The sequence below is a fragment of the Pseudoalteromonas sp. NZS37 genome, assembly GCF_015864265.1.
In the GTDB taxonomy this organism is placed as follows: Bacteria; Pseudomonadota; Gammaproteobacteria; order Enterobacterales; family Alteromonadaceae; genus Pseudoalteromonas; species Pseudoalteromonas arctica.
The window spans coordinates 346,029-403,699 of the sequence record NZ_JADYXL010000003.1 but is presented as its reverse complement, the minus strand read 5'-3'; the positions used below and the strand labels follow the sequence as shown (position 1 = coordinate 403,699).

The 57,671-nt window shown below is 38.8% G+C and carries 49 protein-coding genes and 2 pseudogenes (2 of these 51 cut by a window edge); 10 read left to right on the top strand and 41 right to left on the bottom strand.

What is annotated here, in order from left to right:
- Positions 1-927 carry the 5' portion of an MFS transporter gene (locus I6F47_RS07710; protein WP_024593033.1) on the bottom strand. 246 nt of this gene lie to the left of the window's left edge, so the window shows 927 of its 1,173 coding nt (coding positions 1-927); the start codon lies at positions 925-927; its stop codon lies off the left edge, out of view.
- Between the two features lie 115 nt (positions 928-1,042).
- Here I6F47_RS07710 and I6F47_RS07705 point away from each other — a divergent pair, with 115 nt between their 5' ends.
- Positions 1,043-1,930 (top strand): LysR family transcriptional regulator, encoded by an 888-nt coding sequence (locus tag I6F47_RS07705; protein WP_197113101.1) that lies wholly within the window; start codon positions 1,043-1,045, stop codon positions 1,928-1,930.
- Positions 1,931-1,952: 22 nt separating this feature from the next.
- On the opposite strand, the gene I6F47_RS07700 is transcribed toward I6F47_RS07705, so the two are convergent.
- Positions 1,953-2,432: a hypothetical protein gene (locus tag I6F47_RS07700; RefSeq protein ID WP_165722728.1), complete on the bottom strand. Its 480-nt coding sequence runs from the start codon at positions 2,430-2,432 to the stop codon at positions 1,953-1,955.
- Between the two features lie 169 nt (positions 2,433-2,601).
- Between I6F47_RS07700 and I6F47_RS20720 the strand changes: the two are divergent.
- A pseudogene (locus I6F47_RS20720) lies at positions 2,602-2,849 on the top strand (LysR family transcriptional regulator); the annotation flags it as partial.
- Positions 2,850-3,113: 264 nt separating this feature from the next.
- Positions 3,114-4,154, top strand: a complete 1,041-nt coding sequence (locus tag I6F47_RS07695; RefSeq protein ID WP_197183639.1) for a metal-dependent hydrolase — start codon at positions 3,114-3,116, stop codon at positions 4,152-4,154.
- A 74-nt stretch (positions 4,155-4,228) separates the two neighbouring features.
- Here I6F47_RS07695 and I6F47_RS07690 read toward each other — a convergent pair whose 3' ends face one another.
- Complete coding sequence (locus tag I6F47_RS07690; RefSeq protein ID WP_024593037.1) at positions 4,229-5,191, bottom strand: sensor domain-containing diguanylate cyclase; 963 nt, start codon at positions 5,189-5,191, stop codon at positions 4,229-4,231.
- Between the two features lie 328 nt (positions 5,192-5,519).
- Entirely contained in the window at positions 5,520-5,789 is a 270-nt protein-coding gene (locus tag I6F47_RS07685; protein WP_007580861.1) for a hypothetical protein, read from the bottom strand.
- Between the two features lie 241 nt (positions 5,790-6,030).
- Here I6F47_RS07685 and I6F47_RS07680 point away from each other — a divergent pair, with 241 nt between their 5' ends.
- Positions 6,031-6,297, top strand: a complete 267-nt coding sequence (locus I6F47_RS07680) for a type B 50S ribosomal protein L31 (protein WP_007580864.1) — start codon at positions 6,031-6,033, stop codon at positions 6,295-6,297.
- Entirely contained in the window at positions 6,294-6,428 is a 135-nt protein-coding gene (gene ykgO / locus I6F47_RS07675) for a type B 50S ribosomal protein L36 (protein WP_002958669.1), read from the top strand. Before I6F47_RS07680 ends, ykgO begins: the two co-directional genes overlap by 4 nt.
- A gap of 63 nt (positions 6,429-6,491) precedes the next feature.
- Here ykgO and I6F47_RS07670 read toward each other — a convergent pair whose 3' ends face one another.
- Both I6F47_RS07670 and I6F47_RS07665 read right to left on the bottom strand, forming a co-directional pair.
- Positions 6,492-6,878 carry an OsmC family protein gene (locus I6F47_RS07670; RefSeq protein ID WP_024591728.1) on the bottom strand — a complete coding sequence of 129 codons (387 nt, stop codon included), beginning with the start codon at positions 6,876-6,878 and terminating at the stop codon, positions 6,492-6,494.
- An 83-nt stretch (positions 6,879-6,961) separates the two neighbouring features.
- A complete protein-coding gene (locus I6F47_RS07665; RefSeq protein ID WP_165722725.1) occupies positions 6,962-7,351 on the bottom strand; it encodes a cytochrome b562 in 390 nt (129 codons plus the stop codon).
- A 614-nt stretch (positions 7,352-7,965) separates the two neighbouring features.
- On the opposite strand from I6F47_RS07665, the gene I6F47_RS07660 reads away from it, so the two are divergent.
- Positions 7,966-10,806, top strand: a complete 2,841-nt coding sequence (locus I6F47_RS07660; RefSeq protein ID WP_197183638.1) for a TonB-dependent receptor domain-containing protein — start codon at positions 7,966-7,968, stop codon at positions 10,804-10,806.
- A gap of 79 nt (positions 10,807-10,885) precedes the next feature.
- Here the strand turns inward: I6F47_RS07660 and I6F47_RS07655 are convergent, their stop codons facing one another.
- The 7 genes and pseudogenes from I6F47_RS07655 to I6F47_RS07625 all read right to left on the bottom strand — a co-directional run bounded on the left by I6F47_RS07655 (position 10,886) and on the right by I6F47_RS07625 (position 20,101).
- On the bottom strand, positions 10,886-12,664 hold the full coding sequence (locus tag I6F47_RS07655; protein ID WP_197183637.1) for a sugar phosphorylase: 1,779 nt from the start codon (positions 12,662-12,664) through the stop codon (positions 10,886-10,888).
- A gap of 55 nt (positions 12,665-12,719) precedes the next feature.
- A complete protein-coding gene (locus I6F47_RS07650) occupies positions 12,720-13,940 on the bottom strand; it encodes a glycosyl transferase (RefSeq protein ID WP_002958673.1) in 1,221 nt (406 codons plus the stop codon).
- Complete coding sequence (locus I6F47_RS07645; RefSeq protein WP_197100591.1) at positions 13,933-15,678, bottom strand: HAD-IIB family hydrolase; 1,746 nt, start codon at positions 15,676-15,678, stop codon at positions 13,933-13,935. The genes I6F47_RS07650 and I6F47_RS07645 overlap by 8 nt, the downstream gene beginning before the upstream one ends.
- A gap of 144 nt (positions 15,679-15,822) precedes the next feature.
- Positions 15,823-17,061 carry a uracil-xanthine permease family protein gene (locus tag I6F47_RS07640; protein ID WP_024607205.1) on the bottom strand — a complete coding sequence of 413 codons (1,239 nt, stop codon included), beginning with the start codon at positions 17,059-17,061 and terminating at the stop codon, positions 15,823-15,825.
- Positions 17,062-17,070: 9 nt separating this feature from the next.
- Positions 17,071-17,700, bottom strand: a complete 630-nt coding sequence (gene upp / locus I6F47_RS07635) for a uracil phosphoribosyltransferase (RefSeq protein ID WP_024591723.1) — start codon at positions 17,698-17,700, stop codon at positions 17,071-17,073.
- A gap of 146 nt (positions 17,701-17,846) precedes the next feature.
- Positions 17,847-18,803 carry a phosphotransferase gene (locus I6F47_RS07630; protein ID WP_197183636.1) on the bottom strand — a complete coding sequence of 319 codons (957 nt, stop codon included), beginning with the start codon at positions 18,801-18,803 and terminating at the stop codon, positions 17,847-17,849.
- Between the two features lie 251 nt (positions 18,804-19,054).
- Positions 19,055-20,101, bottom strand: a pseudogene (locus I6F47_RS07625) (transposase).
- A gap of 117 nt (positions 20,102-20,218) precedes the next feature.
- Here I6F47_RS07625 and I6F47_RS07620 point away from each other — a divergent pair.
- A complete protein-coding gene (locus I6F47_RS07620; protein ID WP_197183635.1) occupies positions 20,219-20,410 on the top strand; it encodes a hypothetical protein in 192 nt (63 codons plus the stop codon).
- A gap of 110 nt (positions 20,411-20,520) precedes the next feature.
- Here the strand turns inward: I6F47_RS07620 and I6F47_RS07615 are convergent, their stop codons facing one another.
- The 11 genes from I6F47_RS07615 to I6F47_RS07565 all read right to left on the bottom strand — a co-directional run bounded on the left by I6F47_RS07615 (position 20,521) and on the right by I6F47_RS07565 (position 28,811).
- Complete coding sequence (locus tag I6F47_RS07615) at positions 20,521-21,162, bottom strand: hypothetical protein (protein WP_197176023.1); 642 nt, start codon at positions 21,160-21,162, stop codon at positions 20,521-20,523.
- A gap of 15 nt (positions 21,163-21,177) precedes the next feature.
- Complete coding sequence (locus tag I6F47_RS20580) at positions 21,178-22,239, bottom strand: RHS repeat-associated core domain-containing protein (RefSeq protein ID WP_231609188.1); 1,062 nt, start codon at positions 22,237-22,239, stop codon at positions 21,178-21,180.
- A gap of 163 nt (positions 22,240-22,402) precedes the next feature.
- The gene (locus I6F47_RS07605) at positions 22,403-23,377 is read right to left on the bottom strand and encodes a transposase (protein ID WP_197183634.1); all 975 of its coding nucleotides are present in this window, start codon (positions 23,375-23,377) and stop codon (positions 22,403-22,405) included.
- A gap of 46 nt (positions 23,378-23,423) precedes the next feature.
- The gene (locus I6F47_RS07600) at positions 23,424-23,972 is read right to left on the bottom strand and encodes a hypothetical protein (protein ID WP_197183633.1); all 549 of its coding nucleotides are present in this window, start codon (positions 23,970-23,972) and stop codon (positions 23,424-23,426) included.
- A 122-nt stretch (positions 23,973-24,094) separates the two neighbouring features.
- Entirely contained in the window at positions 24,095-24,514 is a 420-nt protein-coding gene (locus I6F47_RS07595; RefSeq protein ID WP_197183632.1) for a hypothetical protein, read from the bottom strand.
- A gap of 99 nt (positions 24,515-24,613) precedes the next feature.
- Positions 24,614-25,012, bottom strand: coding sequence for a hypothetical protein (locus I6F47_RS07590; protein ID WP_197183631.1), 399 nt, complete (start codon positions 25,010-25,012; stop codon positions 24,614-24,616).
- Between the two features lie 111 nt (positions 25,013-25,123).
- The gene (locus I6F47_RS07585) at positions 25,124-25,897 is read right to left on the bottom strand and encodes a DUF2971 domain-containing protein (protein ID WP_197183630.1); all 774 of its coding nucleotides are present in this window, start codon (positions 25,895-25,897) and stop codon (positions 25,124-25,126) included.
- Between the two features lie 116 nt (positions 25,898-26,013).
- Positions 26,014-27,006, bottom strand: coding sequence for a hypothetical protein (locus I6F47_RS07580; protein WP_231609187.1), 993 nt, complete (start codon positions 27,004-27,006; stop codon positions 26,014-26,016).
- 156 nt (positions 27,007-27,162) lie between these two features.
- Positions 27,163-27,549 carry a DUF7668 domain-containing protein gene (locus I6F47_RS07575; RefSeq protein ID WP_197183628.1) on the bottom strand — a complete coding sequence of 129 codons (387 nt, stop codon included), beginning with the start codon at positions 27,547-27,549 and terminating at the stop codon, positions 27,163-27,165.
- 130 nt (positions 27,550-27,679) lie between these two features.
- Entirely contained in the window at positions 27,680-28,144 is a 465-nt protein-coding gene (locus I6F47_RS07570; RefSeq protein ID WP_197183627.1) for a nuclear transport factor 2 family protein, read from the bottom strand.
- A gap of 112 nt (positions 28,145-28,256) precedes the next feature.
- The gene (locus I6F47_RS07565) at positions 28,257-28,811 is read right to left on the bottom strand and encodes a hypothetical protein (protein ID WP_197183626.1); all 555 of its coding nucleotides are present in this window, start codon (positions 28,809-28,811) and stop codon (positions 28,257-28,259) included.
- Positions 28,812-29,057: 246 nt separating this feature from the next.
- Between I6F47_RS07565 and I6F47_RS07560 the strand changes: the two genes are divergently transcribed.
- Positions 29,058-30,020, top strand: coding sequence for an integron integrase (locus I6F47_RS07560; protein WP_076926105.1), 963 nt, complete (start codon positions 29,058-29,060; stop codon positions 30,018-30,020).
- Positions 30,021-30,211: 191 nt separating this feature from the next.
- On the opposite strand, the gene I6F47_RS07555 is transcribed toward I6F47_RS07560, so the two are convergent.
- From I6F47_RS07555 to I6F47_RS07535, 5 genes are all read right to left on the bottom strand, one after another.
- The gene (locus I6F47_RS07555) at positions 30,212-32,467 is read right to left on the bottom strand and encodes an acyl-CoA dehydrogenase (RefSeq protein ID WP_024605458.1); all 2,256 of its coding nucleotides are present in this window, start codon (positions 32,465-32,467) and stop codon (positions 30,212-30,214) included.
- Between the two features lie 605 nt (positions 32,468-33,072).
- Positions 33,073-34,101 carry a zinc-binding dehydrogenase gene (locus I6F47_RS07550; protein ID WP_165722564.1) on the bottom strand — a complete coding sequence of 343 codons (1,029 nt, stop codon included), beginning with the start codon at positions 34,099-34,101 and terminating at the stop codon, positions 33,073-33,075.
- Positions 34,102-34,111: 10 nt separating this feature from the next.
- Positions 34,112-35,524, bottom strand: a complete 1,413-nt coding sequence (locus tag I6F47_RS07545) for a TolC family protein (protein WP_101217022.1) — start codon at positions 35,522-35,524, stop codon at positions 34,112-34,114.
- The gene (locus I6F47_RS07540; RefSeq protein ID WP_197100606.1) at positions 35,517-38,669 is read right to left on the bottom strand and encodes an efflux RND transporter permease subunit; all 3,153 of its coding nucleotides are present in this window, start codon (positions 38,667-38,669) and stop codon (positions 35,517-35,519) included. Before I6F47_RS07540 ends, I6F47_RS07545 begins: the two co-directional genes overlap by 8 nt.
- Positions 38,670-38,678: 9 nt before the next feature.
- Entirely contained in the window at positions 38,679-39,848 is a 1,170-nt protein-coding gene (locus tag I6F47_RS07535) for an efflux RND transporter periplasmic adaptor subunit (protein ID WP_010553924.1), read from the bottom strand.
- A 119-nt stretch (positions 39,849-39,967) separates the two neighbouring features.
- Here I6F47_RS07535 and I6F47_RS07530 point away from each other — a divergent pair, with 119 nt between their 5' ends.
- Complete coding sequence (locus I6F47_RS07530) at positions 39,968-40,906, top strand: LysR family transcriptional regulator (RefSeq protein WP_007582020.1); 939 nt, start codon at positions 39,968-39,970, stop codon at positions 40,904-40,906.
- 10 nt (positions 40,907-40,916) lie between these two features.
- Here the strand turns inward: I6F47_RS07530 and I6F47_RS07525 are convergent, their stop codons facing one another.
- The 7 genes from I6F47_RS07525 to I6F47_RS07495 all read right to left on the bottom strand — a co-directional run bounded on the left by I6F47_RS07525 (position 40,917) and on the right by I6F47_RS07495 (position 48,838).
- A complete protein-coding gene (locus I6F47_RS07525; RefSeq protein ID WP_197183625.1) occupies positions 40,917-41,954 on the bottom strand; it encodes a GGDEF domain-containing protein in 1,038 nt (345 codons plus the stop codon).
- Between the two features lie 169 nt (positions 41,955-42,123).
- Positions 42,124-43,095, bottom strand: a complete 972-nt coding sequence (moaA, locus tag I6F47_RS07520) for a GTP 3',8-cyclase MoaA (RefSeq protein ID WP_024593165.1) — start codon at positions 43,093-43,095, stop codon at positions 42,124-42,126.
- A 186-nt stretch (positions 43,096-43,281) separates the two neighbouring features.
- Positions 43,282-45,573, bottom strand: coding sequence for a xanthine dehydrogenase family protein molybdopterin-binding subunit (locus I6F47_RS07515; RefSeq protein WP_197183624.1), 2,292 nt, complete (start codon positions 45,571-45,573; stop codon positions 43,282-43,284).
- Between the two features lie 12 nt (positions 45,574-45,585).
- Positions 45,586-46,074: a (2Fe-2S)-binding protein gene (locus I6F47_RS07510; RefSeq protein ID WP_007582016.1), complete on the bottom strand. Its 489-nt coding sequence runs from the start codon at positions 46,072-46,074 to the stop codon at positions 45,586-45,588.
- 199 nt (positions 46,075-46,273) lie between these two features.
- Positions 46,274-46,867, bottom strand: coding sequence for a nucleotidyltransferase family protein (locus I6F47_RS07505; RefSeq protein WP_010553929.1), 594 nt, complete (start codon positions 46,865-46,867; stop codon positions 46,274-46,276).
- Positions 46,861-47,889: an XdhC family protein gene (locus I6F47_RS07500; RefSeq protein ID WP_197183623.1), complete on the bottom strand. Its 1,029-nt coding sequence runs from the start codon at positions 47,887-47,889 to the stop codon at positions 46,861-46,863. The genes I6F47_RS07505 and I6F47_RS07500 overlap by 7 nt, the downstream gene beginning before the upstream one ends.
- Before the next feature lie 85 nt (positions 47,890-47,974).
- Positions 47,975-48,838: a DUF6279 family lipoprotein gene (locus I6F47_RS07495; protein WP_165722572.1), complete on the bottom strand. Its 864-nt coding sequence runs from the start codon at positions 48,836-48,838 to the stop codon at positions 47,975-47,977.
- A gap of 687 nt (positions 48,839-49,525) precedes the next feature.
- Between I6F47_RS07495 and I6F47_RS07490 the strand changes: the two genes are divergently transcribed.
- A complete protein-coding gene (locus I6F47_RS07490; RefSeq protein ID WP_007582012.1) occupies positions 49,526-50,251 on the top strand; it encodes a tetratricopeptide repeat protein in 726 nt (241 codons plus the stop codon).
- Between the two features lie 148 nt (positions 50,252-50,399).
- Here the strand turns inward: I6F47_RS07490 and I6F47_RS07485 are convergent, their stop codons facing one another.
- The 5 genes from I6F47_RS07485 to I6F47_RS07465 all read right to left on the bottom strand — a co-directional run.
- Positions 50,400-51,818, bottom strand: a complete 1,419-nt coding sequence (locus tag I6F47_RS07485) for a coniferyl aldehyde dehydrogenase (protein ID WP_197173725.1) — start codon at positions 51,816-51,818, stop codon at positions 50,400-50,402.
- A gap of 178 nt (positions 51,819-51,996) precedes the next feature.
- On the bottom strand, positions 51,997-53,472 hold the full coding sequence (locus I6F47_RS07480; RefSeq protein WP_197183622.1) for an SLC13 family permease: 1,476 nt from the start codon (positions 53,470-53,472) through the stop codon (positions 51,997-51,999).
- 9 nt (positions 53,473-53,481) lie between these two features.
- Entirely contained in the window at positions 53,482-54,438 is a 957-nt protein-coding gene (locus I6F47_RS07475; protein WP_197183621.1) for a porin, read from the bottom strand.
- Positions 54,439-54,615: 177 nt separating this feature from the next.
- The gene (locus I6F47_RS07470) at positions 54,616-55,980 is read right to left on the bottom strand and encodes a sigma-54-dependent transcriptional regulator (protein WP_197183620.1); all 1,365 of its coding nucleotides are present in this window, start codon (positions 55,978-55,980) and stop codon (positions 54,616-54,618) included.
- Positions 55,973-57,671, bottom strand: the 3' portion of a protein-coding gene (locus tag I6F47_RS07465; protein ID WP_165735931.1) for a sensor histidine kinase. 32 nt of this gene lie beyond the right edge of the window; 1,699 of the gene's 1,731 nt are visible here — the last part of the coding sequence; the start codon falls outside the window, past its right edge — the gene reads right to left on this strand; it ends in the stop codon at positions 55,973-55,975. The genes I6F47_RS07470 and I6F47_RS07465 overlap by 8 nt, the downstream gene beginning before the upstream one ends.

Here is a 57,671-nt window from a genome sequence, read left to right as displayed (position 1 = left end):
TGGCACATTACCAAAAGCAAATGCGCCCCAGACTAAAATAGTAAGTACAGCAGCAATTTTTGATTCCATCGTAAAAGTAAATATCAGTAAAATAATACTCAAAGCGCTGAATATAATGCTCAGTGCGCTAATTGGGCCGCGTTTGTCGGCCAACTTTCCACCCCAAATATTACCTATCGCTACCGATACACCGTAAACAAGCATTATTAAAGCAATAGCCGAAGGCGCAAAACCTGTTTGTTGCTCTAAAATAGGTGCTAAATAAGTAAACGCTGTAAACGTGCCGCCGTATCCCAATATCGTCATTAAATACACGAGTAATAAACGCGGTTTTACAATTACTTGTAGTTGTTCTTTAAACGTGGCTGGTATTGATTGTTTTAAGTTTTTTGGCACTAAAATAGAGCTGCCGATTAATGCAATTAAACCTAATACCGACACAACTAAAAACGTTGCACGCCAACCAAAGTGTTGTCCAATCCATGTACCTAGTGGCACACCAGTTACTAGTGCTACAGTAAGCCCGGTAAACATAATTGCAATTGCACTGGCTTCTTTGTCTTTGCTTACTAGACTTGTGGCAATCATCGATCCGATTGAAAAAAACACACCATGGGCAAGCCCCGTTAAAATGCGCGCAAGTATTAATGTTTCGTAACTTGGCGCTTGCCAAGCGAGTAAGTTACCCAATACAAACAAGCCCATTAAGCTTATTAAGACCACTTTACGATTCCAACGACCCGTTAAAGCTGTTAGCACCGGTGCACCAATAGCAACGCCAACCGCATATAAACTTACAAGCAAACCCGCTGAAGGTAGGCTTACGCCTAAGTCGTTTGCAATGGTGGGTACTAATCCCACTATTACAAACTCAGTTGTTCCTATTGCAAATGCGCTTAAGGTAAGCGCCCACAAAGCCAATGGCATAGTTATATCCTCATTAATATTTGAAGAATGTAGTTTGGCTAAAATATCGTTTGCAAAAAATAGCATTAGTGACAAAATACTTTTGTTAATAATGCAAAGATGGTGTTGGTATATTATGGCGGTTCATTCAAAAACTGAAGATTTAGAAACGTTTATAACGGTAGTAGATTGCGGAAGCTTTTCGGGGGCAGCTAATTTGCTCGATCAACAAGTGGCTAAAGTGTCGCGAGCTGTATCACGCCTTGAAAATACACTGCAATGCACTTTACTAAACAGAACAACACGCCGATTAGAACTTACCGAAGAGGGCCATACTTTTATAAAATATGCGCGCGAAGGATTAAATACGCTTTATACCGGTGAAGAAGCCATAAAGCTTTTAAAACAAGCGCCAAGTGGCAAGCTGCGAATAGATGCGGCAAGCCCTTTTGTATTGCACCAACTTACGCCTTTAATTGACGAATTTGCCAAGCATTACCCCCACATAACGCTTGATATAACCTCACACGACAGCATTATTGATTTACTTGAACATAAAACCGATTTAGCCATACGCATTGGTGATTTAAAAGACTCAAACTTACATGCTCGTAAACTCGGCAGTAGTCAGTTACGTATTGTAGCCAGCCCAGAATATATAAAAAACAACGCAGCAATTATACAAATAGATGACTTACAAAATCATAAGTTAATTGGTTTTAGTGACTCCCCAAAATTAAACACTTGGCCGTTAGTAAAGCCCGCTTTATTTACGTTTTCGCTTAGCGCAAGCAGCGGCGAAACAGTGCGCCAACTATGTATTGCAAACCAAGGCGTTGCGCTACTTTCTCACTTTATGATTGGCAATGACCTAAAAACAGGTAAATTAGTTGAAGTGTTACCCAGTGCAGTTAGCTCTCCTAATAACCGAGAGGTTGTACAAGCCGTGTATTATAAAAACAGTGCGGTATCGTCTCGAATTGTGGCTTTTTTAGATTTTATAAAGCCACGACTAAGCTTATAACTATATTAAAAAGCAAGTTAAATTATGCTTGGTTATTAAAAAGCAAACCTGAATTTTTATTATCTGAAGATGATGAAAACATTGAATCCATTAAAGTAGATACATTTTTTCGCACTGTTAATTGTATCGACGATAGCTCACTATCGAGTTGCTTTTTAAGTTCGCTTAGCTCTTCTATCGCTCCCCCTGTGGGCGTATCAGAACTATTGGTCATTTCTCTTATTTTACTCTGTAAATCTTTAATTGACTCGATCGCTTTATTCATTTGAACTGCTGAATTGTCACTCGAATCTTCTGTTTCGCTGCTAATAATAGACTTTGCGTCTTCAGTAGCTGCAGTAGAGCTCGTAGTTTTTTCGGCGTCTTTATTTAGAGAAGAGTCTGCTTTAGCCTCTGGACTTTTACTAGGATCATCCGTTTTTACAGTGTTTTTATTTAAATTACTTAGGCTTGAATAGCCATTGTCATTGTATAACTGCGAAGAAAGAGTTCCAAAATTCATTTTTGCCTCATGTGTCTAAAAATTGACGACTTTATTTTTATAATTAGAAGCAATTATCATTCCAAATATGGTAACAAATTGACCATCCGTATTTTAAACGGGAACAGGACTTATAAGTCGCCACGGGGTATTATTTTTCTTAATTTAAAATGCGAGGAAAGCTATACTTTTAAAATACGCCTGCGAAAGGCTAAATATTTTATGCACAGATGAAAACGCCATAAAGCTTTAAAACAAGCGCCAAATGGCAAGCAGCTAATAGATTCGGCAAACCCTTTTGTATTGCATCAACTTACGCCTTTAATTGGTGAATTCGCTAAGTAATACCCTCACATAACGCTTGATATAACCTCACACGGCAGTACTATTAATTTACTCGAGCATAAAACAGACTTAGCCATACGTATTGGTGATTTATAAGATTCGAACTTACATGCTCGTAAACTTGGCCGTTAGTAAAACTCATTTTATTTACGTTTTCGCTTAGCGCAAGCAGCGGCGAAACAGTGCGGTATCATCGCGAATTGTGGCTTTTTTAGATTTCATAAAGCTTAGGCTTAGTTTATAAGTTCTGCGTATTAATATTGATATGCTTATTAAATGGTTTAACCGATTTTTTGACGCTTTTTAATAATCAAAAAGTATAAATAATAAAAGTAGTAATTAAAGGTATTAATTAAAATGGATTCTTTAACGCAGGTAGCATTAGGTAGTGCTGTAGGTTATGCAGTATTAGGCAATAAAATAGGTCGAAAAGCCGTTTTATGGGGAGCAATTTTAGGCACGCTCCCTGATTTAGATGTATTTTTGCCATATGGCGGATCTGTAGAAGCATTTACTTATCACCGTGGCTTTAGCCATTCGTTATTAATACATTTATTAATTAGCCCGCTCATTGTATGGCTAATATTAAAAGTACACGCGGGAATGCAAATTTATAAAGTGCGCTGGTTTTGGCTAGTATTTTTAAGTTTATCTACACATGCCCTATTAGACAGCCTAACGGTATACGGTACACAACTACTCTGGCCTTTTACTGAGTACCCCTTTGCGGTTTCTAGTGTGTTTATTATTGACCCCGCTTACACGCTTCCTTTATTAATTGGCGTAATATGTACGCTAATACCCAAAATAAAAGCAGCAACGGCTTATCGTATAAATGCAGCGGCTTTAGTTTTAAGTAGTCTATATTTATTTTGCGTTTTAATTTTAAAAGTAAATATTGATGACAAAGTAAAAACGGCTCTCAACAACAGACAAATACCAGTAAATGCGTATGTTAGTACGCCTGCTCCGCTAACCACTTTGCTGTGGCGTATTGTTGTGATGTCTGACGGACAATACTACGAAGGTTATGCATCAGTATTTGACGCACCCAGCGATGTTACATTAACGGCTTATCAAACAACGCCTTCACTGTTAAATAATATTAGCGATGAATGGGCTATAAAACGCTTGCAGTGGTTTACTAAAGGGTTTTATTCGGTGCGCCAACAGCAAAGCAATATTGTACTTTCTGATTTACGTATGGGCATGGAGTGCAACTATGTGTTTAATTTTGTAGTGGGTCAAAAAAATGATTCAGAAGTGAGCATTGGTAACTTTGAAAAAATAAGTCAAAGACCAAACTTAAACAATCTTCATAAAATATGGAACAGGGTTTGGCAACCAAATGTGTCTTTAGCATCACCCGCGGCAAAAAATGACTGCAATAGCGAATAACGGCATATTATAAGATTCGTACTAGCATGAGGAAGTTAAGTGAAGTTCAAGCAGCAATTAAACTAAATAGTTCACTAAAGTGATTGCTGCTTTTTTTGCTGATACATTGCAACATCAGCATCTTGAATCATATCCTCAACTGATTTACCTGTATCGTGTTTAAAGTGTGTTACTCCTACACTGTAGTCAATTTTGTATGGCTTATTTAAGGTATTATTAGCATGCGCTATTGCATCCGCAAACCTTTGTAAAACAAACTCTGCTTTTGTCTCGTCTGAGTCGCTTAACATCGCAACAAATTCATCTCCGCCAAGTCGACCTATGACTTCACAATCACGAAATGAACTAAGCATAATTTGTGCAAATTTATTTAATACAAAATCGCCTTCGTGGTGTCCATAAATATCATTAATTTGTTTAAACTTATTGAGATCAAACAATATAAACGACATTGATACTTTATTTCGCCTACATACATTTAGCGTATGTTCGGCAAGGTTTAAAAAGCCACGTCGATTAGAGATTCTTGTTAACTCATCAATTGTGGCTAGTTGAATTGATTGAATTTCTCGCTCGACTAACGTGCCTAAATCTCTTAGTAATTGTTTTTCTTCATCATTGAGTTGTCTAGGTTTATTATCGGCAAGGCACAAAGTGCCTATAATGACTCCCTCCCTTAATTTTAAAGGAAAGCCTGCATAAAAGCGTACCTTAGGATCGCCTGTAACAAAGGGGTTATCAAAAAACCTTTCGTCTTGAGCTGTATCTGGGATTATTAATAACTCGTCTTGATTTATGGTGTGGCCACAAAATGAGGTTTCGCGAGGAAGCTCAGGCGCATCAAGCCCCTGCCTTGATTTAAACCACTGGCGGTCTTCGTCAATCAAAGTAACCAATGAAATAGAAACATTAAACATACGCTTGGCAATACGAGTAACACGATCAAAGCGCTCTTCATGAGACGTATCTAGAATTTTTAATGCTCTAAGCGCGTGTAATCGCTCAGCTTCGTTATTTGGAATCTCAGGTTTAATCATTAAAGCTCTATTAATTTTAAATGTTTTATAAATTACGAAACTGGAGCGAATATTTTCGAGTATATAATCCGATAAACTTATTTAAACTATAAACAGTCTGCCTATTCAAACTAGAACATTACCTAAAAATAGCAATAAATAAATATTTATAAATATCAGTAAGTCGTTCCTAAATAAAGATAAGATTCAATCCGCAAAAAATTATGATTTAAACAGGTGGGAGTAGTGGTTGATACAACATAGCTACTCTTTAATGAAAAAGTAGTAGTGGCTATTTAGTTTTATTTAAATAACCACTGGATTTGGCATACTTACAAAAATAAACACTTTAATTTTGGTGCTCATATTGTCCACGGTAAACTTCAAATACTTTTAAAACAGTATGTTGCTCTTTAGTTAGGTTATCAAACCAATCATCAAACAGCTCATCATCTTCTTGCTCGCTTAGTGCCATATATCTTGCTAGTAATTCTACAATATCATTGTGGTTGCAGGTTAAAGGATTTACTTGTTGCGCCAAGGTACTGTGGTCGCGCTCTCTTAGGGTTTCCATCACCCCTTGATCAATTTGTTCTTGTTGTTGTGTTGCGTCACTCATACATAACCTCTGTAATAACTTTATAACCGTATTTGTTAACGTTTTAACTCTTAAATATAGTTATAACAGCCTAAACGCCAATAGCCAGCATTTTTGATTCAAGTGCTTATTTTTTGATTTGTTTGCGCAAATAGCCAGCAATTACGGCCTTTTTGAGGAACATTTAAATAATTTGCAATGGGAGAATAAATACGTTAAATTAAAATGATATACTATCACATATCATTTATTGAGGCGTATTATGAAACCAAATATTCATCCTGATTACCACGTGGTTGCTTTTCACGATACCGCTGCCGATTCTTACTTTATTATTGGCTCAACCATAAAAACGAGCCGCACAGTAGAAATAGACGGTAATACATATCCATACGTACCTATTGATGTATCAAGTGACTCGCACCCATTTTATACAGGCAAGCAAAAAACAACCGCTACAGATGGCCGCGTTGCGCAGTTTAATCGTCGTTTTAAAAGTTTATCGACTGTTAAAAAGGAAAAGGTATGAAAGTATTAAGCTCTCTAAAAAGTGCCAAGCAACGTCCGGGGTGTCAAATTGTAAAACGCAAAGGCCGCGTATTTGTAATTTGTAAAAACAACCCACGCTTTAAAGCAGTACAAGGAATGAAAAAGAAATAAGTTAAACGGGGATGCTCAACATATAATTAGGTAGCTTGCTTAAGCTACCTAATTTAGGGGGGACTATTTTACCACTACTGAAAACTCTGGCACTGCCTGAATTACTTTTTTTACCGTACAGGTATTAACGGCTGCAATAAGCGCCTTTTTATATTTATCAGGGAAGCCTTCTGGTAAGTTAATCTCAATTGAAAATAGCTTTTTACCGTTGTCATCTACATTTTCGTTATTTTGAGTAAGCGTCATACCTTGCGTTGAAATATCACGCTGCTCGCAAAACTTACGCGCATAAAAACCTGCACATAAAACCATACTTACTAAAAAATAATCAAACGGTTCTGGATACTCTGCATTGCCACCAGCGTTTACGCTTTGATCGCTTATTACTTCTAGGTCGCCAAATTTAGCGCTTTGCTTTTGGCCTTCTAACATTGAAACTGAAATTTCCATTGTGTTTCCTTATATTTATTGCTGCAGATATCTTTAACGCAATTAGCTTAAAAGTAGCTACTAAAGATACATATAGTCTAGGTTTATGAACCGAACAGTAATTCAAAGAACCCTGGAGGCTCGTGTAACTCATGATATTTTTTACGTAAATCATCTATATTTTTCAGTGGTTCTTTTGCCGCACTTAGCCCCTGCTCGTTTGCTGCTTTTTTTGCAAGTTCAGCTTGCGCAATCACTTTATCAAGGCCCTGCAATGACTGCTCAGGTTTTTTGTAAAACTTACCTGTTTTACTCACTTTAACCAGCTTTATAAATTCATCAATCGCAGTATTAAATTCACTAAGTTGAGTTGCCTGCACCGCTTGTTTATATGCAAGGCCCGTGTTTTTCATATTTACTTCAAGATCGACTTCTTGCTGCGCAAAAGACATTGAACTAAACGCAAAGGTAAAAATAATAACTAAATACTTCATGGTCAAACCTATTAATTAAAAACACCTAAATTGTATCAAGTTTACGTAGCAAAGTAACTTTACGAGCTGTTATGAGCACTTTGAGCTGTAAAGGGGGTTTACAAATTAATCATTTTAAAGCCGCAATAGTGAAAAATATTCAAATAACGATTTTTTTGAATAAAAAACACCTAATAAAAATCACTTTAAAAGAGTAATAACACACATAACCTTTACAAATAAGTACATATAACACTCGCTGACAACTTCATATAAATAAAAATTTATATGTGAATAATTATAAACCGCAAAAAATTGACTTAAAAAACAACTGAAAATTTAACAAATAAAAACCAATGTTAATAACTAAAATATATAAGAAAAACTAAATGTAAAAACACCTCAGTAAATCATTTAAAGGGCCTTTGTAATTAATACCAAAAAACACAATAAAAGTTCTTCAGGTTATTTCAAGTTGCTTATTTTACAGTGAGTTAGCTGCTTTTAATAAAATAATCAGCATGCAATAATCGCCGCCCTCATAAAAAAAGTTATAGGGCTTTATCCAAATACAAACTGTATTTGGATAAAACTACATTGTATTTAATTACTATAAAATGTTCTCTGGGAATCAAATGAAACGTCATAATTTACTTTCTACTAGCATTAAATGTGCATTAATTACTGCTGCTGCAACAGCAAGTAATTCTGTGCTTGCACAAGATGAGCAAGCAACAAAAATTGAACGTGTTGAAGTAACGGGTTCACGTATTTTACGTGAAGGTGCGATTGCGCCTGCACCGGTTACAGTTATCAGTGGCGAGCAGCTAATGAACACTGGCGCAGTAAACATTGGTGAAGCGCTAAATAACTTACCTGCACTTGGCAATACATATTCTATGGCTAACTCAGGCCGTTTTATTGGTACTGCGGGTTTAAATATTCTTGATTTACGTAACATGGGTACAGATCGTACTTTGGTACTTGTAAATGGCAAGCGTCATGTATCAAGCTCTGCAGGTTCTCAATCTGTAGATACCAACACTATTCCAAGTGTATGGGTTGAACGTGTAGAGATAATTACTGGTGGTGCATCTGCTGTATACGGTGCTGATGCGGTAACAGGTGTTGTTAACTTTATATTAAAAGACAACATTGAAGGCATGGACTTTAGCGTTACACGTGGTTTTGCCGATTTAAGCAGCTACAACAACGAAAAAGCGACGTTCTCATACGGCTCTAACTTTGATAACGATCGTGGTAATGCAGCTTTTGCTATTGAGTACTCAGGCCAGGATTCATTAAACGCGCTTGATCACCCTTGGACTAGCACTTCGTTTAGTAGTTTACGTAATCAAGCCCAAACAGATGCAAACAAAGATAGCGCAGCTTTCCCTGATAAAATCTTAACACCTAATGCTGGTTATTACGCTATTAATAACGCCGGTGTTTATGCACTTGAAGATGGATATACTAATAGCTTTAACGCCGACAGCAGCGCTCGCGACTTATACATAGGTGATAATGTAGATGGCTTGTCGTGTGCAAACTGTGATTCGTTTAATCTTGGTCAATTTGAAGAGATTCAACCTGAGTTTGAGCGCTACAACGTAAACTTTAAAGTTAACTACGATGTTACCGACGACTTAAACATTTACTTTGATGCAAAATACGTAAACAGCCAAGGTGAAAGCATAGGTCAACCTGCGTTTTTCTTCTTTGACGATGAAAACAGCATCAAAATCGACAACCCTTACCTAGACCCAGCCATCAAAGCGCGTATGGAAGAACAAGGTGTTGATTCGATCATGGTTAACCGCATGATGACCGACCTAGGCCGCCGCATTGAAAACAATACGCGTGAAACAACGCGCTTTGTTACCGGCTTAAAAGGTACTGTATTTGAAGATTGGGAATTAGATACATCAGTTGTTTATGGCCAAACTGATCTAGAGCGTGAAAACGGCGCTAACATGATTGTAGCCAACTACTTTAATGCACTTGATGCAGTTGAAGATACAAATGGTAACGTAGTATGTCGTAGTGCTGCAGCCCAAGCTGATGGCTGTGTTCCTGTAAATATTATGGGGTTTGGTTCGCCATCTCAACAAGCCATTGATTACATTAATACGGTATCTGTTGGCACATCAACTATTAAGCAAACAGTTATTTCTGGCTCACTTGCTAATGGCGCTATTTTTGAATTACCAGCGGGCTATGTAGGTGTTGCATTTGGTGCTGAGTACCGTAAAGAAGAAAGCGAAACAAAAGAGCCAGATAACGCTGAAGGTACTTTCTTTAACGCACTGGGCGAAGATAAAGGTTCGTTTAATGTTCGCGAAGTATTCTTTGAAGCGACGATGCCAATTTTAACTGACTTACCGCTTATTCAAGACTTAGTGTTTGATACTGCAGTACGTCATGCTGACTACAGTACGATTGGCGAAGCAACTAGCTGGAAACTTGGCCTTGATTGGACTGTAAATGATGAGCTACGTGTACGTGTAACTCAATCTGCAGCACTTCGTGCCCCAAACATTAGTGAAGTATTTGGTGCAGCAAGCCAAACTTTCTACAATGTAGACGACCCGTGTCGCGCTGAAAACTTAGGTGACTTATCAAACGGTGCAACACGTACTGCAAACTGTGCCGCATTAGGCGTAGCGAGTGACTTTAACTCAGATTACGATTCAGCGTCATTAGATGGTTTAAGCAGTGGTAACCGCGATGTAAAAGGCGAAGAGTCAACAAGTACAACTGTAGGCATTGTTTACCAACCAGAGTTTTTAGAAAACGCGCTACTTACTATTGATTACTGGGAAATTGAACTTGAAGATGCAATTGACACAATTAACGCTCAAGACATTCTTGATCGCTGTGTAGATAGCGCAACAGGTATAAACAATCAGTACTGTGACTTAATTACACGTAATGCTAATGGTGAAATTACTTTAATTCAAAACTCTGTATTAAATGTTGCTGGCCAAAAAGCATCAGGGATAGATTTTGAACTAGGTTACGATTTTGACGCGTTTGAAGGTAGCTTTAAAACACGCTTAATTGGTACTTACTTAATTGAACGTAAAGATTACCCGTTCCAAGACGACCCTAGTAACTACATTGAATACGCAGGTACTACAGGTGAAGCTAAGTGGCAAACTAACTTATCTGTAAGTTATGTTATGGACAACTTTTTCTCAACAGTTGAAACACGCTTTTTAAGTGAAGTCGATTTATACACAAATGTTGAACTTGAAAACAACCCAAATCCAAGTAATCAAATGTCTTACGGTAAATACTTTATTACCGATATGACTGTTGGTTATAACTTCGATAGCGGTTTAGGCGTTAAAGTAGGTGTTGATAACGTATTTAACCGTAAACTTCCGTACGGTTCACGTGGTACAAGCGCGGGTAGCGCAAGTTACGATAACATTGGCCGCTTTGGCTACATTAACTTAAGCTACAGCTTATAATTAATAAAATAACTTATAATTAATAAAATAACTTATTAGTTAAAACAAAGGCTCGCAGTGCGAGCCTTTTTTATACACTTTATTTAATATTACTCAGCCACACGCTTTGGTATGGTTCTAGCTCTATCGTTAATTGGCTTTCTTCAATCGTTTTATTTGCCACCAAATCAAACCACTTTTGGGTGTTAATTAAGTTTAAGTCGGCCAATGTGAGTGTTTGTGGTTTATCGCTAATGTTATAAACACAAAATATACTTTGGCGCCTGTCAATGCTTTGTCTCCAAAAACCAAACAACCCACCTGCTAAATGCAGCGTAAACTGTGTAGCATTGGGGTGAAAGGCACTCTGCTTTTTGCGTACTGCCAATAAACTTTTTATGCCGTTAAACACTTTATGATGATGACTATACTTTTCACCAATTGCAGCCAGTAGCTTTGACTCTTGCCAACGATGACGATTTATAGCGCGGTTATGCTGTGAATTTTCAAATCGGTCGTAATCGTTAGTTGTACCCAACAAACTATGAATATAAAGCCCTGGGATACCTTCAAGCGCAAACATAATTGCGTGAGCACACATAAATCGCTCAAGGCCAAACTTATCGGGGCCATTGTGCGTCCCTTGAAGTGCATCAAATAAAGCAATATTTAGCTCGTACGGTGTATGTGTGCCATCGTTACTTGTACGCATAGATACACGACCACCAAACTGCATGGTTGTACTTACTAGTGACGCCACTTCGCTAGGTTGTAGTAAACCTTCAATTGGTCTGAGCCCTACTCCATCGTGCGAGGCTATAAAGTTAAAGTATGCCGTACCATTTTGCGCAGGCGGCATACTCATCATCCAATGTTTAATTGCTGTACTATCTCCGCTAAGTAATGTGTGTAGCAACAATGGCGGTAAGGCAAAGTTATAAATACTGTGCGCTTCGTTGGCATTACCAAAATAAGACAGGTTTTCTTGGTTTGGAATATTGGTTTCGGTAATTATAACTACGCTGGGCTCTGCGTGCTCAATAAGTGTTCGCATTAGCCTTACGGCTTCATGTGTTTGCGGCAAGTTAATACAACTTGTATTAAGCTGTTTCCACAAAAATGCAACCGCATCGAGTCTAAATAAACGTACGCCATTGTCTAAATAATGCCTAATTATTCCCACAAACTCTTTAAGTACATCAGGATTGCCAAAGTCAAAATCAACCTGATCGTGACTAAACGTACACCACACGTGCTTTTCGCCGCTTGGCGTTGTTACAGTATTTAATAACGATGAGGTTCGCGGGCGTACAACTTGGCTTAAATCATCCGTTAAGCTGGCCGTTTTAAAGTAGTCTTTACCAGGGTGTAAATCGTTTAAAAAGTTCTCAAACCATACGCTTCTGCTTGAGCAATGGTTAATAACTAAATCTGCCATTAACTTTACGTCTTTAGCGATGTTTTGAATATCTCCCCAATCACCTAACGACTCATTCACTTGCACGTAGTTCATTACGGCAAAGCCTTCATCTGAGCTGTACGGGTAAAATGGCAATATGTGCAGCGCATTTAGCTGCATATCACATTGCTCTTTTATAAACCGGTGTAGTGTTTTAAGCGGTGCCTCCATTGGGCTCGATACGGCAAATTCACTATCATCGTGTTTAATAATAGAATCGCCATAAGCAATCAATACTATATCTTGTTCATCCCATCGGTTTGTATGGGGTGTCGGGTCGCGCAGTGCATTGCTACCTAATATAATTTTAATGAGTTGCTGAGCAAGCTCAGTAACCGATAAAGGCAGCTCAACCCCCTCATAAATAATATGAAGATGTTGCTCTACTCGTTGTAAAAATAATTCGCTAACTGTGCTCACATGCGCCCCTAATATTTATTGTTTAGACTTATAGGCTAGTTAACCTGCGCGCAGGTTAACTATATTCTTCGTTATCTAGCTCTACGGCTTCTTTTAAGCGCTCAAGTACATCTGGCATTGCTGATACAACACGGTTCCAACTTGGCACAAATGGCGCTTCCATTGGGTTTTCTAAAAAGTGCTGCCCTGCTTCCATAATATTTTGTGCAAACATTTCTACTGCTTTTTCTTCTTGGTGTACATCAAGTGTTAACCCGTTCATAAGCGCATCGTTGTGATAGGTTTCAATAAAATCTAGCCCGATACGGTAGTAAGTCGCTTTTAATGAACGAATTGTTTCGCTGGTAAAAGTAACACCTTGTGTTGCCAGCTTTCTAAACAATGCCTTAGTAATATCAATCGACATTTTAGACAAACCTGCGCTTTGGTCATCAAGTGAAAGTTCTTGGTGCTTATGATCGTAATTATCGGCAATATCTACTTGGCACAAACGGTTATGTGAATAGTTACGATACATTTCGCTCAGCACGCCAATTTCAAGGCCCCAGTCACTTGGTATGCGAATATCGTTTAAAACATCGCGTCTAAACGAAAACTCACCTGCAAGTGGGTATCTAAATGAGTCCATATATTCAAGGTAGTCGGTATTGCCTAAAATTGTTTTAAACGAGCGAAGCAGTGGCGTTACTAATAAGCGCGATACACGGCCATTAATTTTGCCATTCGCAGTACGCGGGTAAAATCCTTTACAAAATTCATAGTTAAAACGCGGATGCGCAACGGGGTAAATTAAGCGAGCAAGTAAGCTTCTGTCGTAGGTTAAAATATCGCAATCATGCAGCGCGATAGATTCCACTTCCGCTGTTGCTAATTTATAGCCCATGCAGTACCACACGTTACGGCCTTTACCCAGCTCACGCGGTGCAACGCCTAGCTCTTGTAATTCTTTATCAAGTGCTTGTAAGCGTGGGCCGTCGTTCCATAATACTTTATGGTTTTGGTTTAGCTCTTTAAAAAAACCAAGTGCATGGCGGTACTGTGCTTCGTCGGCTCTATCTAAACCTATAGTAATTTGTGACAAATACGGTACTTCACGCAACTCGCTAACTATATTTTGCAGCGCAGGGCCTTCAAGTTCACTAAATAACGAAGGAAGTATTAATCCCATTGGGCGCTGCTTGCTAAAAGTAAGTAGCTCTTTTTCTAGATCTTCTATTGGTCTGTCGGCAATATTATGTAATGTTGTAATAATGCCATTTTGATAAAAATCAGCCATGAGATGTTTGCTCCTCAGAAATACTTAAAATACTGCTAATGCACGGCAACGATGTTATTTCTTCAATCCAGCCCAGCGGTGCTGGCGATTGAGAGTATCGTGCTTTATTGTGCGACAATTTAACCGGCTTTTTACTCGCCGGATTGGCGATAATAATGGCGATATTTGCATGCTCTAACATTTGCTTATCGTTATCGCTATCACCAAGTGCAATGACCGTGAGAGGCTTTCTGAAATGATGGGTAAACTGTTTAACTAACCACTGCTGTGCAGCGCTTTTATCGGTATTTTTGGCAATATGAATGAAGCGCCCACCAATTTTTATATCGTAGCCGAGTGCTTCAACATCGTTTACAAAGGCTGTGAGTAATTCGTCGTTGCCATACCAATAAAGAGGGTCTGAATAATCGCGTGTTTGTGCACGTCTTGCTTGCGCATCGTCTAGCCCGGTAAGCTCTGATATTTGCTCACTCGATAAGTCGCTAAACAATTTGTAATGCGCTTTGTAATCGGCATTTAAGGTATTTAAATCCTGTAATAAACTCGATAATGGCTTTGCCATCGCATAACACCAGTAAGCGCCTACTTTTTTACAACCAATAGGCTTTAATTCAAAATAGTCTTCTGGAATAAATACTGCTGCGCCGTTCTCTACAATAAAAGGCTGTTGAATATTTAAATCATTTTTAAGCTCAATGACTTCGCAAAAAGTTTTACTGGTATTAAACACCACCGGAATATGCGCATTTTGCAGCTGCTGTAATAACTCACTGATATTATTTGTATTATAATCAGCGTGATCGAGTAATGTGCCATCCAAATCTGTAAAAATAATTGGCTGGAGGGTGTCATCACTTGTTAGATGCATACCGCTAATATCGCGGTTGCTATCAAGCTCAATTAAAGCGTTTGCTTTAGCGCTCAGTGTGTTTAAGTTCTCACGCGTAATACGCTCAAAATGAGAAATAAAATACACCAATTGCTCGTTAGTCATGGTGCCTGAGCCTTCACCTTTTTTGGCTATTAGCTTTTGTTCTTGCTCTTGTCGCCATGTAAAAACATCACTAAAACTCGGTGCTTTTAGCATAACGGTATAATCAATTAGGTTAAAAACGGCTTTATATTCGTTTGCTAAACAGCTGTTTATACAGCGGCGCCAAACACCTTCTTTATCAAATTGTTGCTCTAACTCGTTAAGCGGCTCACTCAATGAAAACAGCGGTTGTGGCTCACTACCTACGCACCACCCTTCTAAAATAATAATATCAACGGGCTTTTTGTTTGTTAGCCAATCACTTGCTGGCACGCAGTCGTCTTCATGTTTATTAAAACGCGGAAGCGGTATGTTTACCTCACCTGCAAGTAAGTTAGTTATTGTGCTATTCATTAACGCTACGTCGTGAGTACCTGGTACTCCGCGAGTAGTAAAAAGAGGATGTACATCTTTGGCAAGCTCAGTACGTGCTTGTTTTGCTAAATAAAAGTCATCAATCGACAATGCAACACTATTAAACGGGGTATTTTTAGAAAACCAGGTAACTAAAAAATCAGCGAGTGTTGTTTTTCCTGAGCCTTGGCATCCATTTATGGCAACAAAAATAGGAGTATTTGTTTTTTTAGATTCGAGGATGTCATGCGCGAGTGGAACAAAATATTGCTCACTCAAATATTGATACTTTAAAGGCAGTTGGTGTTTTGCTAAAAACGGGGTTATATCCACAATATTGGCCTCTGACATAGTTACTCCTTTGCATACAATGCGTCTGGGAGTTAAATGCAGGTACTAGACCATTATTATTTTTATATATTTATTAATAGGTTAAAAAAATAGCGCATTCAAAATGCGCTATTATGGTGCAATCTATTTACCTAATGTACAAAATTAAACTTTTTCAGGTTCTGCTTTTGGTAACACTAAGTTAAGTACTATTCCTAAAATAGCGCAGAGGCTTACGCCCTCTAAACTAAATTGGCTGCCACCAATATGCATACCACCAATACCGCACACCAAAATAAGTGCAACAATACTTAAGTTACGCGGCGCAGTTAAATCATCGCCCGACTTAACTAATGTATTTAAACCCACTACAGCAATAGAGCCAAAAAGTAGAATCATAATGCCGCCCATTACTGGCACAGGAATAGTTTGCAAACCAGATCCCATTTTAGCTACAAACGCTAAAATAATGGCAATAACGGCTGTCCACATCATTACTTTAGGATTGAAGTTTTTGGTAAGCATGACAGCGCCCGTAACTTCTGAGTATGTAGTGTTAGGCGGACCACCAAATAACGATGCTGCAGAAGTCGCAAGGCCATCACCAAATAAAGTGCGGTGAAGCCCTGGCTTTTTCAAAAAGTCTTTATTGGTTACTTGGCTAATAGCCATCATGTCTCCAATATGTTCAATTGCAGGTGCTATTGCTACAGGTACCATAAACAAAATAGCCTGCCATTTAAACTCAGGCCAAGTGAAGTTTGGTACAGCAAACCACTGTGCGTTAGTCACTGCGTCAAATTGCACAACGCCCATACCAAGCGATAAACAATAACCCGCTACAACCCCTGCTAATATTGGTATAAGCTTAAATACGCCTTTTCCCCATACTGCAAAAATAAGCGTTACCACTAACGAGAACAACGAAATATAAATAGCGCTAGTGTAATCAATAATTTGAATACTGCCATCGCCACTTTTACCCATCGCCATATTTACGGCAACAGGTGCAAGCGCAAGGCCAATAACCATAATTACTGGGCCTACAACCACAGGCGGTAAAATTTTATGAAGCGTTGCAACGCCTTTAAATTTTACTAATAAGCTTAAAAGCATATAAGCAAAACCTGCAACCATTAAGCCGCCCATAGTGGCCGGTACGCCCCACATTTGCACAGCGGCAATAATAGGAGCAATAAAGGCAAACGATGAAGCTAAAAATATAGGCACCTGGCCTTTAGTCACTACCTGAAACAGCAAAGTACCAAGGCCTGCGGTAAAAAGCGCAACATTAGGATCCAAGCCCGTTAAAAGCGGCACTAATACCAATGCACCAAATGCTACAAACAGCATTTGCGCGCCCGTTAAAATAGTTTTTATTGAAAAGGTGTCATTATTTTGCACTTAAGACTCCTAAACAGTACCGAATATTTTGTCGCCTGCATCGCCTAAACCAGGGATAATATAGCCCTTTTCGTTTAAGTGGCTATCTACTGAGGCTGTAAATATTTCTACATCTGGATGAGCGGCAAGTGTTCTCTCAACACCTTCTGGTGCTGCAACAAGTACAATTACTTTGATTTCTTTACAGCCTGCTTTTTTAAGCATATCGATTGTGGCAATCATTGAGCCACCCGTTGCAAGCATAGGGTCAATAACTAAGCTTAGGCGTTCATCAATATTACCTACTAGCTTTTCAAAATATGGTACTGGTTCTAGTGTTTCTTCGTTACGTTCAAGACCAACAACACTTACTTTAGCGGCTGGTAATAACTGCATAACACCGTCCATCATGCCAAGACCAGCACGCAAAATAGGCACTACGGTAATTTTTTTACCTTTTATGTGCTCTACTTTTAATTTATTGCCATCCCAGCCTGTAATTTCGTTATCTTCTAACTGTAGGTTTTTAGTTGCTTCGTAGGTTAATAAAGTTCCAACTTCAGAACATAATTCACGAAAGCTTTTAGTACTAATACCATGCGCTCGCATTAGGCCTAGTTTATGTTGAACAAGAGGGTGAGAAATAACGTGAATTGCCATGATATAAACCTACTGATACAAGAATTTGCAGTATTTTATATTAAAAAAGGTCATTTGACCTGTAGTTTTAAAGAGATTTTCATACATCGTGCCAAAATGTATTGTTTTGCTTGATATTTATGCAAGAGATTAGCAAAATCTGTTTATTAAATGTTACTCGCTAACCAGCTGTTTACTTGCTGTTGCATATAACTATTTATTTTTTGATGCTCGGGGCTCCACCCAGCTAAAAATCGATAAAAGTCAGCCCATGCAGCAGGCCATAAAGCGAGCCAATCGTCAGCTATTTTACTTGCTGGTGCCCAAGGGTGATAAGCTGTAATAGCAGCCTTTAAATTATCAAAATAATACGCAAGGTACTCATCAGCGCACTCGTGCAATTGTACATCACTCAAGCAACTGGTCATAAAATACATTACATCAATTATCCCAGAGCCTGCACCTATATACTGAAAATCATAACCGAGTATTTTATCGTGCTCATTTGCTGCAAAGTTAGCAAGTTTTGCATCGCCATGAATTAGCGTTTTATACGCACAACTTTGTAGCTGCTCATCTATTTTATGTGCAGCATTTTTAATATCGGACTTTTTATCAAGGTTATCTTTTAGTTTATTAAACTCATCTGGGCGTGTGCTTAAATGCCAGTAGTTGCCTTGCTGCCATAACCCTTCAGCGGGTTTACTTAAGTTAAACGCATGAAAGTGTACAAGCCACCTTAATATAGCTTTAACATGTTGTGGCCCTGCTTGAGTAAACCCATGTTTGGTGAAATCCTTAAACACCAGCGCATATTCATCATCTTTATTAATTGCACCTATACATTCAATACTTTGCGCATGTACTGGTAAATACTGGCTATAAAGCTTATAAAATGTGTATTCAACACTATAGGAATGCTGCTTTCTTTTAAGCGCAAATTCGCTTTGTTTAATTTTAGGATGGTGTATATAACTGGGTATTTTAATAGCTTTAATAACACATGGCTCATCATCAAGCTGGCACTGCACAATACTGCCACATCCACTCCAAAGTGATGTAAGCGTATCGCCAATTTCAATGTGCTTAAAGTGAGGTTGTAATAAAGGAATATAAAATGCCATAGCTATATTAAGTAATTAAGTTTTTTGTAGTTTAACATTAGTGGACGTTTTTAATAAAACTAAGGCATAAAAAAGCTCCACTTGGTTTTATACAAGTTTGTATGTAAATAGTGGCCAAAATCACTATGTCAGTACACCAGGTTATTTCCATTTCATCCATTAAATAAGTCATTAGCCTATTAAATCTAAATTGCACGCATGAAAATGGCTGCATATTTGCAGTTTTAATTTCGTACTGAGTAGTTTAAGTTTTATGCTAGTAGCTTTTCGCAGTTACTGATATTCGCTCGGCGCTTTCGGTTTAAGTTTTCACAATAACCTTCTTGTGAGGCTGGCCTGCCCACTGCGCCATGAAATACGCGCGTAAATTGGGTTGTAAGCTTTAACCAGTTTTCTGGAGATATATTCACCCTTTCTAGTAAAGGCAAGTGTGTACTTTCAATATACCCTCGCTTGTCTTCTCGTATACAACGTCCTGTTAATTCAACAAGTTCAAGGTACGATTTAAGCTCAAACGGCAGCCCTTTTGGCATTATTTGACGTGACATGCCTGCAAAGCGAAGGAGTTGTTTTGGTTGTTTACCATCCTTTGCATATGTTAGTCGCTGTTTGATGCTGGTATGGCCTGAATCCTCTGGAGTGTTAGCTATTTTAGCTCTAATGGGGTTTAAGTCTACATATGCCATACAAGCTGCAAGTGCTGCTTCATCTAGTAATGCTTGCGATTTGAATCTACCCTCCCCACAAAGTTGTATGGAACAACTTTGAACGCCTTAGGCGGCCCGAAGGGTGAGCGCCATGGATGGCAGCGAATAAAACCGTCCAGTGCAGTTATCTTCTTTATTTGCTCTGCGAGCAATGTCTTCATTTAATAGCCGCATAAACCAACTGATACTTGATAGGCGTTCTCGGTATTGCTTAACCGTTTGATTGAAAAAGATGAGTTCAACTTTACTTAGCTTTTCACCTTGTACATATTTTTGCGTTAGCAATGTGCCTTTACAGAGTTTATGCCAGCGAATAACAATCGCTTTATCATTTAGCCTATTCGCTTTTTTATCATCAACATACAGTGCTAAATGGGTATGATTACTCATGACGGCATAAGCACATACATCAATACAAAATATTTTTGCTAATACGAGCAACCTATCTTCAACCCAGCCTCGTCGATGCTCGTAAGACTTGCCTGTAAAACGGTCTTCACCACACAAAAAAGCACGACGCACGCAACGTGAAATACAGTGGTAGTATTTTGTATCAACCAAACTTACTTGACGCTTTCTTGCGATTGCCATAAGACACCCTGCTTATTTTTCACACTAAATAAAGGCTAGCCTTTAACTTCGAAAAGTGCAAAATTTAAGATGGGTGTCTTGCTTATTTTTTGGGTCGAAGATAAATTCGGTTACGAAATGACCCACAATCTAATTATTTGCAGTCACAAAGGTTTACTGAAAGGCGACATTTTAATCGACGACCATGCCAGTGGCCGAGGCCAAGAATTCTTTGAAGGGCAACTCATTCACTTTGGACATCAAGAATATCCTAATTGGGAAGCTGTATTAACTCACTTGCGAGAAGTAATTAAACCTATTACTGAGTAAAGATAATACAAAACTGAATTACCCTCCTAAAATAAAGCCCCTTGCGGGGCTTTGGATTCAAAAACGATTAGCTAGATGAGAAAAGCGTTCATGTTTACCCTCATCCTCTCTTAGTAACCCTTAATAGTTGGCACTTTGTAGTGTTTTCTCATATCATCATATCCTACCCAATTTAGACCATCTGCGAAAAAATTTACTTTATCAAGATCTAAAGCTCTAGCAGGAGCTAGTTTAGTAGCTGTATCTTCATCTGAAATTGAAAGTGCTGTAGGATAAGACCAATAAAGCTTAGAATTTCCACAACGAACTGTTTTATTATTTACAGAAAACGCCAACCTTCCAATACCTATAGATGCAGAGTCTACTAATTCAACATTATTGCTTTCTCGCTTAATTCCACTTTTCGACAACTCTAAAATGTCAAAGTTAGCCAAAAATGTTTCTGCTCCTGAATTAAAAGTAGACGCTTCAGTTTCATCGTTTAATCTTTTTACTTTTGTGAATTTTACCGCACAATATACGTTGTTACTTGACTTGATTAAAACGATACTATTTATCGGACTATCAACCCACGAGAAACCAACTAGATAGTTTTGATTATTTATAATAGCTTCTACATCCTTTATTGATGGCCTTGAATATTCAGAATAATCAGAACTAATAATTCCTTCATAGTTGACTTTTTCTGTTGCTGTACACGAAGATAGCATTAATTCAACAATAAGAATGAAAGCAAAAGTTTTAATTTTCATGAGCTCTTCCTTTTTTTAACGAAACTTATCATTTCTAATTTTCTCTTTACACGCTAAAGTTCCACAAAGTAAGCCTGCTGTAGAATTACTTACTCTTTTACCACCATTTCCACTTGAATTGCTTCCACTTCCTTTTCCACCTCTACCACTTATACCATCTTTTGTTGCAGTATATGCATTAGAAATGGTAGAAAATGACGGAAAGATATCATGCCATAAATGGGCTACCCCAACTCCAACACCCTTGTCGAAAAAACCTCCAAGCCACTCAAAATATCCACGATGTCCTCCTGCAAATTGATCTTGGATAGCATGAGCAGCCAATCCTAGGTCTCCATTATTTAACGCTGTATTTATAAAAGCCTTATGATTCGCAGCCGCTTCTAACTTGCTCTGATTACTGTGAGACATAGCGTGTCTTGCAACGGCCAATTTATCAACCCCTTGAGAGCCTTCCTCCCAATCTGCCTGCATAGATCTATAAGCGATCTTAAGACTTGACCATAAATCATTGCCCGCACCAATTGATGCAAAAAAAGTTATTCCTCCATGCCAAGGAACTGCCAATTGACCATCAGGGTCAACATATTTGTACGGATTATTGTTAGCATAGGCATATCGATTAAAGCTATGAACATTGTTAAACCCAACCGGATCATTTGAGTAAAAACGACCTATGACTGGATCATAGTATCGTGCCTGCATATAACTCAACCCTAAATCGGTGTCGAATTTATGCCCTGTGTACCCTACGTCATCTTTGGGTGCTTCTATCGATTCACCAAATGGGCGACTGTGTTGACGACTTGCATTCACGGTTTGCGGTGTAACATCACCATATTTAGCAATCAGTTTTTTACCTAAGTAAATATAGTTAGTGCCGTTGCCTGTTATGGTCTCGCCTTTTTCTCTATACAGTAATGTACCATCTTGGCTGTACATTGAATAGCTGGTGCCATTGCCATCGCTCTGTTTTACGCGGCGGTTATGGCCATCGTATAAGTAACTATTACCTTTTGCAGTGGTAAGTTGGTTTGCCGAAACTAAACTTGACAGCCACTCTAATCGAACAAACAAAACGTTACTATTAAATTTAATTTTTAGGTTAGGAATTTATCTTTTATCGCCGGGTTGCTTTCATTTCATACATCAAATAAGTCACTAGCGCTCTTAATCTAAATTACACGCATGAAAATGCCTGCATGATGCAGTTATGATTTATTAATGAATAGTTGAAGCTTTATGCCAGTAGCTTTTCGCAGTTACTGATATTCGCTCGCCGCTTTCGCTTTAAGTTTTCACAGTAGCTTATTTGTGAGCTGGGCCTGCCTACTGCCCCATGGAATACGCGCGTAAATTGTGTTGTGAGTTTTAACCAGTTTTCTGGGGATATGTTAAGCCTTTCAAGCAAGGGAAGGTTCATATTATCAATATGCCCGCGCTTGTCTTCTCGTATACAACGTCCTGTTAATTCAACAAGTTCAAGGTACGACTTAAGCTCAAACGGTAGCCCTTTTGGCATTATTTGACGTGGCATGCCTGCAAAGCACAGGAGTTGTTTTGGTTGTTTGCCCTCTTTAGCGTATGTTAGTCGCTTTTGAACGCTGGTATGGTCAGATTCTTCTGGTGTATTTGCCATTTTTGCTCTGATGGGGTTTAAGTCTACGTATGCCATACAGGCCGCAAGGGCTGCTTCATCTAATAATGCTTGAGACGTAAATCGTCCCTCCCAAAACCTACCCGTGCAGTTATCTTCTTTATTTGCTCTGCGAGCAATGTTTTCATTTAACAACCGCATAAACCAGCTAATACTTGATAGGCGCTCTCGATATTCTTTTACTGTTTGATTAAAAAATATGAGTTCTATTTTACTTAGCTTTTCGCCCTCCATGTATTTTTGCGTAAGTACAGTGCCTTTACACAGCTTGTGCCAGCGAATAACAATCGCTTTATCATTTAGCCTATTCGCTTTCTTATCATCAACATACAGTACTAAATGGGTATGATTACTCATTACGGCATAAGCACATACATCAATACAAAACACCTTAGCTAACTCAAGCAGTTTGTCTTCAACCCAGCCTCTACGATGCTCGTAAGACTTGCCTGTAAAACGGTCTTCGCCACATAAAAATGCACGGCGTACACAACGTGAAATACAGTGGTAGTACTTTGTATCAACCAAACTTACTTGACGCTTTCTTGCGATAGCCATAAGACACCCTGCTTGTTTTTTACACTAAATAAACGTAGTCCTTAATTTAAAAAAGAGCAAAATTTAGGATGGGTGTCACTGTTAATTTTTCTTTTTCAGAAAGAATTTCGCTTAAATATATTTTGTTATCATCATAGTGCTTTGGAAAATTGATACTCATATATGTCATTTTTTTCTTCTCAGCTTCCCAGAATCTATACTTTATTTCGGTATGCCCAGCGTACTTTTTGAGAAAACGATCAATGGTTAGTCCTTCTTTTTGCCAATTTACTAAGCCTTTTGTCAACCAAACCTCATTCCAACTCTCAAACAATGGAAAGTGAGCAAAAGTATTTCTGATAAATTTAAACAAGGGGCCACCAATTTCAGATTCCATTGGAGGTCTTTGTTTCTTGATTGTCTCAAGAACATACTTAAAGGGTTCATAAGCCAACAACTCAGCATAAACTGAAAAGAGGTTAATCACTTTACTAAAACGATACCAGTCTTCTTGTTCCCAAAATGAGTCTTCAATTATTTCATCGGCAAGATCATAAAACCTGTTGTAAGCAAGGCTTAAGAAAACCTCTTCTTTTGATGTAGGCCGCAACTCCATGCAGGGAAACTCCTAGAGACATAACGCCGTTTTAAGCGGCAAATTGCAGTTGGCTAAAATAAATGAGGCACGAACAAAAAGCCAACTGTAATTTGTCCGACTTGAAAACCCTTGTTATGTGGCTAGTTACAAAAATGCTTAAGTTTGGCTTTTGTTATAAATGGTGCAAGCTTTTCGATAGCCCCATTATTTTTATGCCAAATGATATAAGTGTAATCCCACTCTTCTGTAATAACACAATCTAACTCAGGTAAAACATACCTTGAAAATAGTGAAGAATCTTTGGTCATTGATTCACTGTAGTTTGAAAAAGTATCCTGAATATTGTTTATATCCAGAAGTTTCTCTGATTTACAGTCTGCCAGTTTAACCATAAAACCTTGAGATAGTAACTTGATAAATTCGTTAAAACGGCTCCATTCATTTTCAGTTACAAGATCTAGTTTATAACTTTCATCACCTAACCAGCCACCCCAAAGAGATACGAACTCTTTAGTAAAATTAGCTTTAACTTCCCAATCTTCAAAATATGATTGATACATACGACTCCATAGACACATAACGCCCGCCTAACACGCAATGTGTTGGCGTGGCTTTTTGCGTTGTTTGCCAAAACCATGACAACTTAACATTGTCGGAGTTTAGGCGCTTGTTATGCGTTGACGGTATACAGCCATATACCAAAATATACCAGCGCCAATGCAGCCACAAAAGCTGCAAAATAATGTTTGTTTAATTAGGTCAATATTAGAGTCTTGACCGAACGGTTTAAATGCATAGATGAATACAACACAGGGCACCACAGAAGCTAACAGATACCAGAAAAAACCCTGATGGTTTAGCTTCTTAAGTGCAAAATGCACAGGTAATGCCCAGACCATTACAACAATTAAAGCAACAATGGCCGCTACGCTTGCTATTAAGAGCGATATTCGTATATCCGTATAATCAGAACCAATTGAATCTATAGCAGTAACCACAAAGGTAACTACAAAAACGGTTAAAACTGTACTCAAGCTGGCTATATATAGTGACTTCATATTTTACGCATAACGCCTCATTAAGAGGCAAAAAATAGTTGGTTAAAATAAGCGACGAAGGAGCAAAAACCAACTGTTTTTTGTCCTTTTGAATGACTTGTTATATCACGTTTACTCTGTGATGATTATAGAACTAAGTCCTTCAGTAGCTTGCTTGAACTTCACATCAAAGTGAAGGTTTTCTTTGATATATTTTTTAGTTTTTTCTGTGGTTCGACAACCCCATATAATCGACCTAATCCACTCTGGCTGATACTTTACGATTGCGAAGTTAGGTTCTTTTTTAACTATAAGTTGCTCCATCGCATTGCTCATTTGAAAACGATATTCTGATTCATATTCCCATTCATTGAGCTTAGTACGTAAAGCTTGCCAAATATCATTCCCTACTTTTGTGTTATCACCAAGGCCTACATGGGTTTCTATTAAGTCAATTAGGTTAAAACTTGGGATATTGGATTGGTATTTCACTTGTTCTGCTAGGATTTTAGTTGAATCCCACTCTATACAGAAACCTTTATGAGAATTTGCATAATGTGACCACATTAAATTGTTGTCGTTTTTATCTGTAACGCAGTAATAAAGGTAGTTATCAAATAGCTTTATTACTTCGTTTTCAAATAACTGAACTTTTGACTTCCAGTCGTCACCCCAAAACACTTTTTTAAATTCTGACCTTTTTGATGTCTTTAGCTTAGATGAGATCTCTTTTAGGTCTTTTCTTGTTGGTTTTATAAGATTTACTTTAGAGTCAAATAGGTCATTAAAGTTGTTTCTAGTTGAGAAAGTAACTTGATCAGCCAACAAGTTGATAACTGAATATTCTTTATCAAAAGATTGATCTTGATATACAGGACAGTATTTATAAAAGCTTGATGGGGACATAATTCCTTAGTGATATAACGCCGCATTAAGCGGACAAAAATAGTGGGTTAAAATGTGTAGCGAAGCGAAACGTAACCCACTGTTTTTGTTCCGTTTAAATGCCTTGTTATGAGGCTTTACACTTGTTTTTCTTTTAATTTTTTTAATGCAAATTTTCCCCGCTCAGAAACGGTATTTGAAGCATCGGAGGAAAAAATATTTGCAAGTTTTAGTGCGTAATCACCTAAGTTATCTAACTCTTTTATGAGCATTTCAGCGGCAATTCTCCTTACCATGGAGGAACGATCAACAGATGATTTTTCCAATACACTCAAAAAATCAAAACTTACGAACAATTCTCTCTCTGAAATAATTGGCATCATACGACCTTCGCAATACCTAATATCAGTCCACTCCCACTTTCTTCCTTCAAACCAAGTCATTTTACCTTCAAATTGACATCTATACGCTTTAGCACGAACAGCAGGCTGAACTGAAGCATTAGCGATTTCGCTTAAGCTTTCGTCAAGTACAGAGGTTCGCCCAATTTGAGCGAATATAGTAGCTAAAGGGCCAGAGACATCAAATATGATTTTTGATTTAATCGCATTCGTAACCTCTTCTTGGGAAATGATGTCAAGCAAAGCCATTTTATCAGATACTTCTATTCTCCCCCAAGAATTCCAGTTTGATAAGACAAGACATAAAGACTCTGCGACATAGTTAGGATCTGTAAGTTTTGCTATTTGAGGTAGTTTTTCTCTGGCGGCTTTTCTGACCTCTGGAACCCAGTCATTTAACCTACGAAGAGTTAAGGTAAAGAAAAAGCTATTTGGAGCACCACTTGATAATGTACGTAATGCTTTTTCACGTTTGTAGCCATCCCAATTACACAAGTCAACCCATGTCAAAAATGGTGAAGAGTTTAACCAAATTTTCCATTTGGGTTGCGCTGAACTTTCAATTGCTGAAGAAAACTCACTTCGAATTAATCTTTCCCAATAATCAAAGTTGGATAAGGGCAAGCAAGACGTTGCATTTATAAGAGGTGTCATATCGGCAACAACTTTACTACTAGAATTAATAGATTTTGCAAAGTCTTTTACTGCTGAGACTACGGACTCTTCCATATTTAAACAAACCTCCATGTTAACATTGCCTCATAACGCCGCTGTAACCTGTGCGGTTTGTGTAGTGGAGTTTTGTGTAAAATGGCGAAGCCATACACAAAACGGAGCGAAGCAAACTGCATCAGGTTTACAGCCTTGTTAGGCACTTTAAGTAATTTACGGCACATAGACCATATCAACTTCAATTATATACCCATTACCCTGTTCTGAAACTTGGGCCCCAAGTACTAGGTCGCTACGTCCTTCACCTTGCGTCCATAAGTCGATAAGAACATCCCAGTGAGTTCCCATCCATATACACACCGAAGACTCCCAAGTTTCTTCAGGCAGCGGAATTAATTTTTCTCCGTAATCATAAATGTATTCTCGAATATGGTTCGCTGTTTCATCAGAAATGAAAGAAACATCTTCGACACCGATGGAGAGTGAGTAATCTTTTTTAGAGAAGGCCTCAACGATATTTGAAAATATTCCTCTCCAAACAGTAGGTATTGCGCGTTCGCTTTCTTCATCTTTCTCTACAGCTATCTCAATTTCCGTCATGATTATTTCTATCCGAAGTGCAGCCTAACGCCCGCCTAACACGCAATGTGTTGGCGTGGCTTTTTGCGTTGTTTTGCCAAAACCATGACAACATAACATTGTCGGAGTTTAGGCGATTGTTAGGCATACATTAACCGTGGTGTCGGCGGATATGCTTTACTAAACCTGACTCGTTAAACTCTAATGAAACAATATTAGTTTTACTATATTCAATGGTTTTATCTAAGTGTACAGGCTTAACTTTACCCATTTCAGTCATTTTTATAAAAACGACATTAGCCCCTACCATAATTTCGTTTATCTCAATATTGCTATTAATAACTTCATCTTTTAGTTTATCAACCATATCTGAACGGAGTTTCGATTTATCAGTATACGTAAACTTGAATTTAACATGTTCATCTATGAAATTATCAGATAATAGCGATATATAATGATCTATTTCTTTAGTGGTTGTATTTGGTTGTTGACGAGCATTTTTAGCTGATACAAATGCTTTTGCTTTTTCGATTAACTGATCTGCCGTGAACTTGTCATTTGCAGAGCTTGAAAAAGATAAAATAAGGGATATGAATACTAAAGTTAATTTTTTCACTGAACTCTCCTTGTATGCCTAACGCCGTTTTAAGCGGCGAGTAATAGTTTGCTAAAATGTGGAGCGAAGCGGAACCGAGCAAACTGTTACGAGTCCGACTTGAAAACCCTTGTTAGGTGCTTTGTACGCTTATCCCTTTAGATATAAGCTCTTGACCATGTTTATGGATTTCATCTCGAACCAAATATGTTGCACCACAGTAGGGATACTTTTCAAGAGCAAGAGCTGTTGATAAACCACAATAAACAATAAATATCGCCTTTTTAAGGTCATCATCACCAACTACATTATTAAAGCCTGAAAATTGAGACCTTACACAGTTAATAAAATCCGCTACATGTTTACTCTGAATATCAGGATTTATATTGTGCGCTATTTGATTTCTTGTTTTAGCGAGTTTTATTAGTGATTTCCATACCCATGTATATTCTTCTTCATCATCTTGCATTAATGCCCTTACGAGCGAAACAAGAGGCTCCCAACTTATAAAAAAAGACTCAATATGCTTTGGATTAGAAACTGTTTTACGAATAAAACTATAAAGCATTGTTTCTGCTAATTGATGACCACGCAATATAAGTATGTCTACGTCATCTCTTTCATTCGGAAAATATGTGTTAAATACTTCTAAAGACGAATCCAATTCTTTTACAAAACTCTCATCCATACTCAGACCTCTAAAATGCACCTAACAACTTTGTCTACGACATTTGTCGTTTTATAAACCGACAAATGTCCATATATTACAATGCATTTATCTTAACCATCAAATAAACACCTGTAAACAATTAGTTAACTGAAAATTATTTTTAATCAGTGCGAAAATGCACCGAAATGGTGGAGATCAGTAATATTGGACAAAACAACAAGCACTGTCTATATATACAGTTAACTTTTGCTAGAGATTCATATCATGAAATCACCTTTTTTAACTATGATAGCCGAACAAATGTATCTAAAGCGTTATGCTAAAAGTACCGTTAAAGCGTATTTATACTGGATAGCTTCGTTTATTCGATTTAACTCTATGAGGCACCCAACAACGATGGGAGACAATGAGGTCGAACTTTTTTTAAACCACCTTGTCAACCAACAAAATGTTGCTCCTAACACTCAAGCGCAAGCCTTAAATGCATTGAGCTTTTTATTTAAAGAAGTGATTAAAAAACCACTTTCATTATCATTAGGTTTTATTAAGAGCAAACGAGCAACTAAACTACCGGTAGTTTTAACGCAGCAAGAAATAAATAATTTTTTTAAAGTGTGCTCTGCAAAGCATTATTTACCCTGTGGATTACTTTATGGTAGCGGTATGCGCTTAATGGAGGTACTGCGTTTACGGATACACGATATTGACTTTGACTATAACTGCATTCGAATTTGGGATGGCAAAGGAGGCAAAAATCGTGTTGTAACCCTTGCCGTAGAGCTCACACCGCAATTACGTTCTCAAATACAATTAGTTGATAGTTACCTGCAATTAGATTTGAAAAACCCCTTGTATAGCGGCGCTTACATGCCTCATTTATTACGTAAAAAATATCCAAACCACAATAGACAGCTGGGCTGGCAATATTTATTTTCATCACATAAATTAAGCATTGATCCTGAGAGTAAGCAATTAAGACGTCATCATATCGATGAAAAACAATTACAACGCGCTGTTAAAAAAGCCGCTTTTGATGCACATATTAATAAACATGTTACGCCACATACTTTGCGTCACTCTTTCGCTACGCATTTGCTGCAAAGCGGCGCTGATATCCGCACAGTACAAACACAGCTAGGTCACAGCGATGTACGTACTACACAAATTTATACCCATGTACTACAACAAGGTGCTAACGGGGTTATCAGCCCTTTTTCGAGGTTATAAGCGTCTCTTTTTAATCCTCTACGCATACATATTCGCTTACAAATCAATACCGTCATCTATTTCCACTTTAAAAACACATAAAAAAGCCCCGCTTGTTTTTACACAAGCGGGGCTCCACACTAATTTTTTAATCAAAAATAAAAGCGCCGATACTGCGGGCGCTTTGCATCATTGAATTTAATTACTTTAACTTACTGATTAACTACGCTTTTAAGCGGGTTAATCGGCTGTGCGTTATCGTCTAGTAGGTTCATATCAAAATCGAACTCATCTACACGAATCGCTTTTTCACGTTTGATGTTGTAATCAATTAACTGAACGTGTTCAGCTTGCGTGATTACGTTTGCCGCTAGTGCGTTATCAAGCGTGATGTTAAAGCGTATACCTGGTTTAATTACTTTAGCACGCAGTGCTTTTTTAACTTTAGCCAGCTCGCCAAGTGATGCCATTTTAGCTTTGTAAGCTTGCTCATTAATATGATGACCATCGCCTACTACTGGTTTAACTAAATGCGTAATTTGCGCTTTAAATGCGGTATCTAGCTGAGCTTGCTTAGCTAGTTCGCGGATTAAATCATCGCTAATTTTTGGCATTTTAGTTGAGTAGTTCATTGTAATGAAACGAATAAACTTACGTGTACCACTTGCAGGGAAGTTATCTAAAAACTTATGCAATGCTTCTTCAGCACTTTGTAGTGCAAAACGAGTCGCGTAATGGAAATACGGAGCTGCTTGCTCACGGTCACTACTTGATACTTTTTGCTCGTAGTATTTAATTGATGCCATAGCTGCATATAAGAAGCTCATTACATCGCCTAAACGTGCCGATAGCATTTCTGCTTGTTTTAACTTACCGCCAAGTACAAGTAACGAAAAGTCTGCGTACACTGCAAGTTTTGCAGATAATTTATGTACTGCTTTTTCGTAGTCACGTACTTCTGGTAATTCAGAATTAGCACTTGCTGTAAATGGTAAAACACCTAAGCGGAAAGCACGTAAACTGTTTGCTGTGCTGTAACTAATTGTTTTACGTAAAATACCGTTAAATTCTTTATCTGCACCTTTGTCTTCGCTGTGAATTGACTCAACCATAGATTGTAAATATGGATGACAACGCATAACACCTTGGCCAAATATCATTAGGTTACGAGTAAGAATGTTCGCGCCTTCTACCGTAATGGCAATCGGCTGAGCAACATAACCACTTGCTAATGTATTTTGTGGACCGTTTTGAATCGCTTTACCCGCTTGAATATCCATTGCTGAATCAAGCACGTCGCGACCAAGCTCTGTCATGTGGTATTTAGCGATTGCAGTTACTACTGATGGTTTTAAGCCCATGCCTAAACCTTCAGTTGTAAGTACGCGCATTGCTTCTTGCAAGTATGTTTTACCTGCAATGTCAGCTAGTTTTTCTTGAATACCTTCAAACTGGCCAATGGCTAAACCAAACTGTTCACGCACTGCTGCGTATTCAGATGCTGATTTAAATGCAACTTGTGCTGTACTAACACCTAGCGCAGGTAATGAAATACCACGGCCAGCACCTAAACAGCTAACCAGCATTTGCCAACCACGGCCGATGTTTTTCTGTCCACCAATAACAAAGTCCATTGGTACAAATACTTTGTTACCACGTGTAGTACCGTTGTAAAAACGAATACCCATTGGGTCGTGACGATTACCAAGCTCTACACCTGGGTGCTCTTTTGGAATAAGTGCACAGGTAATACCTAAGCTTTCTTTGCCACCTAATAAACCATCAGGGTCCATTACTTTAAAGGCTAAACCAAGTACAGTAGCAATAGGTGCAAGCGTTATGTAGCGTTTGTCCCATGTTATCTCAAGGCCAAGTACTTCTTCACCGTTGTACATGCCTTTAGTTACTGTACCAATGTCTGGAATGCCACCTGCATCAGAACCCGCTTCTGGGCTTGTTAATGCAAAACATGGAATGTCTGTACCATTTGCTAGGCGTGGTAAGTAATGCGCTTGTTGTTCTTGCGTACCAAAGTGAAGTAATAACTCACCCGGGCCTAACGAGTTAGGAACCATGACGGTTACCGCTACTGCTGAGCTTTTAGTCGCAATTGTGCCAACAATAGTAGAGTTTGCATAAGGGCTAAACTCTAAACCACCAAACGACTTAGGAATGATAAGCGAGAAAAAACGCTCTTTTTTCAAAAATTCTAAGATGTCATTTGGTAAATGAATGCCGTTTTGAATCACTGAATCGTCAATCATGCCCAATAACTCTTTTACTGGACCGTCTAAGAATGCTTGCTCGTCTGCGCTTAATTTAGCAGCAGGTACGTCGCGAAGTGCACTGAAATCAGGCTTACCTTGGTAGATAGAACCTTCAAGCCATACATCACCCGCGTCTAGCGCTTCTTGTTCTGTGATAGAAATACTTGGTAATACTTTTTTTAGTTTTGTACGTAAACTCATGATTGAACTCATCCGACCAGCTAAATAATACCTACATTACGTCATAAAAAATCGTTTAGATCAATTACTCTATTCAATTAATTAACAGTTTTATCAATTTATTTTCTTTACCTGAACGTAAACTGTTGAAACACAAAGGCTTACAGTTGTACGCTGAAAAAAAGTATTTTAGCTAAAATGATGAATAAAACAGCAAAAGCTCTAGGGTCTGTTGATCTTTGCGGATTAAAATTTGTTCAAACTAGGGGCTATTTAATCGCGGCGCGAGGTTTGTAACCTAGTGGGCTAAGTAAAAACCGAGCAACAAAGAGTAAATAGCCCCTAGAAAGAACCCTTTGGGCAGCGCCTGTTTGGCATTAATGCTACGTTATCGCCCATTTATGGGGAATAACCACACTACATAGGCTCTGCCTTGCCTAAATACCAAACAGACTGCTGCAAATTCAACCTTGAAAGATCAACAGACCCTAGCGCTGTATCTATTTTTTGATGGGCATAAAAAAACGCAGCACAAATAGGCTACGTTTTTATTCAATTTGTAGAGGCTACATTATCAGTTAATCTAGCTAAAACTACCTAAATTTAAATCAAATTGTATAAGCGCTTCACTTAGCAACTTTAACAACTTGCTTGCCGGTAAAACCACCAGCAAGTTGTTTATTAAGTGCTTGCGATACTGACTCAGCACTAAAATCTACGGGCGTTATTTCTGGGTGTTTAATGTCGCCACTAACAGCTCCTTCAAGTAACAGGTTGCCCATAAAACTCAAACGTTGTTGTGCACATAAACTATTAGCAAGCCACGCACCACCAATCGATACAACACTAATATTGGGCGCTCGGTGATACATTAAGTCTTGATCAAAGCAAGGGAGCGGATTTAAGCAGGCAATACGTCCGCAAAAACGCATTAACTCAATATTACGCTGAGTACACTCACCACCTATCGTATCAATAACCGCATCAAAGCCTTGCGGGCCAAGTTCTCTACGGATTTTTTCGCATAGCTTTTTATCGCTATAGTCAAAAACCACATCAGCGCCTAGCTGCTTAACCAATTTATGGTTACGCTTTGATGCCGTGGTAAATACATCTGCACCACGCTGTTTTGCATATTGAATAGCAAACTGCCCTACCGCTCCGGCTCCGCCTTCAATAAAAATAGTATCGCCTTCACTAATGCCTATTTTATCTAAACTAATAAGTGCTGCCATACCGGCGCATGGAAGTGTTGCTGCAATGGCCGGATTTAAACCGCTTGGCACAACCGACACTGCAAAGTTAGGTACCTTGGTGTATTCGCTCAAAGCACCTTGCTCACCAATGTTGGCATGCCACATAACGCGCTGGCCAACATTTGGAAACACACCTTTATTAGCTTTAACCACAACACCTACGGCATCTAAGCCTAAAATGTGTGGATACTGCCATTTACAAAAGCCTGTTTTAGCAAATTGACCATCAACTGGATTTAAACCAACGTACTCTACTTTTACAAGCAGCTCGTTATCTGCACAAATAGGAACAGGCAGCTCAGCATCCGCTAAGTCAATTGCTTCATTTGGTTCTGGCAGTACAATAGCGCGCATCGTTTGCGGGATAATGTATTCATGTAAATTTTCAGTATTTGGCATCAATATAACTCTACTTATTAGTGTCGTTTAACGCATAACTCCATTGGCCATTAAATGACTGGTAAGCATTTACTTTGGCAAGCAGTGAAGAAATTGTTGTTTCAACAGCATTTTCTTGTGCTATTAAAACATCCTGGCGCGCATCTAACAACTCAAGGTAAGGAATTTGACCTTCTTCGTACATTGCTTGTGCTTGTAAAAATGCTTTATTAGCAAAGTCATAGCGCTCATCGGCAAAGCGTTTTTGCTGTGCTTGATTGACCAACAATTGCAGTGAAAGTTCACTTTCACTTAGTGCAGTTAATACTACTTGTTGATAATCGCTGTAAGCGGCTTCACTTAAAAACTGCTGCGCGTCGCGCTGTGCTAATAATGCTGGGTAGCTTAATAACGACCATTGCAATTGCGGCGCTACTTGCCACTGTTGGTCGGTATTTTTTAAGCCTGTGCTATCTATACTCACAACCCCTGCAAATGCAGATAAGCTAATATCTGGTAATAACGCTTTGCTAGCTGCAACACTTAAACTATTTGCTTGGCTAAAATCAAACAATGCACGGCTAATATCTGGACGTAAGGCAATGGCATTATTAGCGTTTTTTAGTGCTACGCTAAAGTCACGTTCAAGCACACCTTGCTCGTTTTCAATAGCAATATTTTGCGCTAACTTACCGCTTAGTACTGCAAGAGCAGATAAATCGCTGTATTTTGCATACTCAATGGCAGGCATTAGTGCTTGTTGCTGCCTAAGCTGCGCCATCGTACGGTTTAAATCAAGCTCGTTTGCGACGCCTTCGTCAACACGGGCTTGAAGAACGTCAATACTTTGCTCAAGCGCTTCAATTTGAAGTGTAACAATGTGTTGTTTTTCAACATTGCCTTGATAACTTACAAAGCCTTTAACAACTGACGAAACTACTTCAATTTGTAATAAGCGTACTTGCTCTGCTTGGCTCATGGCTGATGCATTTGCAGCATCAACCAACGCTGTTATGCGACCAAATAAATCTAGCTGCCAATCAAGAGCAACGTTTGCACTTGATTGGCGGTCAAACACGCTTGGTGCATCGCTTCGAGCTGCGCCAACATTTACGCCACCTTGCGGTAGGTATTGGGCTTTTTGCTCTCCTAGTCGCGCTAATGCACTTTTAAGTGTTAGCTGGCTTGTTTGCAAATTATAGTTATTTGCAAGCGCACCAGTAACAAGCTCATTTAGTTGATCAGAATTAAGCTTTTTCCACCAGTTTGTTTCATCAGCAACGCTAACGTTACTAGCAATATTAGCTTTAGCAACAAATTCGTTAACAGCTTTTTGCTCGCTCATGGTGTCTATTTTACTCGCGCACCCGGCTAAAAACGCAGCGACTAATACCGCACTGGCAGTCAGACTTGTTTTAAGCCTTTTTTGCATTAATTTAGTCATGAGTATTCTCCTGCGCTTTCTCTTTTTTGTTAGTCACTAACATATAAAATACCGGCGTAAACAATAGGCCAAACACGGTTACACCTATCATGCCTGAGAATACTGCGTTACCCATTGCGTGTCGCATTTCGGCGCCCGCACCGGTGGCAAGTACTAACGGTACAACACCTGCTGTAAATGCAATTGAGGTCATTAATATTGGGCGCAAGCGCATACGACATGCCTCAAGTATTGCCTCTAAGTGCGATAAGCCTGAGTCGTGTCTATCTTTTGCAAACTCAACCATTAATATCGCATTTTTAGAAGCCAAGGCCACCAGTACTATTAATGCTATTTGGGTGAATATGTTGTTGTCTGAGCCAACAAACCACACACCTAACAAGGCTGAGAAAATAGTCATTGGTACAATTAATATAATTGCCAGTGGTAAACGTAAGCTCTCGTACTGCGCTGCAAGTACCATAAATACAAGTAATACAACTAACGGGAATACATAAACCATAGTGTTACCGGCAAGTACTTGTTGGTACGTTACTTCAGTCCACTCATATTCAATACCTGTTGGTAGTGTGTCTGCGAGTACTTTTTCAATAGCAACTTGTGCTTGATCAGAGCTATAACCTGGCGCTGGGCTACCATTTAGTTCTGCACTTGGGTAACCGTTGTAATGCATAACACGGTCAGGACCAATTGTTGGAGTTACTGTTAATACAGAGCCTAGTGGCACCATATTACCTGAGCGGTTACGTACTTTTAAATTAAGTATTTGATCAGGGTCTAAGCGGTAGTCAGCATCGGCCTGTGCATTTACTTGGTACGTACGACCAAACATATTAAAGTCATTTACGTACACAGAGCCTAAGTAAATTTGCAGTGCGTTAAATACTTCATCAAGTGGAATACCTTGAATAAGCGCTTGCTCACGGTCAATATCAATATCCATTTGTGGAACTTGGATACGGAAACTTGAGTACAGGCCCATTAATGCTGGGTCTTGTTGCGCTTTAGTAATTACGGCTTGCAGACTATTAAATAGTGCTTCAAATCCTTTATTAGCTCTGTCCTCTATTTGCAGTTTAAAACCACCGGTAGTCCCTAAACCTTGAATTGGCGGCGGTGGAAATACCGCTACAAATGCCTCATCAATGACGGCAAAACGTTTATTCAACTGCGCCGCTATTGCCATCGCTGATTGGCTTGGGTCGGTACGTTTGTCAAAGCTTTCAAGTGGTGTAAATACAATGCCGCTGTTAGGGCTATTTGTAAAACCGTTCACTGATAAGCCAGGGAAAGCAACAGTATGTGCAACGCCTGGTACTTCTAATGCAATTTGCTGCATTTGAGCAAGTACATCTTCAGTACGATCAAGGCTTGATGCGTCAGGTAACTGCGCAATAGCCACTAAATACTGTTTATCTTGCTGTGGAATAAAGCCACCTGGTACGGTATCAAATAACTTAATTGTGCCGCCAACAAGTGCAATGTAAGCCACCATTACAACAACGGTCATACGAATTAGTTTTTGTACCAGCTTTTCGTAACCTTTAGCACCACGATTAAATACGCGGTTAAATGGTTTAAACAACCAACGACCAAACAATTTATTAAGTAAACGCGTAAATGCATCTGGTTTTGCATCATGCGATTTTAATAACAATGCAGCAAGTGCAGGCGATAACGTTAATGAGTTAAACGCTGAGATAATCGTCGAAATTGTAATTGTAAGTGCAAATTGCTTATAAAACTGACCTGATAAACCGGTAATAAACGCAGTAGGAATAAATACGGCACTTAGTACTAGCGCAATGGCAATAATAGGGCCTGTTACTTCACTCATTGCAACGCGGGTTGCTTCAAGTGGCGATAAGCCTTTTTCAATATTACGCTCTACGTTTTCAACAACTACAATCGCATCATCTACAACTATACCTATGGCCAATACTAAGCCAAACAACGACAAGGTATTAATTGAGACACCTAACCACTGCATTACGGCAAACGTACCAATGAGCGAAATAGGCACAGCAATTAGCGGAATAATTGATGCACGCCACGTTTGTAAAAATACAATAACAACAATAACTACCAGTACAATTGCTTCAAGCAACGTTGCAATTACCGCGTCAATTGAGCCACGAACAAATACCGTAGGATCGTACACAATGTCGTATTCAACACCAGTAGGGAAATCTTTAGATAAGCGCGCCATTGTTTCACGTACTTGATCGGAAAGCTCAATAGCGTTTGAACCTGGGCGTTGGAATATTGGCATTGCAAGTGCTGGTTGGTTATCAAGCTCTGCACGCAGTGCGTAAGTGTCTTGACCTAAATCAACACGGGCTATATCAGATAAACGCGTTAACTGACCTTCGTCGCCTACTTTAATAATAACTTGTTCAAATTCTTCAATACTGTTTAAACGACCTTTAACGTTTAACAATATTTGAAATTGACTGTCGTTTGAAATAGGTTGCGCGCCTAAGCTACCTGCTGCAACTTGCTGGTTTTGCGAGCGAAGTGCTGTTACTACATCTGTTGCTGTTAATTCGCGTGCAGCAAGTGCATCTGGGTTTAGCCATACTCGCATTGAGTATTTGCCAGCACCAAACATGCGGATATCACCTACGCCTGGCAAGCGCGCAATTTCATCTTTAATATTTAAATCAGCATAGTTAGATAAGTAAGCTGTGTCGTGCGTTTTTTCAGGTGAGTATAAATGCACTACCATGGTTAAATCTGGTGATGACTTTTCAGCCACAACACCTAAACGTTGTACTTCTTCTGGCAAACGCGGAAGTGCACTGTTTACACGGTTTTGTACTTGTACTTGAGCACGATCTAAATCGGTACCTAACGCAAAGGTTACCGTTAGTGTCATGCGGCCATCACTGGTACCTTGCGAAAACATATATAGCATGTTTTCAGTACCGTTAATTTCTTGCTCCAGCGGTGTTGCTACTGTTTGCGCAATAACGGTAGGGTTAGCACCTGGGTAGTTGGCGGTAACAACAACAGTTGGAGGAACTACTTCTGGGTATTCACTTACTGGTAATTGGAATAGTGATATACCACCAGCAATTAAAATAACCAATGACAGCATGGCCGCAAATATTGGACGCTGTATAAAGAAATGCGAAAATTTCATCAATAAACCTTATTGCTTAGCCACAAGTTGTGCGTTGTCATTTAACAATGTAAATGCCACACCACTTGTATCAATTGTTACTGTTTGCGGAGAGATTGGCATACCAGGGCCTACGCGAGCTGGGCCATTTACAGCAATAACATCACCTTCGTTAAGGCCCGATGTAACCGCACGTAATGCACCGTAACGCTCACCAGTAGTGATAAGTTTGTATTCAAGTACGTTGTTTTCGCCAACCGTTAATACAAAACGATTTTTTAAGTCGGTACCAATTGCACGTTCTGGGATAATAATCGCGTCGCTAATAGAGTTGGCTGCAAGCTTAATACGTGCAAACGAGCCTGCGCGTAATTGGTTACTGTCTTCATTAAATACCGCACGTACGCGTAATGTACCCGTTGATGAATTAATTTGGTTATCAATAAAGTTAATGTAGCCTTTGTATGCAAAATCGCTTTGACCCACTTTTTGCATTACAACAGTTTGGTGGCTCGCAGCAGTAACATCATTAAAAGAGCTATTCCATGTGCGTTCATCAACATCAAAATAAGCATACATAGCTTGGTTTGAAACAATTGACGTTAATACGCTTTGACCCGCAAGTATGTTATTACCTTTAGTAATATTTGCGCGAGAAATAATGCCATCAATTGGTGATACTACTGACGTAAACTCTAAATCAAGCTCTGCTGAAGTAAGTTGTGCTTGAAGTGCAGAAAGCTGTGCTTCGCGTTGGCGTAGTGTTGAAGTACGCGCTTGTGCTTGCTCAGTTGAGATTGCCTTACGGTCTAATAAGCGTACCGCACGTTTGTCTTCACTTTTAGCTTGTTCAAGTGCGGCTTCTGCGCTATTGATTTGTGCTTTTAAGCTTGCAACAACCGCTGCAAATGGGCGAGCATCTAATTGAAATAAAACATCGCCTTCTTTAACCACGTCGCCTTCTTTAAATTCAATGCTATCGATGATTCCTGATACACGCGGCATTAAAGCAACTTCTTGTGGAGACTCTAAACGAGTTGTATATGTGTGCCAGCTTTGTACCGGCTTAACAAGCACCTGTGCTACATCAATTGGTTGAAGTTGCTGTGCAGGTGCTGATTGAGCTGTGCTCTCATCAGCACAACCCGCAAGTGTTAAAGATGCCGCAGTAAGTGCAGCAGCAATTAGATGTTTGTTCATGAAGACGCTCCATTGTTGATTAGCCTCGCATAATACGGATTAAACCCGTGTGTAAAAACCATAGATTTTTAAATTCATTAATGCCAAAATGGCATCAATAGATTAGTTAAGGTGTAATAATGGATACAACAAGTCGACTTTTAATGTTACTTGAAGTGGTTGAGCAAGGCTCTTTTGCTAAAGCTGCAGAAATACGCAACATAGATCGCTCTGTTATATCTAAACAAATTAGCCGTTTAGAGGATGAGTTAGGCGTTAGGTTACTTAACCGAACCACGCGTTCATTTTCGCTCACAGCGGCGGGTGCCGAAATGATCAAAAAAGCCGCTGAGCTTAGAGAGCTGCTCGGCGAAACCGTACGCATGGCTGAAAACTACCATTTAGAACCGCGTGGCGTATTAAAAATCACTTCATCAACACTTATTGGTCGTCGTTATTTACAACCTGTACTTAATGATTTTCAAAAACGCTTTCCTCAAGTAGAAGTTGAACTGCGTTTAGACGATAGATTAGTAGATATAGTCTCTGAAGGATTTGATTTGGCTTTTCGTGTAGGTGAGCCTAAAGATTCGTCACTTATTGCACGTAAAATAGCGCGTAACCGATTATTAATTTTAGCTGCACCGCAGTTTATTGAAACTTACGGTATGCCAAAAACAATCGAAGAGTTAGCGCAATTACCAGCAGCAAGCTATGCCAGTAATTCTATTCGAGTAGAAACCATAGATTACTACGATAGTAAGGGTGAACGCTGCGAGCAAAAAATAAAAAGTGTGTTTCGTGCTAATGATGCCGAGTCATTGTTAATGAAAACATTATCGGGAACAACTTACTTTGTTGCCCCTGCATTTATTATTGGTGATGAAATAATACAAGGTAAGCTAGTGCCTTTATTGACCGATGTAAAACTGATGGAGTTTAGTGCGATGTATGCCGTATATCCGCACCGAGATTTACCAGTGAGAACCCGGTTGTTTTTTGATGCTGTGCGCGAGCATTTAGGAAAAGATAAACCGATTTGGGAAAACGGGATCCCCAATTTTGAGCAAATGTATTAAGTAATCCTGCTTAAGCAACTACCGTTTCATAGTCATGTTCTTTTTTAAACTTACAGTACACTTTATTGCGGCCAAATTGTTTTGCTTTGTATAACTGTTTATCTGCTTGGTTTACAAAGCTTTCCAATGAATTAGTACTTTTAAATTTTGCCACACCAATACTGGTTGTAACATTGATTGCAAGGCCGTCAATGTCAAATGTGGTATTTTCAAAACGTGCTCTTATTTGTTCAGCGGTATTAAGTGCAGCCTCATCATTTTCAAAAGAGCTAAATAAAGCAAACTCTTCACCGCCTACTCTAAATACATACCCTCTACCAAGCACAACTCTTAGTAAAGTGGCCACTTCGATAAGTACTTGGTCACCGACACCATGGCCATGCTCATCATTTATCTGCTTAAAAAAGTCTAAATCGAGTAAAAACAAATATAACTGTGACTTATCTTGTAGTTCTACTTCAAAGTAGTGGTTCATTGAAAGGCGATTGCCTGCACCCGTTAATGGGTCAAGTAACGCTAAATTTTTAAGTCGCCTTGAAAAGTGTGAACGGCTCCCTTCAAAAACATGAGAAATCGCCCAAATACTTAAATAAGCACAGAGTAGATTAAGGGATAAGTTAAAAGTTTCAAAGGGGGCAAGTGTAGACTTACTCCCTAAAATAAACACTTGGATAACTAATAAATTTGCAGAGAAAATTACACCATATTGTTTACCTAATAAAAGGTAGTACAAAATAGGTAATGCGAATGACCATACAAACACACCATTACGAGGCGATGCTAAGGATGTACCTAAAATAACAATTAGCGTTATAAGTACACACATTATTAAGGATTGCCAAAACTGTAGTGGACGGCGTATAAGTGAAATATAAGTAAATATACAATAAATAGAAAAACAGATTTCGATATAGCCAAGCAATGGAAAGTTATTTACGGTTAAATTAAATCCCGCAAATCCTACCGATAAAAAACCAAAACAAAGACACATCCCTCTCAGGACGTCCTTTCTTAATGATTTAGTGCTATTAAGAGCCGCGATATCCATTCTAATCACTTAATAAAAATAAAAAGTAAGTTTAACGTGAAAATACAATTTAACAAGCTTTGTTGATATAAAACCATGTAGATACAACCAGTTATTTACATTTTAGGGATAATGTAGTGTATTTCAGAAACACGTTTGATGCTTTAATATCACTAAGTGGCTTTAACAACTAGCCACCTAACATGGATAAATTAGTAGTAATACCTGTATTACCTTGGTGTAAAAGGTGAGTTGGCTTTTTGGTTTTAATATAACGAGATAACAATGCCATTAATTCACTGTTTGAACTGTCGTTCATATATTCTCTTAGCGAAATACCCTCTTCAGAAAACAAACACAAGTGCAGATTCCCTTTTGCTGTAACCCTTAATCGGTTACAGGTACTACAAAAGTCGTTGCTGTAAGGCATGATCAAACCAATTCTGCCTTGATAATCAGGATGAGCAAACTCTTGAGCAGGACCTGCTGATGCACTACGCGCAACTTGCTGCCAACCCGTTTGTAATAACTGAGTTTTTAAAACTTGCCCAGAAACATGGTTAGCATCAAAAAAGGCTTTGTTGTCGTTTGTTTGCATCAATTCTATAAAGCGGATGGTAACGGGACGGTGTTTAACCCAATTTAAAAATGTATCAAACTCTTTTGCGTTGTATTGCTTCATCAGCACGCTGTTTATTTTTACCGAATCAATACCCGTTTCAAGCGCAGTATCAATGCCTTTCATTACTGAGGTAAATTTGTCATGTCCAGTAATGGTGTTAAACATGCGTGAATCTAAACTATCAATGCTTACATTAATGGCGTTTAAGCCTGCATCTACCCAGTCATGAATATTCTTATGAAGAGAAAAACCATTGGTAGTCATTGCAATTTTTTTTATGCCCGCGACATCTTTTGCCGCGCGAACAACATCTATAAAATCTTTTCTAAGCGTTGGCTCTCCGCCAGTGATCCTTACTTTTTCGATACCATGGTGTGCAAACGCTTTAAGCGTGTTGCTAATTTCATCAATTGTGAGAAAACCACGGTCTGGCCCGCCCTGATAACCATCTGGTAAACAATAAACACACTTAAAATTACATACATCAGTAATAGACAAACGTAAGTAACTAAACTCTCGCCCTGTTGGGTCGATTAGCATAAATAAACCTTAACTAATATCAACAAGTAATAACAACCTAATACCAATTTGCAATAATACTTAATCATTTAATTAAGCAAATTAGTATAAACAACGCTACTTATTGATACATAAATAATAATTACATAAATATATTTAATAACTAAAAGGGGCAGCTTAAAGCACACCCCTTTAGTTATTTTTGTTTTACGCTTCTAAGCCTTTTTTAAGTTCGCTTGGCTTCATTGGTAGGTCACGTAAACGCACGCCTACTGCATTAAATACAGCATTACCAATCGCAGGAGCGACCCCTATAACGCCAGGTTCGCCTAAACCAACTGGAAACTCATCGCTTTGTAAAAATTCAATGTCAATATCTGGCACATCTTGCATTCTTAGCGGTAAATAAGTATTAAAGTTAGTCGCTGATACCTGTCCATCTTTATACGTATTTGATTCATGCAATGCAAGGCTGCTGCCCCATAGTAACGACCCTTCAATTTGCGCCAGTGCGCCATCTGGGTGAACTATTAAGCCAGCATCTACAACAACATAAAGCTTTTTAAGCGTTATTTTACCACTATCACGGTTAACGTGAACATGCGCTGCAGTTGCAAGCCATGCTGGCATAGTACGTTCTTGTCCTGAACTTACAGAAAAGCCAATGCCTTCATCTTTTGCTAATTTAACAGAAGCTACTTTGTCAGATACTGTTTTAAGCACATTACGTAAGCGCAGTGCTCCGCCAACGCTCTCAGGTGCTTTACCCGCTTGCTTGCCTTTACCGTCTAACATTTCAATTCTAAATTGAACAGGATCTTTGCCTTGCTTATGGGCAATTTCATCAATAAACGACTCAAGACTCCATGCAATCCAACCTGGCCCTACTGAACGTAACCAACCTGGAGTGAAGGTGCTTTGTGCAACTTCGTTATTAATAGCGCGTGCACGGTGACTGCTCATGTTATACCAATGATCAGCGCCTGATGCAGAAAATGCATCAAATTTACCTTTACCATCAACACCCGGTGATAAAAACCCTGGTGCCATTGCTTTAGTAGGCCAACCTGCAGCAAATGCATGCTCTAAACCAGTAAAAGTACCATTTTTATCAAACGACGCCGTCATTTTTGCAGCAGATGCAGAACGAGACTGATCGAATAAACTATCGTCTGCTCGTGTAAATACCAGTTTTACTGGTTTACCTACTGCTTTTGCGGTTAGAGCTGCAGGTACAGTCCAGTCACCAAATAATCGACGACCAAAACCACCACCTAAATAATAAGGACGAATAATTACTTTGTTTTGTTCTATTTCGAGTGCTTTAGCAAGCGCAGGTAACGTAAGTGACTGCCATTGGTTACCAGTATGAATAATCCAATTTCCGTCTTTAAATTCTGCAACCGCATTTAATGGCTCTAGCTGATAATGACTTGCTGTCGCTGTGGTATACATTGATTCTAACGACTCACTGGCGTCTGCTTGGGTTTTCTTTATATCGCCTTGATCAACAAATAAAGTACCCGAGTCGCGTTGCTCGCATAATCGCTTACCTTCTTTTTGAATATCAGCTTCAGATATATTTGCTGACTCACCCTTTTTGTAACTCACCTTTAAAGCATCTACTGCTTTAATGGCACTTGGGTAACTATCAGCTAATACAACAACCCAGCCTTGCACTGTGTTACTAGGGTCATTTAAAATTTCATAGCCTTTGTAACCTTTAATAGCTTTTGCTGCACTATCGTCAACGTTTGTTACTGTGCTGCCATAACGGGTTGGCGGTATTACTGGTCGCGCGTACAGCATGCCTTCAACTTCTACATCTATCCCATATACTGCGGTACCATTTGTTTTGGCTGGTATATCAAGCGCTTTAAAGTCTTGTTTAAGCCCAGTTAAATGACGTTTATTAGCAGGTTTTAGTGGAAGGTTTGCAACTTCATCACTGGTAAATGTACGATTAAACTCGCCTTTTTTAACTATGTCAGCATAACTAACCGATTTTTCGCCTGCAATAATATAGCCCTTTTCAGCACGACATTTGTCTGCAGGCACGCCGAGCATTTTAGCTCCGGCTTCTATTAATGCAATTCGACCCGCAGCGCCGGCTTGAGATAATGGCTTGAAGCTTTGAAATACAGACCACGAACCACCCGTTACCATAAAGCCCCATTTTTCATGGGTATCTACGTAGGTAATTGATACTTTATCCCAATCACATTCAAGCTCATCAGCCACAATGCGCGCAAGAGCAGTACCAATATGTTGACCCATTTCAGCTTTAGCAATACTCACTTCTACGGCGCCGTCGGTGCTCATAGTCCACCAAATAGTGGGTGAAAAAGCTTGTTGCGCAATTGATTCTTTTGCACTGAGCGAACCCGAAAATAACGCAGGGGCAAACGCCATGACTAAACCTGCGCTAGCAGTGCCAATCATAAATGAGCGACGATTTAAATTAACGGTTTCGCTATTTTTTTGAAATAATTTTTTCATTATCGGCTCCAGTTAAGCGTCTTGTGCATTTGGATCAAATATATTTACTACACTTTGTGACTCATCTGCAGCGCGTTGAATAGCAGTTTTAATACGTTTATAAGCCATACAGCGACAATAGTTACCATTCATATGGCTTACTATTTCTTCATCTGAAGGACTTGGGTTAGCTGCTAGTAATGTAGCAGCTTGCATTATTTGCCCCGATTGACAGTAACCGCACTGTGGTACTTGCTCTTCAACCCATGCTTTTTGAAGTGGGTGTTCGTTATTAAGCCCTTCAATTGTGGTAATGTTTTTTCCTGCAATTGCGCCAATTGGTAAAACACATGAGCGAGTTGCTTGCCCATCTAAATGCACCGTACACGCACCACACATTGCAATACCGCAACCAAACTTCGTACCTTTTAATCCAATTTCATCACGAATAACCCATAACAATGGTGTATCTTCACTTGCGTGTGATTCAACCACCTTGCCATTAATTGTAAACGTCACCATAGCTTGCCCCTTGATTAAGCTTTATAACCCGTGTTTAAATTATTTAATTTAAACACGGGTTATAACAGTTAAGATTGTTGTAACTACTAATCCATAACACATATAGTTACCGCATCAGCTACATTAACAGCTAAATACCATAACCACTGCACTAAAGCGTTAGCGCAGCTAAAACTTATTTTGCCCTACTACTACTTTTTCACTCATTTTTAGCTATAAAATTACTTAGCTGCTTTTGAGTATCTATGTCTAAACTCGCACTATGTAAACTAATTGTATTGACGACCTCACTGCTGGAGCGCAGTAATTGCTGTGCACCTCTATCTGAAGTTAAGCTTGTAAGCTGAGATAAATCAACTGCTGGGAATATAGCGGGTACGCCTAAACGCTCACCATAGTTTGCGCACCAGCGCGATGGATTACGTGTAAAACCAGTAACTAGCTCACTTAAGTGCGCTACTTTTAGCTCAACCTGATCCGCGAGCATAAATAAAACCCCATCAAAGGACTTATTTTTAAACACTGTTTGAGAAGCTATCGCGATTGAATTACCTAAACCTTGGCTCCATTGCTTGTTCTCAATGAGCTCTATGTTTTTATAACCTGCTAGTGCTTGTGATACTTCTTTATGCCATGCCCCGGTAACTACATACACCGGCGTGTCATCAAGTGCTTGAAGTGTATTTACTGCATGCTCAATCATTGTTTTGCCAAACCCGATATCAGCCGTTAATTTACAGCCGTTAAAGCGAGATGATTGACCTGCGGCTAAAACAACTTTTGCAATTAGCACGCCTCTTGCCCCCAATGGCTTAGCGATTGGGCGTTTTTGTCACACAGCACTGCATGTATTTCACTGATCAGCGATAGTGCAATACTCTCTGGCGAGTCGCCGCCTAAATTTAAACCGACAGGCCCAAAAACAGGAGACTTTATTTGTGAAACACGCGTATTTGCGTGCTCTAAAACTTGTTCACGTCTGTGCTTAGGACCCAATAACCCTATGTATTTAAACGGAACATCTTTAAATTGAGCCAACGTATTCGCATCGAGCTCAACGCTGTGAGCCATTAAAATAGCAGCATCTACTTTATTAGTTATGCAATATTCTTTTAACTCACTCGGTGTGGAGCGCAAAATAGCATCTGCATTTTTAAAGTATTGCCTTTTTGCATTGGCAGCACGTGTATCCCATACAGTTACACTCCAACCAAGTTGTTTGGCAAATGTATAAACCGGAACTGCATCGGCCCCACCACCCACTATTAATAAATGAGGCGGCGGATAAATAGAAGTTTGCAAGCACGTAGCGCCTTGTAATTCTACCAACTGCGCTTTGCGGTTCATTGATAAACCATGTAACTCATCATTTTGCGTAAATACACCACTGCCGGCTGGCAAAATCGGGCTTACTTGTTGAAGGTATCGCCCTGGTTTATTCTCATTAAGTGCTTTAGATACGAGCTCTAGCTGTAAATAGTCATTAGCTTTGTGAATGGGCTGCAGTAAAATGTGTACTATGCCCCCACAACCAATGCCAAGTTGAAATGTTAAATCGTCTTCATCGGTGGCATCATAACTAATGGTTTTACTGGTTAAAGTACTCATTACTTGTTTAGCGTGGCGCTGTATGTCAGCTTCTAAACAGCCTCCTGAAAGCATCCCCAAGCGCTCGCCTAGGCTCGAAATAAGCATCATAGCCCCTAGTTTTCTGTAGCTAGAGCCTTCAATTTTGTACAAAGTAGCTAAAACCCATTCTTGGTTATCCCTATTGAGATACCAAGTGTTTAAGATACTTTTCAAATCTGTAACCATATATTGCCCTTTAAAAAGCATTTTTTGCGTTTAAAAACAAACCAGCCTAAACAGCTAATTTAAAACTTAATAATTCACGCACAATTTAGTTTTCTATTATATCGTTTAAGGTCTCAATTAACTCATCAAATTGATCATTAACGCTTTGGCGTTGTTTATCATTTAGAGTTAGGTTTAATTCGTAGAGTAAATTTATATATAAATCTAAGTTTGCTTCATTGCTTTTCAATAGTGCGTCGCTCATATAAAGTTCGCGCTCTTCAATAACCGTACTTAACTGATTTATAAATTCTTTTTTTGTAATTTCAGCATTTGTGAATACCTGTTTGGCTGCATTCAAACGGTTTTGCTTGTACTCTAACCACAGCGCTCCTGCATCTTGATGTTGCTCATTAGTTGATTTAATCAGCGCTTTTTGTTGTTTATTAAGCTTGCCTATCCACTGCTCGTAGTATTCAAATTGCTCTTCCAAACGCTCACTTTTTCGCTCAAGCGGGGTTTGTTCGTTAAACTCTTCGCGTTCGTCGTTAATTTTTATTTGGATATTGTTTAAAAGCTCACCTCTTTGCTCACTTGATAAGGTTGCCCCAAGTTCAGCTAAAGGCAGCTTTGCGTACCCAAGTAGGTTCTGCCAATGTTGTTTTGCAAGCACAACCTGTGTTTTTAATTGTTTAGCCTCCAATGTTTGGTTAAACAATACTTTTATATTTTGTATGTCTTGTCTGTAGGCGGGTAACTGGGTAGTTCGGTGCCAATTTTGTGTTGTTGTAATTATGTTTTTTAGCTGTGTATTTTGCTTTTTATTTAAATCAACATAATCGTCAACCCAAAACGATGAAAGCCAACTCAAATTATTGTAAGTAAAAGATGCCGAACAACTACATAAAAACAACATACTTACAGCAAGGCATATCTGTTTTAGTTTTTTTGCTTTGAAATTATTAAGCATAACCTTCTCTATTATTTAGATTGTGGCAAAGCTCAAAACTCATTTGATAATAATTATCATTTAAGTGTTGACTTGCATTTAGATCTAACTGATAATCGTTCTCACAAACGCAGTGTAACGACCTCAGTGCCTACGGAAGAATATTCAGCAAGGATGCTGACACATTAAAAGAAGAGCGTGCCGCTTCGTGTTATTACTTACTCGACCCAAGTAATAACATCAAATATCACATTTACTTGCTACATTGCTCATATTAGTGACGGTTAATATGACTCAAAAAAGCCCTAACGGGCTTTTTTTATTTCTTTAAATTTTCTATAAAATCTGTATCTTACACTTCTTAAACTCGTTTACTTACCTTAAAAGTCCACCGCGCTATTATTTACATTTTATACGCACGATCTGATAAGGTATCGCCTTGCGTTTGCGCTAAAGCTGGCGTAAAACATAACAGTAGACACCCTTTTTTGCATCTATTTATAATAACCGATTTAGTCTCTACTTAAATACATTGAGTATTAAACGTTTAAAATGCACAAATAGTGCAAAAATTTAATAATTTAGCATTTAACTAAAGTCTGTTTACCTTTCGGGATTAAAACTTGTTCTATTTAGGCGCTATTTAATCGCGGCAAGATATACTGGCCCTAAAACCTATCGTAACTATTACTAATTGGAGACATTAATATGTCACAGTTTAATTTGAAAGCACTCGTTCTTGCTGGCGTTTTACTTGCCAGCCCTTTCGCTCATGCAACATTAGAAGATGGCATAAGAGCAGCTAACGAAGGTGAATTTGCAGTCGCCCTAAAAGAATTTCAATACCTTGCCGATAAAGGTTTTGCGCCAGGAATTTACGAGCTAGCTAAATTATACGAAGGTGGATACGGTGTAACACGCGATTACCGCAAAGCAGCTGCGCTTTATCAACAAGGCGTTAAAAAGAACCATCCGGATTCAATGTTTGCGTTAGCTGTTTTATACGACGAAGGTAAAGGCGTAAAGCTTGATCACCAAATGGCTGTTACCTTATTTGAAAAAGCAGCCAATAAAAACCTGCCTGCGGCTCAGTTTAATTTAGGTGTAATGTATTCCAATGGCGTGGGCGTTACGCGAGATTATGAAGCGGCACGCAACTGGTACGAAAAAGCAGCTGCAAACAATTACTCTTTAGCACAATTCAATTTAGCCCTCATGTATTTTGAAGGGCTAGGTATGCCAAAAGATTTAGAAAAGTCGTACATTTGGAATACTATCGCTGAGTACAACGGCAATATGCAAGCGAGTCATAGCCGCAAACTTGATGAGCGTAAAATGCTGCCTAAAGAAATTGAAGAAGCTAAAGAAAAAGCCGATGCCATTTATGCAAAAATACAAGTGGGTACCTATGCTGGCGAAGGTCGCTTATTTTAAAGTTTAAGACTATTAAGAGTTTAAGACCTTAACCTTAGTTTGAAACTAATCTAAAAAAGGCTGAATTACATAACGTAATTCAGCCTTTTTAATATATCTTGATTTAGCAGATTCAAAATCTATTCAACTTTACAAAATCAACACACTCTTATTTTATGTAAAGCCACTTTAGTAGCTTAATAAGAAGTTTGCTTTGTTTTAGCAGCATAACAATACGAGGATTAAACGAGCCCGATACTAACGTATTTTTAGCATGGCTAAACGTTAAAAACCCTTCTATGCCATGATAATGCCCCATTCCTGAATGCCCTACACCACCAAAAGGGGCATCGTCAGCAGTTACTTGCACTAACGTATCGTTTATTGCCACAGTGCCACTGATTGTTTGCTTCATAATGTATTCTTGAGCGTGCTTATCTTGCCCTAAAATATAAAGCGCTAACGGGTGGTGATGGGCTTTAATATAGTCAATTGCGCTGTCGAGCGTGTCATAACTCATTATTGGTAGTATTGGGCCAAATAGCTCATCTTGCATTAGCTGCATTTCGTCAGTTACTTGAGTCACTAAATGCAGCCCCATACGATGTTTTTGCTCATCTTGCTGGTTTTGCTCAAGTGGCTTAATAATGTTTGCGCCAAGCTCTTGTGCTTGCTCTAAGTAGGTTGCTAAACGTTTATAGTGTGCATCGCTAATAATAGAGGTTAAGTTTTTACCTTCAACACCGTCTTTAAAGTGCTTTTTATAAAGCTCGCATAATTGCTGAACCAGCTGATGCTCAAGCGCTTTGGGTACAAATACGTAGTCGGGAGCAACGCATATTTGCCCTGCGTTGGCCATTTTTCCAAACAGTATGGCTTGTGCCGCTTTTTTAATATCGGCATTTTGCGTAATAATAACTGGCGATTTACCACCGAGCTCAAGCGTTACTGGTGTTAAATTACGACTCGCTGACGCCATTACTAATTTACCTACGGCCGATGACCCCGTAAATAATAAATGAGCAAATGGCAGTGATGAAAACTGCGCGGCTACGTCGCTACCGCCTTGTATTATTTTGCAATGCGTTTGCATGTCGTCTTTAAATATTTTTTCGATAACGACGTTTGTGTGAGGTGTAAACTCGCTTAATTTAAGCATCACTCTATTACCGGCAGCTATGGCGGTAAGCACAGGTACTAACGCTAACTGAATCGGGTAATTCCACGGTGCAATAATACCAACCACACCTTTAGGTTGGTAATTAACACTTACTTTTGAAGGCCACAAACTTAAACCTACAGAGCGATTACTTGGCTTTGCCCATTTTGATAGCTTTTTGATAATGTGCGCGAGTGTTTGAACCGTAGGCAATATATCGCCAAGTAAAGTATCGAAAGCGGTTCTGTAACCAAAGTCTTTTGAAGCAGCATCCACTAGCTCTTGCTCAAGTTCAACAATACGTACACGGAGTTTTTTTAATAAAACGAGACGTTTATCAATTGGCAAGTAAGGTGTTTCGAGAAAGCTTTTTTGCAATTCATCAAATTGGGGAATTAAAGGCATTGCCTGTGATGTGTCGGTGCTCAAAATAGATTACTCAATTTTTAAAGTTACCGCAGACTATAACCTTGTTCTGTTTTTCGAGCAATAACACTAATTATCTAAAAAAGAGCTTCTTGAGCAATATAAATAAGTATAAAGAGTAGCTTTGTTTAAAACTGTAAATATAAACAAAGCTACTGGTTGGAACTAATTTAGTACAGCTTTAAAAGCCAAATACTTGCGCTGCGATAGTCATTGTCACTAGCGTAATTAATACAATGGCGACAATATTTAGCACAAAGCCGGCTCTTATCATGTCGCGCATTTGAATTTGCCCAGAGCCAAAAACGATAGCGTTTGGTGGTGTCGCTACTGGCATCATAAATGCGCAACTACATGCAATAGCGGCAGGAATAACCCATACAAGTGGCGAACCTGTTATAGATTCTGCAACGGGTCCTAACAAAGGAAGAAAGCCAGCAGCAGTCGCTGTATTACTCGTGATCTCCGTTAAAAACGTAATTAATGCCACAACAACAAGTACGCTCATAACAAGTGGAATAGTACTTACACCTTCTATCATTTGGGCAATAAAATCAGCAAGACCTGATGATTTTATTTGAGATGCTAATGTTAATCCGCCTCCAAACAAAAGTAGCACACCCCACGGTACCTCTGACGCATGATGCCAATCAAGAATACGCTCATCTTTGTCTTTATTCGCTGGCATTACAAACAACAGCAATGCCGCCGCAATTGCAATTGTAGTATCTGAAATATTAAGACCTGTTATATCACCTAATAAAGGTCTAAATATCCAACAAAGTGCAGCAAGTACAAATACAAACAACACGCCTTTTTCTGCACGTTGCATTACTCCAAGGTTTTTTAACTGCGTTGAAAATACCGCTTTCGTATCAATTTTTTGATCGTTTTTAACATTAGCATCTACTTTATACGCAAATTTAGTAAGCCAAACCCAGCTAATAATTAGCATGCTTAAAGACAGAGGTACACCTATAATCATCCACTGAGCAAAGCCAATTTCTATTTGGTAACTATCTGATAAGTAAGCAGCCATTAAGGCATTAGGCGGAGTACCGATTAAAGTAGCAATACCACCAATACTTGCACCATAAGCGATTGATAACAGTAAAGCCTTACCAAACCCTTCATTACTCGGGTCTGATTGCTTAACTAAACTGGTAATCGAAAGTGCAATAGGCAGCATCATTACGGCTGTAGCCGTATTAGACATCCACATCGACAAAAATGCGGTTACCAGCATCATAGCTAAAATTTGTAAACTTGGTTTTTTACCCGCATATAGCATAGTGCTTAGCGCAATACGTTTATGTAACCCCCAACGCTCCATAGCAATTGAGATTAAAAACCCGCCTAAAAATAAAAAGATTAACGGGTGTGCATACGGCGCGGCCACACTTTTTATTGCTGCTATGTCAGCCAGTGGTGATATTACCAGTGGTAGCAATGCAGTTGCCGGAATTGGTACAACTTCACTTACCCACCACGATGCCATCCAAAACGCTAAACCTGCGGTTTTAAATGCGGCTACAGACATACCCGTTGGTGGATCGAGTAAACATGTTAATAGCATTACTAAAGGGCCCAGTACTAAAAAAAGCCATTGAAAATGTCTGTTCTTACCTGGTTCTTGCGTCAATATATTATCTGTCATGGCTAGCCTCTAAAACTTGTATTTAAGACCAAGCGCAACACTGCTGTCGTCTTGTTCTTCTAAATTAAGATCGGTATATAAAAGGTAAGCTGTTGTTTGCTTATCAAATACATAGTCAAGGCCCGTACTCCATTGCGTTGCCTCAGATGCTTGACGAAGAGTTGAGTCATCTTTAGCAAATTGAATTTTTGGCACCCACTTATCAAACGTATAACTTGCACTCAATACATAACCATTACCAGATTTAATACCATCTACTGATTCTGAATGCTGGTATAGGGCGCCTAATTGTAATTGCTTAAACTTATAAACGCCTGCGATTCTACTTGCTGTTATATTATTAAGTGAATCAACATGGCTTAATGACACATAATACGGGGTGTTATTTAAATTACGATCGCCATAAATAAGCGTAGCAGCAAAACCTGCTTCATTATCTTTATTATCATCTTTTGGGGCATACGTAAGTGAAAACTGCGTGTTATACCAATAATTTGAAGTATAAGTAATCGTGTCACCGAGGCGGTCTTGCCCCGCAATAACCTGAGCTATGTCGGCTTGAGTCTCGTTAAAGTTATCGAGTTTTCCTTCAGAGTATTTAAAGCGAGTGTCGTTTCGACCTACAACTACCTCACCAAAAGCACCTTTTAAACCTAAGTAAGTATTACGTGCAGTAAAAGGCTCTTGCGTATCATCCTCTTCAAAGCCTTTAACTTGTACTTCGTATTTAAACACTGCACTTAAATATTCGTTAAGTTTGTGATCACCTTTAATACCAATACGAGAAAATGGTGCTTCTATCTGCGTACCTTCTTCTGCGTATCGCATAGTGCCTGTATCAGTATTTGCAATCTGTACTTCAGCTTTGCCATAAACGGTATAATCGACGGCTAAAACAGTATGCGAAAATGTAGCTAAGCAACTCAGTGAAGCTAGATAAATAGTAGTGTGTTTGAGATTTATCATTGTGTGTCCTAATTATTAGAATCTACTTATTGTCGACTCCAATTATGCAAACACACTGCCAATGACGAAAATCACCGTATTTTCAACACCTTAATCTTTTTAGTGACTTTTATTAACACAGTAGTATGCGGTTTACCACACACTTGAAACTGAGTCTTGTCACTTTATCCACACATTTTAATCGGTGAACATATCACGATTTAGTCCGTATTTACTCATTTTATCGTAAAGGGTTTTTCGGGCAATTTGTAATGCTGTCATGGTATTTTTAATACTTCCATGGTTTACCTCAAGCGCATCTTCGATAAGTGATTGCTCATAAAACGATACTTTCTCAGACAAACTTAAATCCGGTGAAAGCTCACCCAAAGTTTGTGTTTTTGTAACCGAAAACGCAAGTTCAACGCCTAATAACACAGCGCGCTCAGCTTGGTTTCTAAGTTCTCTCACATTACCTGGCCAGTCGTAAGCTAATAAACGCTGTTGTAATTCACTGTTTAAGGGCGCTGGTGCTTTGTGATAGCGAGTAGCTGCAATTGAGCTAAAATGCTTAAACAATAAAAGTATATCTGCTTTTCGCTCTCGTAGAGGCGGTATATTTACTTTAACTAAGCTGAGTCTATAGTATAAATCTGCTCTAAATTCACCCTTTTCAACTAACGACAGTAAGTCCACTTTAGTCGCTGCAACAATTCTTATATTTAAATCAATTGCTTTGTTATCGCCTACAGGGGTTACTTTTCGCTCTTCTAGTACGCGTAATAACTTAACCTGCAACGACATGGGGGTACTTTCTATTTCATCTAAAAAGACCGTACCACCTTGTGCATATTCAAACTTACCTTTTCGACTTTGCGTAGCCCCTGTGAATGCTCCACTTGCTGCGCCGAACAGTTCACTTTCTATCAATTGTTCGGGCACCGCACCACAGTTAATAGCAACAAAGTTGCTGCTTGAGCGATTACTTTGATCGTGTAAATAACGCGCTACTAGCTCTTTACCTGTGCCAGTTTCACCTTCAATCATTACATCGGTTGGGGTATCTATAATTGTGTTTAATAAGTGCATCATGTGTTGCATTTTAGGTGTATCACCCAGTATGCGTACACCTGGGGCTGAGGTTTTTTGTACAGCCACTTTTAATGCACGGTTCTCTATAACAAGGCTTCGTTTGTCGCACGCTCGTGCTATGCAATCAAGAAGATGTTCGTTCACTGGTTTTTCGAATAAATCATACGCACCTAATTGCATCGCTTTAACTGCAATCGATACATCAGCGTAACCAGTTAAAAATATTACAGGGAGCTCACTATCAAAAGCCGTTACTTGCTCTAAAAGCGTTAAGCCATCCATGTTCGGCATATTTATATCGCTCAGCACAACTCCAGCAAAGCGCCTATTGAGTTTGCTAAGAGCGGTACTTGCGTCATTAAAGCACTCAACGGTGTATCCTTCGAGAGTGAGCAATTGCTTTAAAGAGTCTCTGATCATTGCTTCATCATCAATGACTATTATGTGATTACATGGGGAGCTATCAATCATCTTTATTTTCCTGCCTGTTAGAGAGGCTAATTATAAATTCAGCCCCGCCTTCAACTCGATTGTGCGCGCTCAAACAACCATTAAACGAATCTATTATTTGTTTTGATATAGATAAACCAAGGCCTAAACCTTTACTTGATTTAGTACTATAAAAAGGTTCAAACAAATTACCAAATGCATGTTGCTCAATACCAGAGCCAGTATCTAAAATCGACAGTTTTACTCGCTCTTCAAAACACTCCAGCTGAAAACTTAAGTTACGAATAATTGCACCATTCATAGCTTGGCTAGCATTAGTAATTAAATTAACCAGTACTTGTTCAAATTTAAGCGAATCGACCCACACAACGACTGTTTCATCAAACTGAGGTGGCTCTACTTGTACGTTATCTTGCTTTAACTGCGCGCTAGAAATCATTAATGCGTTATTAACAAGCCCTGCAAGAGGGTAAGGTCTGAGCTGCATTTTTGAAGGTTTACTAAAATGCTTTAACTGACCTACAATTTGGTGCACTCGATTAACTAATCCCTCAATCACTACTAAGCTTTCACCAAGTGCTGAAGTATTTCCTTTAGCTAATAAACGCTTTGCTGAAGCTAAATAAGTATTAATAGCACTGAGCGGCTGGTTTATTTCGTGGTTGATTCCTGCACTTAGCTGTCCTATTGTCGCAAGCTTTGCAGATTGAACTAAAGCCGTTTGTACTTTTTCCAAAGCCTGAGTGCGCTCAAGGACTTCAAGTTCAAGGCTATGTCTGGAGTACACCAGCTTTCTATAGCCCGCAAAACGAGTTAATAAAATATAACTAACAATAATAACTAAACTACAGATAATAAATACCCAAAATAAGCGAGGCAGTTGAGCTGAATTAACTTTTGTTATATCAACGAGTACGTTCATTGTGGCATTAAAATATCGTAAAGGTCTTTGCGACATTACGTAAAGTTTTTTGTCTATTTTTAAATGTTTAATACCTTCATTAGAAAATTGAAACTGCTTTATATACAAAGGCTGATGATCTAAATAAGCCCGACGAGATTTAATATCTCTGCGCATAGTTATATCAAGCTCAGTGAAGCTGTTTAATCGCCACGTTTGCATATCTGACATTGCAATTACCTCATCTGCAAGCTGCAAAAAAAAGTGACTACCCTTTGAAGTATTTAGAAGCTCTCTGTCATCCTCAAATTTACTTACATTCACTTTTAACACAACAACACCAATGGCTTTATTGTCGCGATATACTGCTTGTGAAAAGTAAATACCACGCTCTTTAGAGCGCATGCCTAATGCAAAGTACGCTACTTTTTCGCCTGCAAATGCACGTTTGAAATAAGGTCTAAACGCAAAGTTGCTACCTAAAAAAGTATAATCTGCTTGCCAATTACTACTGGCAATAACTTCGCCTTGAGTATTTAGAACAAAAATATCTGAGGAACCGCTAGCTTGTTGAATATCAGCAAGGTAGTTATTAATAGCGTTATAGTGCTGTGGCTGCGCATCTACAAAGTCTATCATTAACGAGTTATAGGTAAGTAACTGGGGAATAGCAGAAAAACGAGCAAGCTCAGTATCAATATAGTTATTTAATTGCGTAACTTGGCGCTCAGCCTGGTAGGTTGCTTGCTCAACATCATGAGAACGACCAAGCCAAAAAGTAACAACTAATATAAGTACGAGTAACACACAA

Coding starts and splice junctions, on each gene's coding strand:
- I6F47_RS07705 (WP_197113101.1), top strand. CDS start 1,043: ATGGCGGTTCATTCAAAAACTGAAGATTTAGAAACGTTTATAACGGTA.
- I6F47_RS07700 (WP_165722728.1), bottom strand. CDS start 2,432: ATGAATTTTGGAACTCTTTCTTCGCAGTTATACAATGACAATGGCTAT.
- I6F47_RS07695 (WP_197183639.1), top strand. CDS start 3,114: ATGGATTCTTTAACGCAGGTAGCATTAGGTAGTGCTGTAGGTTATGCA.
- I6F47_RS07690 (WP_024593037.1), bottom strand. CDS start 5,191: ATGATTAAACCTGAGATTCCAAATAACGAAGCTGAGCGATTACACGCG.
- I6F47_RS07685 (WP_007580861.1), bottom strand. CDS start 5,789: ATGAGTGACGCAACACAACAACAAGAACAAATTGATCAAGGGGTGATG.
- I6F47_RS07680 (WP_007580864.1), top strand. CDS start 6,031: ATGAAACCAAATATTCATCCTGATTACCACGTGGTTGCTTTTCACGAT.
- ykgO (WP_002958669.1), top strand. CDS start 6,294: ATGAAAGTATTAAGCTCTCTAAAAAGTGCCAAGCAACGTCCGGGGTGT.
- I6F47_RS07670 (WP_024591728.1), bottom strand. CDS start 6,878: ATGGAAATTTCAGTTTCAATGTTAGAAGGCCAAAAGCAAAGCGCTAAA.
- I6F47_RS07665 (WP_165722725.1), bottom strand. CDS start 7,351: ATGAAGTATTTAGTTATTATTTTTACCTTTGCGTTTAGTTCAATGTCT.
- I6F47_RS07660 (WP_197183638.1), top strand. CDS start 7,966: ATGAAACGTCATAATTTACTTTCTACTAGCATTAAATGTGCATTAATT.
- I6F47_RS07650 (WP_002958673.1), bottom strand. CDS start 13,940: ATGGCTGATTTTTATCAAAATGGCATTATTACAACATTACATAATATT.
- I6F47_RS07645 (WP_197100591.1), bottom strand. CDS start 15,678: ATGTCAGAGGCCAATATTGTGGATATAACCCCGTTTTTAGCAAAACAC.
- upp (WP_024591723.1), bottom strand. CDS start 17,700: ATGGCAATTCACGTTATTTCTCACCCTCTTGTTCAACATAAACTAGGC.
- I6F47_RS07630 (WP_197183636.1), bottom strand. CDS start 18,803: ATGGCATTTTATATTCCTTTATTACAACCTCACTTTAAGCACATTGAA.
- I6F47_RS07620 (WP_197183635.1), top strand. CDS start 20,219: ATGACCCACAATCTAATTATTTGCAGTCACAAAGGTTTACTGAAAGGC.
- I6F47_RS07615 (WP_197176023.1), bottom strand. CDS start 21,162: ATGAAAATTAAAACTTTTGCTTTCATTCTTATTGTTGAATTAATGCTA.
- I6F47_RS07605 (WP_197183634.1), bottom strand. CDS start 23,377: ATGGCTATCGCAAGAAAGCGTCAAGTAAGTTTGGTTGATACAAAGTAC.
- I6F47_RS07600 (WP_197183633.1), bottom strand. CDS start 23,972: ATGGAGTTGCGGCCTACATCAAAAGAAGAGGTTTTCTTAAGCCTTGCT.
- I6F47_RS07595 (WP_197183632.1), bottom strand. CDS start 24,514: ATGTATCAATCATATTTTGAAGATTGGGAAGTTAAAGCTAATTTTACT.
- I6F47_RS07590 (WP_197183631.1), bottom strand. CDS start 25,012: ATGAAGTCACTATATATAGCCAGCTTGAGTACAGTTTTAACCGTTTTT.
- I6F47_RS07585 (WP_197183630.1), bottom strand. CDS start 25,897: ATGTCCCCATCAAGCTTTTATAAATACTGTCCTGTATATCAAGATCAA.
- I6F47_RS07580 (WP_231609187.1), bottom strand. CDS start 27,006: ATGGAAGAGTCCGTAGTCTCAGCAGTAAAAGACTTTGCAAAATCTATT.
- I6F47_RS07575 (WP_197183628.1), bottom strand. CDS start 27,549: ATGACGGAAATTGAGATAGCTGTAGAGAAAGATGAAGAAAGCGAACGC.
- I6F47_RS07565 (WP_197183626.1), bottom strand. CDS start 28,811: ATGGATGAGAGTTTTGTAAAAGAATTGGATTCGTCTTTAGAAGTATTT.
- I6F47_RS07560 (WP_076926105.1), top strand. CDS start 29,058: ATGAAATCACCTTTTTTAACTATGATAGCCGAACAAATGTATCTAAAG.
- I6F47_RS07555 (WP_024605458.1), bottom strand. CDS start 32,467: ATGAGTTTACGTACAAAACTAAAAAAAGTATTACCAAGTATTTCTATC.
- I6F47_RS07550 (WP_165722564.1), bottom strand. CDS start 34,101: ATGCCAAATACTGAAAATTTACATGAATACATTATCCCGCAAACGATG.
- I6F47_RS07545 (WP_101217022.1), bottom strand. CDS start 35,524: ATGACTAAATTAATGCAAAAAAGGCTTAAAACAAGTCTGACTGCCAGT.
- I6F47_RS07540 (WP_197100606.1), bottom strand. CDS start 38,669: ATGAAATTTTCGCATTTCTTTATACAGCGTCCAATATTTGCGGCCATG.
- I6F47_RS07535 (WP_010553924.1), bottom strand. CDS start 39,848: ATGAACAAACATCTAATTGCTGCTGCACTTACTGCGGCATCTTTAACA.
- I6F47_RS07530 (WP_007582020.1), top strand. CDS start 39,968: ATGGATACAACAAGTCGACTTTTAATGTTACTTGAAGTGGTTGAGCAA.
- I6F47_RS07525 (WP_197183625.1), bottom strand. CDS start 41,954: ATGGATATCGCGGCTCTTAATAGCACTAAATCATTAAGAAAGGACGTC.
- moaA (WP_024593165.1), bottom strand. CDS start 43,095: ATGCTAATCGACCCAACAGGGCGAGAGTTTAGTTACTTACGTTTGTCT.
- I6F47_RS07515 (WP_197183624.1), bottom strand. CDS start 45,573: ATGAAAAAATTATTTCAAAAAAATAGCGAAACCGTTAATTTAAATCGT.
- I6F47_RS07510 (WP_007582016.1), bottom strand. CDS start 46,074: ATGGTGACGTTTACAATTAATGGCAAGGTGGTTGAATCACACGCAAGT.
- I6F47_RS07500 (WP_197183623.1), bottom strand. CDS start 47,889: ATGGTTACAGATTTGAAAAGTATCTTAAACACTTGGTATCTCAATAGG.
- I6F47_RS07495 (WP_165722572.1), bottom strand. CDS start 48,838: ATGCTTAATAATTTCAAAGCAAAAAAACTAAAACAGATATGCCTTGCT.
- I6F47_RS07490 (WP_007582012.1), top strand. CDS start 49,526: ATGTCACAGTTTAATTTGAAAGCACTCGTTCTTGCTGGCGTTTTACTT.
- I6F47_RS07480 (WP_197183622.1), bottom strand. CDS start 53,472: ATGACAGATAATATATTGACGCAAGAACCAGGTAAGAACAGACATTTT.
- I6F47_RS07475 (WP_197183621.1), bottom strand. CDS start 54,438: ATGATAAATCTCAAACACACTACTATTTATCTAGCTTCACTGAGTTGC.
- I6F47_RS07470 (WP_197183620.1), bottom strand. CDS start 55,980: ATGATTGATAGCTCCCCATGTAATCACATAATAGTCATTGATGATGAA.